We start from the raw sequence: 55,152 nt of genomic DNA on the forward strand, positions 1-55,152 counted from the left end.
GGCGCGCTACGTCACCGCCTGGCTGCAGGCCGCGGGCCAGGCCCGGTCGGGCCTGAGCGCGCGGGCGTGGCTGCTCGGCCTGGCCCCCGATCTCCCGCCGCCGTCGTCGTCGCGCGGCGACGCCGCGCGGGTCGGGGCGTGATGCCCCCGGTCCTCGTCGCCGGCGGGACCGGCTTCGTCGGTCGCCGCCTCGTCGCCGCGCTGGCCGAGGAGGGCCGGGAGGTCCGGGTGATGACCCGGCGCCCGGAGCGGTACGACGGTCCGGGCACCCCGGTGCACGGCGACGTCGACGACCCGGGGAGCCTCGCCGACGCCCTCGACGGTTGCGCGGCCGCGTACTACCTCGTGCACTCCCTGGGCCACCAGGACTTCGCCGAGCGCGACGCCCGCGCCGCGGAGGCGTTCGGGGCCGGCGCGGCCCGAGCGGGCCTCGCCCAGCTGGTGTACCTCGGCGGCCTGGGCAAGGACGGCGACGACCTCTCGGCCCACCTGCGCAGCCGACGCGACGTCGAGTCGCTGCTCGCTCGTGGCGGCGTCCCCGTGACCGTGCTGCGCGCCGGCATCGTGGTCGGTAACGGCGGCATCTCCTGGGAGATCACCCGCCAGCTGGTCGAGCACCTGCCGGCGATGGTGACGCCGCGCTGGGTGCGCACCCGCACCCAGCCGATCGCCGTCGCCGACGTGGTCCGCTACCTCGTCGGCGTCCTCGGCCACCCCGACGCCGTCGGCCGGGTGTTCGAGATCGGCGGGCCGGACGTGCTCGAGTACGCCGAGATGCTGCAGCGGGTCGCCGCCCTCGAGGGGCGCTCCCTCCCGATCGTGCCGGTCCCCCTGCTCACCCCCGGGCTGTCGTCGCGGTGGCTGGCGCTGGTCACCGACGTCGACGTCCGCGCGGGACGCAACCTGGTGGACTCGATGGTCAACGAGGTCGTGGTCAGCGACACCAGCGTGCGCGACGTCGTACCCTTCCGGCCGATGGGGTACGACGACGCGGTCCGGGTCGCGCTCCGGGAGCGCGCCGCAGCCCGATGAGCCGCACGTCCCGGCTGGACCGCCTGCTGCCGAAGCCGCTGTCGTACGTCGTCGTGCCGGAGGTCGTCGAGGCCGCGTCCGTACGGCGACGCCGCCGCGGCGTGGTCGCGGCGACCGCGGTGACCGGCGCGGGCCTGCTCGGCAGGTCGCTCTCGACCCCACCGGGCTCCCGCAGGTTCTACCTGTCCACCGCTGCCGTCGCCGCCGTGTGGACCGCGGGCGGCCTCACCTCCGGCCCCCTCCACCTGGGCTGGATCGAGAACCGCGACGCCACCCTGCGGCGACCGGTGCTCACCCCCGCGGCCACCGGCCTGGCCGCCTTCGGCGTCTTCTACGGCGCAGCGCTCGCCGCGCGCCGCATCCCGGCGCTCGGGGACGCCGTGGCCCGCGTGTTGCGGTTCGCCGAGGAGGGCGACGACCGGCTGGTGCTCGCGACCACGCTGGCCAACGGCGTGGGCGAGGAGATCTTCTTCCGGGGCGCCCTCTACGCGGCGCTGGGACAGCACCACCCGGTGACGACGTCGACGGCCGTGTACGTGCTGGCGACCACCACCACCACCCGCAACCCGGCCCTGGTGCTCGCCGCCGCCACGATGGGCACCCTGTTCGGGCTCCAACGTCGCGCCTCGGGCGGGCTGCAGGCGCCGCTCATCACCCACGGGGTCTGGTCGGCGCTCATGCTGCGCTTCCTGCCGCCGCTGTTCCGCGACCGGGCACCGAACCCCGGCCCGGCCGCGCTCGATAGGCTCACCCCGGGCCGTTAGCTCAGTTGGTAGAGCACCGGACTTTTAATCCGAGGGTCGTCGGTTCGAGCCCGACACGGCCTACCCCGACTGCTGGGCGCACTGCGCGCACAGACCGACCAGCTCCACCGTGTGGCTGACCTGGGTGAACCCGTGCTCGTCGGCGACGGCGTGGGCCCACTTCTCGACGGCGGAGCCGGTGATCTCGACGGTGCGGCCGCACGAGCGGCACACCAGGTGGTGGTGGTGCGAGTCGCTGCAGCGCCGGTACGTCGCCTCGCCGGCCGGGTTGTGGCGCACGTCGACGTCGCCGGACTCGGCCATGGCCTGCAGGGTGCGGTAGACGGTGGCGAGGCCGACCTTGTCCCCGGTACGGCGCAGGCTGTCGTGGATCTCCTGCGCGCTCTGGAAGTCGGCGGCGTCGGCCAGGGCGTCGGTGATCGCCCGGCGCTGGCGGGTCGGCCGGAGCGCGGGCGGGCGCGCGTCGGTGTCGGGCACCGGGCCTCCTGGGGCGGTCGAAGGACGGACTGGGAATCGATCTCAATCTACCGCGCACGCGGGCAGGACCATGCCGCGATGGCCCGTTCGGACCACACGGACGGGACCGGCGGGCCGACGACCGCCGGGACCGGCCCCGCTACCCTGACCACGGGAGAGGGAACAGGGAGGACTCGCTCGTGGGGAGCAAGGACGAGTTCGGGCCGGACACGGAGAGCATCCGCGCCTGGCTGGACAAGCGGAGCAGCTATGCCCGCGACGCCCGGGTGGTCGGCACCCGCGCTGACGCGGCTCCCGCGGCCGCGCCCGGGCCGTCGGCGCCACCCGGCCCCGCGCCCGGTACGACGACCGCGGACCGTGCCGACTCGTTGCGGGCCGGTCGCTCGGTGCTCGAGGCGCTCGGCGTCGAGTCCCCGCCCGACCCGCCGTCACGGATCGCCCGGGCGGGCGGCCTGGACAGCACCGACCTGGGCCGCTCGGTCGTGGAGGCGCTGCGCGCCGACATGCCGAAGAAGCCGGCGCCCGCGCCTCGCCCCGCCTCGCCGGCCCCCACCCCCGACCCCGCACCGGTCGAGGTCGAGGCCGCGGCGGCACCGGTGCGCCCCGCCCCGCCGCCGCGCGTGCGCAGCGCCCCCGAGGTCAAGCACGGCCGCTGGACCGAACCCGAGGACAACCTCACCGCGCTCAACGCGAGCACCGACGCCCAGTTCCCGGTTCGCGGCGGGATCCGACGCGCTCTGTCCTGGATGCTGCTCGCGGTCCTGGCCGGCACCGGCGCGGCGTCGTACGCGGCCCTGAGGAACCCGACCGCGACGACCCTCGGGATCGCGGCCACGCTCGGCTTCCTGATGCTGGTCGTGTGGGCCGTCCGCGCAGGGTGCACGACGACCGAGCTGGCCGTGCGGCGCGGCCAGCTCTCGATCAAGCGCAACGGGCAGACCGAGCTGGTCGACCTCGCCAGCACGTACACGCCGATCGCGATCGTCGGCGAGCCGAGCGATCGCCGGTGGACCGTGCTGATCGAGCGCCCGGGCCTGCCACTGGTGGTGATCACCCGCTCGATGGTCGATCCGCACTGGTTCACGACCGTGCTCTACCGCCTGCGTCCGGGGCTGCGCCCCGACGCCCCCGCCGCCGAGCAGACCGCCGAGCCGGTCACCCAGCCGTAGCGATCCAGAACCGGAGCTTGCCGGCCCGCTCGTCCTCGAGCACCCCGCCGCCGGCCTCGATGGTGCGTCGCGACGCGTCGTTGTCGGTGTCGCAGGTGACCAGCACCCGCTCGATCCCGAGGCGCCCGGCCTCCCGGACCCCGAGGGCCAGCGCGCGGGACGCGTGACCGCGGCGGCGGGCGGAGGGGCGCACGGAGTACCCGATGTGCCCACCCTGCTCGAGCAGCCAGTCGTTGAGCCGGTGCCGCAGGTTCAAGAAGCCCACGACGTCGTCGTCGGGCCCGCCGTCGCCGTCGGTGATCCAGAAGTACGTCGAGGACACCCGCGTCCCGTCGAGGTCGCCCGCCGACGTCAGCTCGGTCATCGCGACGAACGCGGCGCAGCCGGCCTCGGTCGGCACCGGGTCGCCCTCGAGGTGCCAGTGGCCGGAGCCGTGCATCTGCGCCGTCGCGCCGAAGTCCTCGATCATGGCCGCCCAGGACTGCCAGCGGGCGACGTCAGGGGGTACGAGCGCGGTCATGGCGCCATCCCACCATCCCGGTCAACGGGTTTCCGCGCCGACAGAACGAGAACGTGTTCTACCCTGGCGAGCATGAACTGGCACCTCCCCGCCGCCGACGACACCCCCGCCGCCGAGGTGGAGCGGGAGGCCGCCGTGTGGCGCCCCCTCGCCGAGGCCGCGCGCGAGCTGGTCGACCTGTGCGTCATGTCGGACGTCGACGCGGACGAGGTCCGCGCCGCCCAGGCCGACGTCGAGGCGGCGGTGGCCCGGCTGCGGAAGGTGCGCCGTACCCAGACCCTCGGCCAGCAGCACCTCACCGGCGGCCGACGCCGCCCCTGGGGCAACCCGGTCATCGGGCTGCGCAACCCGATCGCCCCGCCGTTGCAGGTGGTGAGCGACGCGACCGGTCGCGCAGAGACGCAGTTCCGCTGCGGGGCGGCGTACGAGGGGCCGCCGGGGCTGGTCCACGGTGGCGTGGTATCGCTGATCCTCGACCAGATCCTCGGGCACGCCGTCGGCGCTGCCGGCCGGCCCGGCATGACCGGCACGCTGACCGTCGTCTACCGGCAGGGCACCCCCCTCGGCGACCTGCGCGCCGAGGCGTGGATCGACCGCGAGGACGGCGTCAAGACCTGGGCCAAGGCCCACATGGTCGGCCCCGACGGCGTCACCGCCGAGGCCGAGGGCGTCTTCATCCTGCCCCGCCACATCCGGGAACGGTTCAGCTGACTGGTCAGGTGATTCATGCGCTTGTCAGGGATTGCAACCCCTGACAAGCGCATGAATCCCCGGATGTCCGGGGATCCATGCAGCCGGCGTCGACCCCCGATTTCGACACGGCGGTCCTCGGCGCTCGCAGGCTCGCGCCGACGCGCCTGCTCAACCTCTTCGCCGACGGGACCTACCTCGCTGCGCTCGGTAGGTCCCTGGCTCAGACCTTCACGCCGCGCTTGTTCTCGTCGGAGAGGCGCGCCTCCTCGGCGGCCTGCTCCTCGAGCTCGGCACGGCGCTGCGCCTCGTCGTACTCACCGGGCTCGGAGACCAGGTCGGTCGCTCCCCGTTCGAGGCGTTGGAGCGCCACTCGGGCGAAGATCTGCTGCTCGGTGGAGGTCCGCTCGGAGCGGCCCTTGCCGATGAAGGAGACGAACCAGTGCATGACCGCGGTGACGCGGTTCTTGAAGCCGGTGATGTAGAAGAGGTGCACGACCAGCCACATCAGCCAGGCGAGGATGCCGGTGACCCGGAGCTTGCCGACCATCGCCACCGCCCGGAAGCGGCTGATGATCGCCATCGAGCCCTTGTCGAAGTACTTGAACGGCGGCTGCGCGGGCTTGCCCTCGAGCCGGCCCTCGATCTCCTTGGCGGCGTACTTCGCGCCCTGGATCGCGACCTGAGCGACACCCGGGAGGTTGTCCAGCGAGATCATGTCGCCGACCACGAACACCTCGGGGTAGCCCGGGAGGGTGAGGTCGGGGTTGACCGAGATCCGGCCGGCCCGGTCGAGCGGGGCGCCGGTCTGCTCCGACAGCGTCTTGCCGAGCTTGTTGGCCTGGACGCCGGCGGCCCACACCTTGGTGACCGCGTTGATGCGCTCCTCGGAGCCGTCCTTGTACTTGACCGTGAGGCCACGCTCGTCGACCTGGGAGACCAGCGCGCCGAGCATCACCTCCACGCCGAGCTTCTCGAGCTTCTCCTGGGTCCACTTGCCGAGCTTGTGACCGAACGGCGGGAGCACCTGGGGCGCCGCGTCGACGAGGATGACGCGCGCGTGCCGGGTGGAGATGGCCCGGAAGTCGCGGGTCAGGGTGCGGTGGGCGAGCTCGGCGATCTGACCGGCCATCTCGACACCCGTCGGGCCGGCGCCGACGACCACGAAGGTCAGCAGGTGGTCGACGTTCTCGCCGCGCGCTGCGCCGAGCTCGGCCATCTCGAAGGCGCCGAAGATCCGGCCGCGCAGCTCGAGGGCGTCGTCGATGCTCTTCATGCCGGGGGCGAACTCGGCGAAGTGGTCGTTGCCGAAGTACGACTGGCCGGCGCCGGCGGCGACGATGAGGGAGTCGTACGGCGTCACGAGCTCGCGGCCCAGCACGTGCGAGGTGACCTGGCGGTTCGCCAGGTCGATGCCGGTGACCTCGCCGAGCAGCACCTGGGCGTTCTTCTGGTTGGCCAGGACCTCGCGGGTCGGCGGGGCGATCTCGCCCTCGGAGAGGATGCCGGTCGCCACCTGGTAGAGCAGCGGCTGGAAGAGGTGGTGGGTCGTCTTCGCGATCATGGTCACGTCGACGTCGGCGTGGCGCAGCTGCTTGGTGCCGAACAGGCCGCCGAAGCCGGACCCGATGACGACGACCTGGTGACGGTCGGAACGCGGGACGATGATGCGATCGGGCAGGTCGGGCTGGGTGTCGCCTGCTGCCATGGCTTCCTCCTGGAGCACCTCGGTGACGACGCGTCGGCGTCCTCTGGGGGAGCATTCTTCCGCGTCCCCTGCACGAGCCCCAATCCGAGGTCAAGGTCTAGTCGGTCACATCCCGGTCCGAGCGTCACCAAATGCGGTCCTGGCGGTTGGTTTAGTGGTCAACTGGGTGGGGTATCGCCCCCGGGAACGTCACCTCGCCACCGACACCGACCGCCTTCGAACTCCGCACTCGGGCCGCGACACCGGAAGGTTCCTCCGTGCAGCACCGGCAGATCCTGGACCTGGCCCCCGGGCCACGCATCGTGCACGACGCACGACGCTGGGTCGTCCAGACCTGCGATCTCCTCGGGCGCACGGACCTGGCCGACTGCGCGGAGCTGGCGGTCTCCGAGCTGGTCACCAACGCGGTCCTCCACGGCACCGCACCGATCCGGCTCCAGGTCCGCGGCACGACCGAGCACCCCCGGTTCGAGGTGCATGACGCCTCGGTGATCCCGCCCCAGCCGGTGACCCAGGCCGGCGGGTTCGACCTCGACGCCTTCGACCTCGACACCCTCGACTCCCTCGACGAGGAACAGCTCGCCGCGCTGACCACGGTCGGCCGCGGCCTGGACATCGTCGCCCGCGCCTCGGTCGCCTGGGGCGCCGAGATCGACGAGGACGGCAAGGCGGTCTGGTTCGAACCGGCCCCTGAGCTGTCCGAGACCGGCGGCGCGCCGTACCAGCAGACCCAGAGCATGCCGTCGCTCGCCGCCGACCACACCCGGGTCGGCGAGGTCGGCGTCCAGATCAACGGCGTCCCGATCGGCGCCTTCGGCCGCTTCCAGCGCCACTACCGCGACCTGCGCCGCGAGATCCGGCTGCTCGCCCTCGCCCACGAGGACGACTACCCGTTGGCCAAGGTCCTGTCCGAGCACTTCGACGCCCTCGAGCGTCCCCTTCGCGCCAACATGGGCCGCGAGCAGGTCGACAAGGCGTACGCCGACGGCCGCGAGACCATCGACCTGCGGCTGCGGATGCCGCGGGAGACCGCGCGGCAGATCGGGGGCCTGATCGACCTGCTCGACGCGGCCGACGAGTTCTCCCGCGCCCAGCGGCTGCTGACCGCGCCACGCACCTCCGAGCAGCGCTCGTTCCAGATCTGGTTCCTCGGCGAGTTCCGCCGCCAGTCCGCCGGCGCCCCACCGATCGCCTGGCAGGGCAGCGGCACCGGCTCCGGCGCGCGTCCTAGTCTGCAGGCATGACCCCTTCCCCGCGGCTGCTCCTCGCCGTGGGGGCAGGTGGAGCGATCGGTGCGCTCGCCCGGTACGCCGCGACGGAGCTCGTCGCCGACGGGTCCGGCTTCCCCTGGACCACCTTCGCGGTCAACGTCTCGGGATCGGCTCTGCTCGCCGCCCTGCTGCTCCTCCCGCTCGCCCGCCGCTCCCCCACGTGGGCCGCGGCGCTCGGGCCGGGTGTGCTCGGCGGCTACACGACCTTCTCCGCCACCTCCGCCCAGGCCCGGGCCCTGCTCGCCGACGGCCGCGCCGGCCTCGCCCTCGCGTACGTCGCCGGCACCCTCGCCGCCTGCCTGGTCGCCGTCACCCTGGTCGGCCTCGCGGCGCCCCGGCTGCCGGAGGAGGACGAGCTGTGAACACCCCACGGGAAGCCGCATGAGCGCCCTCCTCGTCGCGCTCGGCGCCGCGGTCGGCGCGCCCCTGCGCTACGCCCTCGGCCACCACTTCGACGGCGCCTGGCACCGCGGCACCCTCACCGCCAACACCCTCGCGAGCCTGGTCCTCGGCGCCTGCGTCGGCTGGTCGGTCGAGGGCTCCACCCTCGCCCTGGTCGGCACCGGCTTCTGCGGCGGCCTGTCGACGTACTCCTCGCTCGCGGTGCAGGCCCGCGACCTCGGCCCGCGGCAGGGCGCGGCGTACGCGCTCGTGACGATCCTGCTCGGGCTGGGCGCCTGCGCGCTCGGGTACGTCCTGGCCGGTGGTTGAGGCGCGCCCTTCGAGGCTCGCAAGCTCACTCCTCAGGAACCGAGACCGAGACCGAGACCGAGACCTCAGGCGTAGCCGAGGTCGTGCAAGCGGGCGTCGTCGATGCCGAAGTGGTGGGCGACCTCGTGCACGACGGTGATCCGGACCTCGTCGGCCAGGTCCTCCTCGTCGTCGCACATGTCGAGCAGCGGGCCGCGGAACAGGAAGATCCGGTCGGGCAGCTGCGGGTGCAGGCCGCCGCCGCGCTCGGTGAGCGCCACGCCGTCGTACAGGCCGAGCAGGTCGTCGGGCTCGCCCTCCGGCGGCTCGTCCTCGACCAGGACGACCAGGTTGTGGACGAGGCGGGCCAGCTCCTCGGGGATCTCGTCGAGGGCGCGGTCGACGAGGGCGTCGAAGTCCTCGGGGCTCATCTCGACCGGCACGCACCCATTGTGCCCGCGGCGCAAATGCGACAAGCCCCAGCCTGTCGGCTGGGGCTTGTCGGCTTGTCTGCGACCCTGACGAGACTCGAACTCGCGACCTCCGCCGTGACAGGGCGGCGCGCTAACCAACTGCGCTACAGGGCCATTCGCTCCACGCTGCTCTCGCGTGGTGAAGCGGATGGAACTCTAACCCATCCTCCTCCGGGAGTCCCAATCGGGAGCGACCTCAGCGGACGAGCCGCACCCCCAACCGGATTCGAACCGGCGTACCCGCCGTGAAAGGGCGGTGTCCTAGGCCGCTAGACGATGGGGGCCCACCGTGGAGGGCGTGCCTCCGCAGCGCGCGCCAGCATAGTGCCCGTCGCGGGTCGTCCGCTCATCGAGAAGGGCGGCCGGCGGTCGAGGACGAGGGCACGGCCCGTGCCGTCGAGCACCCGCAAGGACGCCGGGCGGTCGGCCGAGGGGCTGCGGACGAGGTCCGGCACGACGCCCGCGGAGACGGCGCACGTCCAGAAGTGCCCGCCGCTTTCGTGCCTCGGCCCACCCTCCGGTAAGGTGGTCGACTGCTTGGGCAGGTAGCTCAGTTGGTACGAGCGATCGCCTGAAAAGTGATAGGTCGGCGGTTCGACCCCGCCCCTGCCCACCAGCAGCGAGACCCCCGCCGGGTGACCGGCGGGGGTCTCGTCGTTCCCGGCCCCGTGCGTCGGCAGGACGGTGCATTGGCAGGATGGCCCGGTGCCCTCTCCCGCCGCTCTGCGTGACACCGTCACCCTCGCTCACGGCCCCGCTTGGCCCAACCGGCTCACGCTCGCGCCGCTGACGAACGTGCAGAGCAACGACGACGGCACCCTGAGCGACGACGAGCACGACTGGCTGGTGGCCCGCGGGCGGGGCGGGTTCGGACTCACCATGACCTGCGCGGCGTACGTCGCCCCCGAGGGCCGGGCCTGGCGCGGTCAGCTCGGCATCGCCGGCGACGAGCACCTGCCGGGTCTGCGACGGCTGGCCGACAGCCTGCGCGCGAGCGGCACCCGGTCCGCCGTGCAGCTCCACCACGGCGGCCGGCGCTCCGACAGCGTGCTCAACGGTGTTCCCAACGTCGGCCCGTGGGCGGACCCGGCGAAGCAGACGGTCGCCCTCACCACCGAGGGTGTGCACAGCGTCGTGGCGGACTTCGTCGCGGCGGCGGTGCGCGCGGAGAAGGCCGGTTTCGACGGCGTGGAGGTGCATGGGGCGCACGGGTATCTTCTCGCGCAGTTCCTCGACGCACGCTCCAACCGCCGCGAGGACGGGTTCGGCGGATCGCTGGAGGACCGGATCCGTCCGCTGCGCGAGGTCCTCGAGGGGATCCGCGCGGCGACCGGACCGGACTTCCAGCTCGGCCTGCGGCTGAGCCCCGAGGGCTACGGCATCGCGCTGCACGAGGGCCGCGAGACCGCCCGCGCGCTGCTCGCCACCGGCTGGCTCGACTACCTCGACATGTCGCTGTGGGACGTGCGGATGCGTCCCCGCACCGAGGGGTACGACGGCCTGCTCATCGAGCAGTTCACCGACCTGCCGCGGCACGGCGCGCTGCTCGGAGTGGCCGGCGGCGTGCTGACGACCGCGGACGCCCAGTGGTGCCTCGAGCAGGGCGCGGACGTGGTCACGGTCGGCACCGGCGCGATCTTGCACCACGACTTCGCGGCTCGCGCCCTCGCCGACACCGGCTTCCGAGCCCGGTCACGGCCGGTGCCGCGCGAGGAGCTCGCCGCCGAGCACGTCGGCCCGGCCTTCCTGGACTACCTCGCGGCGGGCTGGGACGACCTGGTCGCCTGACGGCGCGGCCACCAGAACCGGTCCCCCATCCGCACGGCGATGGCGGGGACCAGGACGGTGCGGACCAGGAGCGTGTCGAGCAGGACGCCGACGCAGATGACGATGCCGAGCTGGGCGAGCACGACGAGCGGCAGCACGCCGAGCACCGCGAACACCGCCGCCAGCAGGATGCCGGCGCTGGTGATGACACCTCCGGTGGAGGCGAGCGCACGCAGCATGCCCTCGCGGGCCCCGTGCTCCTCGGCCTCCTCGGCAGCGCGCGCGACGAGGAAGATGTTGTAGTCGACGCCGAGCGCGACCAGGAAGAGGAAGGCCTGGAGGGGTACGCCGACGTCGATCCGGTCGAAGCCGAACACCGTGCTGCTGATCACCCAGCCGGCCCCGAGCGCGGCGGCGTAGGTGGCGACGACGGTGAGGACGAGCACGACGGGCGCGACGAGCGAGCGCAGGAGCAGGCCGAGCGCCAGCAGCACGACGACCAGGATGAGCGGCAGCACGAGGGTCCGGTCGTCCCGGGTCGCGGCGTCGGTGTCGACGTCCTCCGCGTCGGTGCCGCCGACCAGGGTGTCCGGGAAGTCGCCGAGCGCGGATCGCAGGGAGGTGACGTCCTCGCGCGCCTGCGGCGTACCGGGCGCGTGGTCGAGGACGACGTCGAGGCGGGTGCGGCCGTCGTGCTCACCCACCGGGCGTACCGACGCGACGCCGTCGGCGGACTGGGCGGCCCGGGTCACGGCGGCGACGTCGTCGCGGGTCAGCACCACGGCCGGGTCCGCGCTACCGGCCGGGAAGGACTCCGCGAGCCGGCCCGCCGCGGCGATGGACTCGGGGGTGTCGATGAACTGGTCGGCCTCCGAGAGCCCGCTGCGGATGCCGACCATGCCGCTGGCCAGCACCGCCAGCACCGCGATGCCGGCGGCCGCGGACAGGACCGGCCGGTGCGCGACGGCGTCGCCGACGCGACGCCAGAAGGAGCGCCCCTCCGACAGGGTCGGTGTCCCGACCTGCGGGCGGCGGGGCCAGAAGATCCAGCGGGGGAAGACCACGAGCGCCAGCGGCAGCACGACCAGGACGGCGAGCGCCGCGATCACCACGCCGATCGCGCAGGCCAGGCCGAGCCCGCGGGTCGACGGGAAGGCGGAGAGCAGCAGCGTGAGCAGCGCGACGACCACGGTCGCGGCGCTGGCGAGGACCGCCTCGCTGGTCCGGCGCCACGCGCGAGACATCGCCTCCGGCCGGCTGGGCGTGCGGTGGAGCTCGTCGCGGTAGCGGGAGATGAGGAGCAGTGCGTAGTCGGTGCCGGCGCCGAAGACGAGGACGGAGAGGATGCCGGTCGTCGACTGGTCGAAGGCGACGCCCAGGCCGGCGAGGGCGTGCGTGGCCGCCACGGAGGCCAGCCGGTCGGCGATGCCGACCACGAGCAGCGGCACCAGCCACAGGACCGGTGAGCGGTAGGTGATGATCAGCAGGACGGCGACGACCGAGGCGGTGACCATCAGCAACGTGACGTCGGCGCCCTCGAACACCTGGGCCAGGTCGCCCTGGATCGCGGCGGGCCCGGTCACCTCGGCGCGGACGCCGTCCGGCAGGTCCCGGCGTACGGCGGCACGCAGGTCCTCGACGTCGTCGGAGAGCTGGGCCGCGTCGTTGCTGGGCATCGGGATCACGCCGACCAGCGCCGTCTGGTCCTCGGCGGCCTGCAGCGGCGCCGTGCCGCCGCCCGCGGCCCGCGCGAACGACCCGCCGAGCGTGGCCTGCTCGGCCGGGGTCAGCGCGCGCTCGGCGGAGTAGAGCACGACTGCGACCTGGCTGTCGCCGGTCGGGAAGTCCTCGAGCAGGCGCGCCACCTCCGTGGAGTCGGCGCCTGCGGGCAGCTGGTCGGTCGCAGCGCGGTCCACCGGGGCGGTGCCCACGGCGCCGATGAGCGCCCCGCCGATGAGCAGGTAGAGGACGGGCAGGATCCAGGCGACCCGGGGACGCAGCATCGAGCTCGGGCGAGCGTTCACCACAGATGCTTCCATGATGGAAAGATAAGCACATGTCCCCTATCGGCGACCACCCCGCCGGCTCCCGGGTCCCCGTGCTGGTCCAGCAGCTCTCCTACGAGCTCACCCGGTTCTCGCACCTGTTCGCCCACCGGCACGCGCTCCACCCGACCGACATCGACGCCTTGGCACACCTGCACCAGGCGGCGCTGCGCGGAGAGGCGATGACCCCCGGCCGGCTGGCCGCCTCGATCGACCTGAGCCCACCGGCGACCACCGCGCTGCTGCGGCGCCTGGAGGCGAGCGGCCACGTGGAACGCATCCCCGATCCCGCCGACGGCCGTCGCCAGCTGCTCACCCTCACCGCCACCGCCCGCCAGGTGGCGGGCGGCTTCTTCGGTCCGCTCGCGGGCGCGTTGCGCGCCACGCTGACCGATCTCGACGACGCGGAGGTCGCCGTGGTCGAGCGCTGGCTCGCCAGCGCCACGGAGGCGACCGGGCAGCTGGCCGACCGGGTCGCCGCCCAGCCGGGATGATCAGGACCGCCGCGCCTCCGCGAGCACGGCGTCCCGGTCCTCGGGCAGCACGAAGCCCGCGGCGATCGCCGCGTCCGCCGCGTCGGCGTACGCCGTCACGTAGGCCTCGTGCGTCGGCCAGAGTCGCTCGGCCAGCCCCGCGGGCAGCGGGAGGGTCCGCCCGAACAGGCCGCAGATGACCGAGGCGCCCGGACCGGCGTCGCCGGAGACGACATCGGCGGGCGCGTCGACGACGGGCGTGCGGATGCCGCCGCGGACGATGCCGAGCCCGTCGCGGACGAAGGCCCCGTCGACGACCTCGAGCGGCGGAGCGGCCGGGGCTGCCGGACCGCCCCGGGCCCAGGTCTCGAGGTGGCGCAGGGCCGCGCGGGCGACGTAGGCGTGCTGGCCGCGGTTGACCGGGTCGGGACAGCCGAGGAACGCCTCGAACTCGCCGATCTGGAACAGGTCGGCGTGCGCGGCGCCGGCGACCTCCCACACCCGCAGCAGCGGACCGTCGGGCTGGCGTGCGGGCAGGTAGTTGATCCGGCCGAGCAGGTCGCCCTCGGCCTCCAACACGATCACCGGCACGTCGAGGTCGTCGCGGACCGGCGTGGGCTCGCCGGCCGCCCGGGCCGCGAGCAGGTCGATCCCCCGCCCCGGCTCGCCGAGCGGCGCAGCGACGTCGCCGCGGCTGTGCACCAGGAAGCCGTCGAAGAAGCGCTCGAGGGGGTGGACGTGGTTGAGGTAGGTCGTCAGCAGGTACGCCGACTGCGACTGCCCGATCGCCAGCACCCGCTCCGCGCCGGTCAGCCCGGCCACGGCCCGGGCGACCTCGGTGAAGATGCCGTAGGCGTAGGCGTCGCCGGGGTGGTCGAGCCCGCCGTAGCGCGCCGGGTCGACCGCCTTGAGGCCCTGGAGCGCCGCGCCCTCGACCGCGACGCTCGCCGTACCGCTCTCGACGCCGTTGTACTGCGCGGACACCCCCGCCCACGCGTGCCCCTGGCGCACCAGCTCGTCGGCGAGGTAGGTCCAGTCCGGCGCCGCGTCCGCGCCGCTGCTGACGTTGAGCCACTCGACGACGAGGGTCCCGCTCGCCGGCGCCCCCGCCGGACGACGGACGACGACCCGGGTCGTGAAGCCCGCCGAGGCGTGCGTGGAGTCGACCGAGCGGGCGGTGCCCCGCGCGGCGTACTCCTCCTCGGCCCAGCCGGCAGCGGCCAGGTCGGGGCCGGGGCGCGCGGCGCTCAGGGCGACGCCGTTGCCGCCGGACAGCAAGGTGAGGGTGGGGCCGGGCACGGGACGCATCATGCCGCGTAGGGTGCGCCCGTGCTGCCGTCCTTCGAGATCGCCGCCCGCCACCGTCCGGTCACACTGGTGGCCACGAGCGACGCGTTCCCACTGCGCGCTCCCTTCGGCGCGGTCGAGGCGACGCTTGCGGGCGCCGGGACCGCGGAGCTGGCGCTGGAGGGAGCCGACGGCACCCGGCTGGCGGTCCGGCTCGAGGACGGTCGGGCGTCGCTGCTGGTGCGCCTCGGCGGGGTCGAGCACCCGCTGCGCAGCCGGCGGTACGGCCGGGTCGCAACGCCGCCCACGCGGCTCGGCCTGACCCTGACCGGTGACCACCTGGCCGTCCTGACCCTCGAGGACGGCGGGTGGGTCGCACGCGGGCGGATCGACCTGCGTGAGATCGGCGGACCCGACACCCGCGACCCTGCCTGGCTCGCCGGGCTGCGGCCCGACGCGTCCGGGGTCGACGACGTGCGTGCGGGCAGCTTCGGGCAGCTGGGGCTGCGTGACATCCGGCTGGTGTCGCACGCCGACGGGTCGCCGTACCGGGTCGGGCGCGAGGTGTTGTTCACGGCGACCAGCGCCGGCCCGGGCTTCTTCGACACCGCGCACACCTCGGTGTGGGCGCTGCGCGCGACCGGTGACATCGAGTGGCGCGCCGACCTGTTCTTCGAGCGCCCCGACCACCCGGGCGTGTACGGCGACCACGCGACCCACCTCGTGCGCGACGCGGAGCGGTGGCTGGTGGCGACGAGCACCTGGTCGGACTTCCCCGCCCGCAAGGCGGACCGGGTCCCCGGCGCGCTCCGCGTGACCCTCGCGGAGTCGGCCGACGACCTCACCCGCGGCCAGCACGTGCTCGCCACCCGGCACCTGGACCTGCCCACCGCCGGCCCGAGCGTCGGCACGTGGGACCCGCACCTGGTGCGGACACCGGACGGCTGGCTGGTGGGCTACGTCAGCGCACGACGGTTCTTCGACTTCCACCCGTTGCTCGCCGCCGGCCCGTCCCTGGACCGCCTCGCGCTGCGGGGAGCGGCGAGCGACCGTCGGGCGACCGAGGGCACGACCCTGCTCCGCGTCGGCGAGGACTGGAGGGTCCTGGCCAGCGACGGCAGGGACAACCCCCGGGCGCTCCGCGGCCGCTACCCGGTGTTCGACACCTCGCTCACCGAGATCGGCACCGTGGCCGCGCCGTACCCGACCAACATCCCGTGGCCGACCGTCGTACCGCCCGACCCGGACGTGCCGGGCGACGAGTGGCGGCTGGTGACGTTCGACGGGCGTCGGTCAGGTGGCCGGCTGGCCGGCTACGGCACCCACGGTGACCTGATCGTCATGCGACAGACCGCACCGGCGTGACCGTCGCCGCGCTCCCCCCGCCGCGAATTTGCGGCGGGGACGCCGTACGAGGAGGCGTGGGGAGCGAGGAACGAGCGACGCGGTCGCGCCAGTCAGCTCAGTCGCGACGGTCGGCGTAGTCCGACCACTTGTCGAGCACTTCGGGCTCTACCTCGTCGGCACTGGACGGTGCGGGCTCTCCATGGAGCTCCGCCGCCAGGGCCGAGAGATCAGTCTCGTGAGTGCGGTACTTCAGGTCGCGAGCGACCTTGGTCTGCTTGGCTTTCGCACGGCCGCGGCCCATAGGGTCCAGCCCCCTCGCACACTTGGCCGGTAGCCCTCCGGGCCCCGGACTGCTGAATACGTAGTCTCGTGGGTCCAACGGTACATGGCCGGTGGGTGTTCCCGCACGCCGGGGACGCACCTCAGCGCGCCTTCACGGCGCAAGTGAGGCGCAGGTCACCAACCGGGGTGCTGGCCGACCAGCGTCACGCTGCCGTCGCCCGCGACGACCTCGCCGGCGACCCAGGCCTCCACGCCGTGCTCGGCGAGCGTGGCGATCGCCGCGTCGACATCCGCGGCGGGAGTCAGGGAGACCATGCCGACACCGCAGTTGAGGGTCGCCTCGAGGCTCGCCTGGTCGACGCCGCCCGCCGTGCGGACGACGTCGAAGATCGGCTGCGGGGTCCAGCTCGCGCGGTCCAGCGTGGCGCTGAGGTGAGCCGGCATGACGCGAGCCAGGTTGTTGGCCAGGCCGCCACCGGTGATGTGGGCCATCGCGTGGGTGCCGGTCGCGTCGGCGAGCGCGAGACAGGCCTTCGCATAGATCTTCGTCGGCACGAGGAGCTCCTCGCCGAGCGTCGAGCCGAGCTCGTCGACCCGACGGTCGAGCTCCCAGCCGAGCTCGGTGAAGAAGACGTGGCGAGCCAGGGAGTAGCCGTTGGAGTGGAGGCCGGAGGCCTTCATCGCGATGACGATGTCGCCCTGCTCGACCTTCTCGGCGCCGAGCAGGCGGTGTGCGTCGACGACACCGGTGGTGGCGCCGGCGACGTCGTACTCGTCGGGGGCGAGCAGGCCGGGGTGCTCGGCGGTCTCGCCGCCGACCAGCGCACAGCCCGCCTCGGTGCACGCCTCGGCGATGCCCTTGACGATCGCCGCGATGCGCTCGGGGACGACCTTGCCGGTGGCGATGTAGTCGGTCATGAAGAGTGGCTCGGCACCGCAGACCACGAGGTCGTCGACGACCATGCCGACGAGGTCGAAGCCGATCGTGTCGTGCTTGTCCATCTTCCGCGCGATGTCGACCTTGGTCCCGACGCCGTCGGTGGAGGTCGCGAGCAGCGGACGCTCGTACTTCTTCAGCGCCGAGGCGTCGAAGAGACCGGCGAACCCGCCCAGGCCACCCAGCACCTCGGGGCGGCGGGACTTCGCGACCCACTCCTTCATCAGGTCGACGGCGCGGTCCGCGGCCTCGATGTCGACGCCGGCACGGGCGTAGGCGTTGTCAGCCACGGTTCCCTCGGTCTCCTTGCTGGATGTCACGGGTTGTTGAAGACGGGAAGGGCCTCGCCGTGCATGCTCGGCTTGAGCGTGGCCTCGAGGAGGTGCTTGCCGAGCAGGCTCTCGTCGGGGAGCTCGATCGGGTACTCGCCGGTGAAGCAGGCGGTGCACAGCGTGGTCTGCGGCTGGCCCGTCGCCTGGACCATGCCCTCCAGCGAGATGTAGCCAAGGCTGTCAGCGCCGACGCTGGCGGCGATCTCGTCGACGTCGAGCCCGTTGGCGATCAGCTCGGCCCGGGTCGCGAAGTCGATGCCGTAGAAGCACGGCCACTTCACCGGCGGGCTGGAGATCCGGACGTGGACCTCGGTGGCGCCGGCCTCACGGAGCATCCGGACCTGCGCGCGCTGGGTGTTGCCGCGCACGATCGAGTCGTCGACCACGACGATCCGCTTGCCGCGGATCATGTGCTCGAGCGCGTTGAGCTTGAGCCGGATGCCGAGCTGGCGCAGGGTCTGCGACGGCTGGATGAAGGTGCGGCCGACGTAGGCGTTCTTGACGAAGCCCTGGCCGAACGGGATGCCGCTCTCCAGCGCGTAGCCGGACGCGGCCGGCGTACCGGACTCCGGGACCGGGATCACCAGGTCGGCGTCGACCGGGAACTCGCGGGCCAGCTGGCGGCCCATCTCGACCCGCGCCTCGTGGACGCTGCGACCGGCGATCGTGGCGTCGGGACGGGCGAGGTAGACGTACTCGAACACGCATCCCTTGCGGCGCGGCTCGGCGAACTTGTGGGAGCGCAGGCCGTCCTCGTCGATGACGATGAGCTCACCCGGCTCGACCTCGCGCACGACGCTCGCGCCGGTGGTGGCCAGCGCGGCGTCCTCGCTCGCGACCACCCAGCCCCGCTCGAGGCGGCCGAGCACGAGCGGCCGGATGCCCTCGGGGTCGCGGGCGGCGTACAGCGTGTTCTCGTTCATGAACACGAACGAGAAGGCACCGTGGACCTGCGGCAGCAGCTCGAGCGCGCGGGCCTCCAGCGACTGGTCCGGGTGGTGCGCGAGGAGCGCGGTCACCAGGCTGGTGTCGTTGGTGGCCGACTCGAGGTTGCGGGCGTGGATGTCGAGCTCGCCGTCGTCGCTCGGCAGCTCCTGGACCATCTGCGCGAGCTGCGCGGTGTTGATCAGGTTGCCGTTGTGCCCGAGCGCGATCGAGCCGTCCTCGGTGGGCCGGAACGTCGGCTGCGCGTTCTGCCAGGTGCTCGCACCGGTGGTCGAGTAGCGGCAGTGGCCGACCGCGAGGTGGCCCGCGAACGACTCGAGGGTGTTCTCGTCGAAGACCTGGGAGACCAGGCCCATGTCCTTGTAGACGAGGATCTGCCGACCGTTGCTGACCGAGATGCCCGCGGACTCCTGCCCGCGGTGCTGCAGCGAGTAGAGACCGAAGTACGTCAGCTTCGCGACGTCCTCACCCGGGGCCCATACTCCGAAGACTCCGCACACGGTCTTCAGCGTACCGGCCGGGCCGCCGATCCTTCAGTTCGCGACGACCCCGCGAGATGCACGCGCGACCACGGCGCTCGCGACCTGCGCGGCCTGGCCCCGGATCTCCGGGATCGCGGTCGACTCCCACAAGGTGCCCTTGCGCGGCGGGCCCACCACGAACAGGCCGTCGACCACCCGGCCGTCGGCGCCCACGACCGCGCCGTCGACGGTCGCGTCGATGCCGAGCGCGAGCGGGTCGGGGGCGACGGTGCCGCGCGCGACGAGGGCGCGCAGGAGCGGGTCGGCGCTGCGGCGTACGTCGGCCAGGGGGCCCGTGCAGTTCACGACGGCGTCGACCTCGACCGGCTCGTGGCCGGGGTTGGTCGTGACCCGACAGCGCCCGCCGAGGTCCTCCACGGCGTGGAGGCTGCCGGCGTGGACGGCCAGCCGGTCGTCGTACCGGTAGCCCTGGAGGCGCAGCGCGATCTCGGGCGCCATCCGGTGCCGGCGCACCTCCCAGTCGCGCGCGTGGACCTCGAGGAAGCGGCGCCGCTCGGCGATCGGGAGCCGGCGCCACAGCTCCTGGGTGAGCGGGCGCAGGCCGTCGACGACCGCGCGCCAGCCGACCCCGCGCTCGGCGGCGGCGCGGCACTCCTCGGCGACCGCGGCAGCGATGTCGTCGGCGGTCGCGGCGTCGTCGGGGACCTTGGTGACCCAGGCGGTGTGGGCCTGGCCGACGTGGGGCTTGGGGAGCAGGCCGTTGCGGCTGACCAGGGTGACGTGGCGCTCGGGGCCGTCCTCGAGCAGCGTGATGGCGGTGTCGATACCGGTCAGGCCGGTGCCCACCACGATCACCCGGGCGTCGGCGGGGAGGGTGCGCAGGCGGGCCAGCTCCCACGGGTTGGCGACGTGCCAGGGCGCGTCGGGGACCACCGCCCCGTCCGCGGTGGCGAGCGGTCGGGGCGGCTGGTTCCCGTGGCACAGCACGACGGCGTCGGCGCTGGAGCTGGACCGCTCGGTGACGACCTCGAAGCCGGTGGCGGTGGGGACGACGTCGAGCACCCGGCCGGCCCGGATCCGGAGCCGGTCGTCGGCGACGTCGGCGAGCCGGTCCTGGAGGTAGATCGCGTAGTCGGCGCGCGGGAGGAAGCCCTGCGGGTCGCTGCTGCGACCGGTGCGCAGCGCCCAGTCGAGGAGGTCGGAGGGCGCGTCCGGGAAGGCGCTCATGTGGCGTGCGCGGACGTTGAGCAGATGCCGCTGGTCGTTGGTGCCGTAGGCGACGCCCCGGCCGACGATCCCGCTGGCCTCGTGGACCACGACCTCGAGGCCCGGGTCGTCGGAGCGGACCAGCAGGTTGATGGCGGTCAGCACCCCGCTCGCTCCCCCGCCGATCACCGCCACCCGGGTCCGCGATCGGGGTGTCGCTGGGAGGTCGGTGGAGGTGCTCGTCGCCGTCATGCAAGTGAGTCTAGCGAATCACTCCACTTAAGCGCTCGCGGCCTTGTAACTAAGTGTTACGTCACGGATCTGGGGCTGGAGTGGCCCATGTGGTGGATAACCGTGCTGTAACACTTAGTTACAAGCGAGCGAGCCTCAGGCGCCGAGGTTGCGCAGCAGCAGCGCCTCCGCGAGCAGCACCCGCTCGAACTCAGCCAGGTGCAGGCCCTCGTTGGGGCCGTGGGCGCGGGTGTCGGGGTCCTCCACGCCGGTCACCAGCACGGAGGCCTGCGGGAAGGACTCGAGGAACTCCGCGATGAACGGGATCGAGCCGCCGACACCCATGTCGACGGGCGCGGTGCCGTCCCAGGCCTCGGTGAACGCGGCCCGCGCGGCGTCGTACGCCGGCCCGGTGACCTCGAGCGCAATCGGCTCGCCCGTGTCGACCACCTCGATGGCGAGCTGGGCGCCCCACGGGACATGCTTCTCGAGGTGGGCGCGCAGGCAGGCCAGCGCGTTCTCGGACGTCTCGCCGGGCGCCGTGCGCAGCGCGAGGCGGGCGCGGGCCGACGGGATCAGGGTGTTGGAAGAGCCGTCGACCTTGGGGGCGTCGAGACCGATGACCGACAGCGCGGGCTGGGTCCACAGCCGCTCGACGGCGGGGCCGGAGCCGACCCACTGGACGCCCTCGGCGACACCGGACTCGGCACGCAGCCGCTCCTCGGGGTACTCCACGTCGGCCGCCGGGCCGCGGTGCAGGCCGGCGACGACCAGGTTGCCCTCGTCGTCGTGCAGCGACGCGATCAGGCGCGAGAGCGTGATGAGGGCGTCGGGGACCAGGCCGCCCCACATGCCCTGGTGGACGGCGTGGGTGAGGGTGCGGACCTCGACGTTGACCCGGACCAGGCCGCGCAGGCTGGTGGTCAGGGCGGGGACGCCGATGTCCCAGTTGCCGGAGTCGGCGATCACGATGACGTCGGAGCGCAGCTCCTCGACGTACTGCTCCAGCAGCTGCGGGAGGGTCGCGCTGGCGACCTCCTCCTCGCCCTCGATGAACAGGCGGACGGTGACGGGAAGGTCGTCGCCGAGCATGCGCAGCGCGGCGACGTGGGTGAGGATGCCGGCCTTGTCGTCGGCGGCACCGCGGCCGTAGAGCCGGCCGTTGCGCTCGGTGAGCTGCCAGGGATCGGTCTCCCAGTCGGCGTGCTCACCCTCGGGCTGCACGTCGTGGTGGGCGTAGAGGAGCACCGTGGGCGCGCCCTCGGGCCCCTTCTTCTCGCCGATCACGGCAGGCGGGGCTCCGTCGTACGCGCGCACGATCCGCACGTCGACGCCCTCCGCGGCGAACAGGTCGGCAGTCGCCTGCGCGCTCACCTCGACCTGGTCGAGGCGGTCGGGGTCGGCGCTGACGGACTGGATGCGGACGAGGGCCTCGAGGTCCGATCGGACACCCGGGAGAATCTCGGCGAGGCGCGTACGCAGGTCAGTGGTGGGGACAGGTCCGGTCATGCCCGCCAATCTAGGGGAGCGGGAGGTACGGCGTCAGGTCGGTGCGCTCGCCACTGGCCCGCACCCGGGCGTCCTCGACGGCGTCGGCCCACGCGAGCCGACCCGTGGCGAGGGCGATCCAGGTGGCGGCATCGGTCTCGATGACCGCCGGCGGGGTGCCGCGGGTGTGCCGGACGCCCTCGATCACCTGCACCGCGGCGTACGGCGGCACCCGAACCTCGACCGAGCGGCCCGGGGCGCGGGTCTCGAGCAGGGCGAGGAAGTGCTTGGTCAGCAGGCGCAGGTCGGCGCGCTCGGACGTGCCGGCGTCGACCCGGGCGAGCGCGGCGGCGACGTCGCCGGCAGCGGCGGGCTTGAGGCGGGCGGGCATTCAGGAGTCCTCGGGGTAGGGCTGGATGAGCTGGAACACCGACCAGGTCTCGCGTCCCTCGCCGGGGCCGTGGGCCCGGCCGGCGTCGCGGCGGCGCTCGACGACCGCGGCGAGCTCCTCCATCAGCTCCCGCGCCTCGTCCGGGGTCATGAGCAGCGACCACTCCGAGACGCTGCGACCGGGGTTCTCGGTGTCGTCGACGGCCAGGGCGCGCTCGACGAGGTGCTGGCCGCGGGCGACGGTGTTGCGCTGGAAGACGGCCCACGCCGCGCGGCCGCCGGGCTGGGCGAGCATGTCGCCGGTGCGGAACCGGATCCCGTCGGGGTCGACGAGGCGCCAGACCCGGTCACGCCGGTCGCGGGCGGCGTCCGGGTCCTCCTCCACGAGGCCGTACTTGGCGAGCTGGCGCAGGTGGAAGCTGGCCTGGTTGGCGGGGATGTCGATCAGCCGGGCGATGTCGGCGGCCCGGAGCGAGCCGGCGGCCGAGAGCTCGTGGAGCACCCGGTTGCGGGTCGGGTGGGCGATCGCGCGGAGGATCCGCGGGTCGTCGTACATCACCATGCCGCCAGCCTAGCGACATCCGCAGGACTCATTGCGCAATAGTTATTGCGCAACAAACGGTGCGCACCGTACGGTGCGGGCATGGCCTCCTACCGGTCGCTGGCCCGCAACCACGACTTCACCGCGCTGTGGATCGGCGCGACGGTCTGCGAGCTGGGCACCCGGATCACGACGTTCGCGCTGCCGCTGGTGGCCTACGCGCTGAGCGGGTCGGCGCTGTGGGCGGCGTCCGCGGAGGCGGCGTACCTGCTCGGGATGGTCCTGATGCTGCTCCCCGCGGGCGTGCTCGCCGACCGGTGCCACCGGCTGCGGCTGATGCGCCTCTCGCTCGGCACCGGCGCCCTGCTGCACGCCACCCTCGTGGGCGCGGGCCTCGCCGGCCGGCTCACGCTCCCCCACCTGCTGGCCGTGGCGCTCGCGAGCGGACTCGTGGCCGGACTGTTCCTCCCGGCCGAGAGCTCGGCGATCCGGCGCGTGGTCAGCCGCGACGAGCTGCCGACCGCACTCAGCCAGCAACAGGCCCGCCAGCACGTCGCGAGCCTGCTCGGCGGCCCCCTCGGCGGCGCGCTGTACGGCGTCGCGCGCTGGGCTCCGTTCGCGGCCGACGCGGTGTCCTACGCCCTGGGCTGGGCGCTGCTCGGCCGGGTGCGCACGGATCTCGCGCCCGAGCCGCGCGCCGGTGCCGACGAACCCGCCCGGCCGCTGCACGACCTGGGCGAGGGTCTGCGGTTCTTGTGGGCGCACCCGTTCCTGCGGGTCCTGCTCTGCTGGTCGCCGGCCGCCAACCTGGCCGTCAACGCGCTGTTCTTCGTCGCGCTGCTGCGCCTGGTCGAGGCCGGGTTCCCGGCCTGGCAGATCGGGCTCGCGGAGACGGCGATCGGCGCCTCCGGCATCCTCGGCGCACTCGCCGCACCCTTCCTCATCGAGCGGTTCCGGACCGGTCGGCTCGTGGTCGTGGTGGCGTGGAGCTTCGTCCCGCTCTCGATCCCGCTCGCCTGGTGGAACAGCCCGTGGGCGCTGGCGCTGGCCTCCGCGGTCGGCCTGTTCCTCAACCCCGCCGGCAACGCCGCGCTCGGCTCCTACCGGATCGCCATCACCCCGCCGGAGCTGGTCGGTCGGATGCAGTCGACCACCCAGGCGGTGTCGATGCTGACGATCCCGCTCGCCCCCGCGCTCGCCGGCGCCCTGCTCACGCTGCTCGGCGGACGCGACGCCGTGCTCGTGCTCACCGCGCTGACCGCTCTGGTCGCCCTCGTGCCGACCCTCGCCCGGTCGGTCCGCGACGTGCCTCGACCGGCCGACTGGGCACCCCTCACCACGACGGACCGGAGTCCCGCGCACGTCGCGTGACCTCGCCCTCCACAATGGAGCCCATGCGCCTTCGTCGTTGCTCCGCGACCGTGCTCGGTCTGCTCCTGCTCGCACCCGCTCTGGCCGCCTGCGGGGGCGAGGGCGGGGTCGCGGTGGGCGACGTGGTGCCGGCGCGGCAGGACGCCCAGTTCACCGGCGAGGGCGTCGAGACCGTGATCGCCCTGCCGGTCGGCCGGCTCGAGGTCACCACCGGCCAGCCGGTCACGCAGGTCTCGGCGAAGGACACCCGGCAGCTGGAGAAGCTCGAGGCCCCCGAGGGCAGCGCCTTCGTGCCGATCACCTGGCAGTACGACGCCGCGACCTTCGGCGCCCTGGCCGCCTACCTCGACACCGACACCAGCCCGGTGATCGACCTCGTCGCCGACGGGGCGTCGTACCGGCTCCCGGCGCCGGAGTCCTCGGGCGAGGGCGCGGAGTCCTTCTACGTGCTGGTGTCGGGCAAGGGCGCGCAGCCGCGTCTCGACGTCGACTTCGACGGCGTCACGCAGCAGGCCGACCTGTCCAGCGGCGAGGTCGACGCCGGCCGCGCCGAACCGCTCTACGACCTCGCGAAGCCGAAGACGAAGCAGTTCCCCTGCGAGCCGGCGGTCAGCTACAGCCGGGCGACCCGCCGCACCCCGAAGTTCAGCTGCAGCACGTCGCGACCCTTCCGCCTCCCGTACGCCGGCAGCGCCTGGGCCGGCGAGGGGAAGTCGTGGCTCGTGGTGTCCGTGCGGACCTCGCTCGGGCTGTGGAACGAGGTCGCCGACGACCTCAAGTCCGGGGCCATCTACTACGGCGAGGCGGTCGACGGCACTTTCCGCCTCGGCGACACCGAGGCCACCGCCGTCGTGAAGGACCCGCAGAACACGAGCTGCCCGGACCGCACCGACCAGGGCACGTGCACCGTCCAGTTCAACGTCGTCTTCGAGGCCGGCACGAGCTATCCGAAGAAGCTGACCGTCGACGAGCAGTACGGTCTCCGCCTCGCCCAGGTCTGGGGAGGCGGCCAGGGCGAGGACACGCTGGATCTCGGCCTGACCGCCACCGCGAAGCTGAAGTAGCCGGCGTCAGCCCAGCGCGTTCGGCAGGGTCGCGGTCCACGCCGCGCGCAGCTCGGCGAGCGGCACCTCGAACTGGCCCTCGACGGCGAGCACCTCGCCACCGGTGGTGCCGAGCTCGGTCAGGGGGACGTCGTGGCGGGCGCACAGCGCGCGCAGCTCGTCGAGGTCACCGGCGTCGACGGTGACCAGGGCGCGGCCCGCGGACTCGGCGTACAGCCCGACGAAGGCGTCGCCCTCGAGGCTGACCCGGGCACCGATCCCGCTGACCATGGCCGCCTCGGCCAGCGCCTGGGCGAGGCCGCCGTCGGAGAGGTCGTGGGCGCTGGTGGCGATGCCGACCAGGTCCTTGAGCAGCCGGGCCAGGTTGCGCTCGGCGCGCAGGTCGACCTTCGGCGGCAGGCCGCCGAGGTGGTCGTGCGCAACCTTGGCCCACTCGGAGCCGGACAGCTCCTCGCGGGTGGTGCCGAGAAGCACGATCCGCTCGTCGGCGCCCTGAAAGGCGGACGGCGTACGGCGGCGCACGTCCTCGATCACGCCGAGCACCGCGACGACCGGCGTCGGCAGGATCGCGGTCTCCCCGGTCTGGTTGTAGAGGCTGACGTTGCCACCGGTGACCGGGATCCCGAGCTCGGCGCAGGCGTCCTTGAGACCGCGGCAGGCCTCGGCGAACTGCCACATCACGTCGGTGTCCTCGGGCGAGCCGAAGTTGAGGCAGTCACTGACCGCCAGCGGCACCGCGCCGCCGGTGGCGACGTTGCGGTAGGCCTCGGCGAGGGCGAGCTGCGCGCCGGCGTACGGGTCGAGCTTGGCGAAGCGGCCGTTGCAGTCGGTGGCGACGGAGACGCCGAGGTGGGTCTCCTCGTCGACGCGGACCATGCCGGAGTCGGCCGGCTGCGCGAGGACGGTGTTGCCCTGGACGTAGCGGTCGTACTGGTCGGTGATCCACGACTTGTCGCACAGGTTGGGGCTGGCGACCAGCTGGAGCAGGGTGGCGCGCAGCTCGTCGCCGGTGGTGGGCCGGGCGAGCTTCTCGGCGCCGTCGGCCTGCAGGGCGTCCTGCCACTCGGGGCGGGCGAACGGGCGCTCGTAGACGGGGCCGTCGTGCGCGACGGTCCGCGGCGGGACGTCGACCACGGTCTCGCCGTGCCAGTCGATGACCAGCCGGCCGGTCTCGGTGACCTCGCCGATGACCGACGCCTCGACGTCCCACTTGGTGGTGATCGCGAGGAAGGCGGCGATGTCGTCGGGCTCGACGATGGCCATCATCCGCTCCTGGCTCTCGCTCATGAGGATCTCCTCGGGCGAGAGGGTCGAGTCGCGCAGCGGCACCTTGTCGAGGTGGACGAGCATGCCGCCGTCGCCGGCCGAGGCGAGCTCGGAGGTCGCACAGGACAGGCCCGCGCCGCCGAGGTCCTGGATGCCGGCGACCACGCCGGCCCGGAACAGCTCGAGGGTGCACTCGATGAGCAGCTTCTCCATGAACGGGTCGCCGACCTGGACGCTGGGGCGCTTGGCCGGGCCGTCGGCATCGAAGGTCTCGGAGGCCAGCACCGAGACACCGCCGATGCCGTCGCCGCCCGTGCGGGCGCCGTACAGGACGACGAGGTTGCCCTCACCCGACGCCTTGGCGAGGTGGAGGTCCTCGTGGCGGAGCACGCCGACGCAGAGCGCGTTGACGAGCGGGTTGCCGAGGTAGGTCTCGTCGAAGACGGCCTCGCCGCCGATGTTGGGCAGGCCCAGGCAGTTGCCGTAGCCGCCGACGCCCGCGACGATCCCGGGCAGCACGCGGTGGGTGTCGTCGGCGTCGAGCGGACCGAAGCGCAGCGGGTCCATCACCGCGATCGGGCGGGCGCCCATCGCGATGATGTCGCGCACGATGCCGCCGACGCCGGTCGCGGCGCCCTGGTAGGGCTCGACGTACGACGGGTGGTTGTGGCTCTCGACCTTGAAGCTGACCGCGTAGCCCTGGCCGATGTCGATGACGCCGGCGTTCTCGCCGATGCCCGCCAGCATCGGACCGATCGGGGTCTCCTGGGCGAGCTCGCCGAACTGCTTGAGGTGCACCTTGGAGGACTTGTAGGAGCAGTGCTCGCTCCACATGACCGAGTACATCGCCAGCTCGGCGCCGGTGGGGCGCCGGCCGAGGATCTCGCGGATCCGCTCGTACTCGTCGGCCTTCAGGCCCAACTCGGACCAGGGCTGCTGCCGGTCCGGGTCACCGGCCGCCACGGCCACGGTGTCGAGGGTGGAACGGATGGGTGCGGAAGCGGTGTCGGCCACGGCCCCAAGGGTATCGGCCGAGGGCCGGATCGCCCGCTTCGGCTCAGCTCCGTGGGATGCCGGTCACCTCGGCGACCGGGGGCAGGTCGAGGCTGCGCAGCACCTGGCGGGCGACCGCCCGGGTGTGGGCGTAGATCGTCACGGAGTACGGCGCCTCCTCGTCGGCGTACCAGACCGCGAGCTTCTCCTCCCAGCTCCGCCCCTCGGCCTTGGTCAGCTCGACCCACGCGGCGGTGAGGTCGTCGCCGAGCCCGGTGACCGGAGTCAGCACCTGGGCGCGGTAGTTGGCGTCCATCGCCTGCCAGGTCGTCCACTGCGTGTAGTGCACCGACGAGGCGTCGTCGTCGTGGCACCAGCGGGCGCGGACCCGGCCCGGCTTCGGGTCGGCGACCTCCGTGCAGCCGCCGGCGCCCGGGAAGGCGGCGACCAGAGCGTCGGGCACGAGACCGGCCCGGGCGACCACCTCGTCCCCCGTCGGCAGGTCGAGGGCATCGAGGGCGTCGAGCACCGCCCGCTCGCTGTCCGCGCAGACGGTGACCGAGTACGGCGCCGCGCGATCGGCGTACCAGACAGCGAGCTTGCGCTGGCAGTGGTTGCGGTCGGCCTCGGCCAGCTCCACCCAGGCTGCCTTCAGGTCAGGGCGGTAGGAGTGGTCCCGCTCGGTCCGGTCCCGGTAGTTGGCGTCCATCGCGTCCCAGGTGCGCCACTGGGCGTAGTACACCGACGCCGTGGCGTCGAGGCACCACCGCGCCTGCACCCGGGCCGACTTGGGATCGGGCACCACGTCGCAGCCGGCTGCACGGGGGAAGACCGCGAGCAGCGGGTCCGTCTCCGGCTCGGCGCCACCTGTCGGCCGGTCGCTCGCGCGCGACGCCGGGGCCGGGTCGGAGCGGGCGAGCAGCCACGTGACGCCGGCCGCTGCCAGGGCGAGGGCGAGGAGACCGGCCAGGAGCGCGGCCAGGAGCACGGTCCGGCGCGGCCGGCGAGAGGACGGCAGCGGTGGTGGCGGCGGGGCGAGCAGGGTGCGCTCGATCGGACCGAGCGGGACGGCGTCGAGCGCCGCGACCAGCTCGGCCGTCGTACGGAACCGGTCGGCGGGATCCTTCGCCATCGCGACGGAGAGCACCTCGTTGAGCGCCCGCTCCTCGCGCGTGGTTCCCGGCAGCTGGGGCACCGGCCCCTGCAGGTGGCCGAGCAGGACCTGCCCGGTCGCCCCTTCGTAGGGCGCCCGCGCGGTCAGCGTCGCCCAGAGCAGGCAGCCGAGGGCGTAGATGTCGGAGGCGATGCTGGCGTCGGCGCCCTGGTGCCGCTCGGGGGCCATGTAGCCGGGCGTGCCGATCGCGCCGGTGGTCGCGAGCTGTTCGAGGTCGGCGACCGCCGCGATGCCGAAGTCGCACAGGACCGGCCGCAGCCCGCCGTCCGGGCGGTGAGCGACGAGGACGTTGGACGGCTTGATGTCGCGGTGCAGGATCCCGACGTCGTGGGCCGCGCCGAGCCCGAGCGCCAGGTCCCGGACGATCGAGACGGCGTCGGCAGCCGGCAGCGCGCCCCGGTGGCGGAGCAGCTCGTTGAGGTCGCCGTCGCGCACCAGCTCGGTCGCGATGAACAGCGCGCCCTGCTCCTCGCCGGCGTCGAAGACCCGCACGACGTACGGCGAGTCCAGCCGGGCGAGCGCTTTCGCCTCCCGCAGGAACCGGGTCCGGTAGCCGGCGTCGTCGGCGAGGTGCGGCGCGAGCACCTTGAGCGCGACGGGGCGGTCCAGGTCGCGGTGGACGGCGGACAGCACGACGCCCATCCCGCCCCGCCCGAGGTAGCCGGTCACGTCGTACCGACCGAACGAATCACCCGGTTTCAGCGGCACTCCACCACCGTAGGGGAATTACAGATCTGTAGTTCATTCAGACCTCTGTTACTCCTGTGAATGTTGTGGTTATCGTGACTCGGCCTTTACCCACCAGACCCCTCTTCCCCTGGAGTCCGAGATGCCTTCCCGGCCCGTCTTCCCGTCCGTCCGCCCCCGGCGCCGCTTCCGCCTCCCGCTCGCGGGTACGGCGACCGGTGCCCTCGTGGTCCTGCTGGCCCTCGCGCTGCTGGGCGGACTCCGCCCCGCGTCCGCACCGGAGACGGCCGCCCCGGTCGACCTGGCCGCGAAGCGGACCAACCCGGTCACGCCGGGTGACTTCACGGGCTACGGCTTCGACCAGTGCGAGACCCAGTCGCAGGCCAAGATGGACGCCTGGCTGGCGCACTCGCCGTTCCGGGCGGTCGGCGTCTACATCTCCGGGGCGTCGCGGTTCTGCAGGACGCAGAAGAACCTGACGCCCACCTGGGTCTCGACCCAGCTCGCGAAGGGGTGGCGGATCCTGCCGATCACGCTCGGCCCGCAGTCGAGCTGTGTCGGCCGGTTCCCGCGCTACGGCGCCACCATCGACCCGACCATCATCAACGACGCCGCGAACGGGTACGCCGCCGCGCGCACCCAGGGCGCGGCGGAGGCCGACAGCGCGGTGGCCGCGGCGAGCGCCCTGGGCATCGTCCCGGGCAGCACGCTCTGGTACGACCTCGAGGGCTGGTCCAGCTACAAGGACGTGACCTGCCGCGAGTCCGCGCTGGCCTTCCTGAGCGGCTGGACCGCGCGCGCCCGCCAGCTCGGCTACGTGTCCGGGGTGTACTCCAGCGCCGGCTCCGGCATCCGGATCCTCGACGACGCCCGGCGCCAGGCGCGCACCGACGTCGTCCTGCCCGACCGGATCTGGATCGCCCGCTGGGACGGCGCGGCCAACACCTCGACGAGCTACATCGCCGAGGACGGCTGGCGCCCCGGCAACCGGATGAAGCAGTACCAGGGCGGGCACAACGAGACCTGGGGCGGCGTCACCATCAACATCGACCGCAACTGGCTCGAGCTCGGCAACACGGCGGCCGTGCGGTGCGGCGGCGTGAAGGTCGACCTGAGGACCTACAAGAAGGTCTCGCCGCGCAGCTCGAAGCCGCGCCAGGTGCGGGCCCTGAAGTGCCTGCTCCAGGAGGAGGGCTTCTACCCCGGCAAGATGACGGCGAAGTACAACAAGCGGCTGCGCACCGGCATCCGCTCCTGGCAGACCCACGCCGGGCAGAAGGTCAAGGACGCCTGGGGCAAGCGGAACTGGGACTCGCTGCTCGCCGCCCGGGCGCGCTGAGCGCGGCCCGAGGCCGGCGCGGTCGAGTCGGCACCGCACCCCATGCGTTCTGGTCGTCAGATCCCTGGATCCGCCACCAGAACGCATGGGGTGCGGCACGCCCCCGCCGCGAACGGCTCAGGCGAAGGCGCCCTCGACCAGCGAGGTGAAGAAGCCGAGCCCGTCGAGACCGCTGCCCGTCAGCTCCTCGACCGCGTGCTCGGGGTGCGGCATCAGGCCGACCACGTTGCCGCGCTCGTTGGTGACACCCGCGATGTCGTTGAGGGACCCGTTCGGGTTGACCTCGAGGTAGCGGGCCACGACCTGGCCCTCGCCCTCGATCCGGGCCAGGGTCTCGGTGTCGGCGACGAAGCCGCCCTCGCCGTTCTTGAGGACGACGCGGATCTCCTGGCCCTGGTCGTAGGCCGAGGTCCACGCGGTCCGGTTGTTCTCGATGCGCAGCAGCTGGTCACGGCACACGAACTTGCGGTGGTCGTTGCGGATCAGCGCGCCGGGCAGCAGGTGGGACTCGCAGAGGATCTGGAAGCCGTTGCAGATGCCGAGCACGGGCATGCCCGCCCTGGCGGCCTCGACGACCTTGCCCATCGCCGGGGCGAACCGGGAGATGGCGCCGCAGCGCAGGTAGTCGCCGTACGAGAAGCCGCCCGGCAAGATGACCGCGTCGACGCCCTTGAGGTCGGCGTCACCGTGCCAGAGGGCGACGGCCTCGTTGCCACCGATCCGGACCGCGCGCTGCGCGTCGACGTCGTCGAGGGAGCCGGGGAAGGTGACGACGCCGATCTTCACTGCTCGACGCTCACGGTGTAGTTCTCGATGACCGGGTTCGAGAGCAGCGTCTCCGCCATCTTCTCGACCTCGGCGAGGACGGCGTCGGTGACCTCGCCCTCGAGCTCGATCTCGAACCGCTTGCCCTGGCGGACGTCGGTCACGCCGGTGAAGCCCAGCCGGGGCAGTGCGCCCTGGACGGCCTTCCCCTGGGGGTCGAGGATCTCGGGCTTCGGCATGACAGCTACGACGACTCGGGCCACGGGCCGCAGTCTAGTGCCGTCCGGCGCGGGGACCGATTCGCGGTCGCCCCCGCGGACGCCGGCCCCAGGCTCGGCCCGAAGGCGCATCCGGAACTGGACGCGCCGGGCAGACTGGGCGCCATGAGCAACCCCACTCCCGGCGCGTTCTCGCGTTCCCTGCTGGCGCTCGACTTCCCCCAGTCGCTGGCGGTCTACGACGACTACCCCACCGCGCAGCGCACCGTGGACTTCCTCTCCGACGAGGGATTCCCGGTGCAGAACTGCATGATCGTCGGCACCGACCTCAAGCAGGTCGAGCGGATCACGGGCCGGCTCACCAGCGGCCGGGTCGCCGCGGGAGGTGCGATGAGCGGACTGTGGTTCGGCCTGTTCGTCGGCTTGCTGTTCAGCTTCTTCGGCACCGGCGACACGCTGCCGATCATCGTGTCGACCACCCTGATGGGCATCGCCTTCGGCGTGATCTTCGCGCTGGCCGGGTACGCCGTGACCCGCGGCCAGCGCGACTTCTCCTCGGTCAGCTCGGTCGTCGCGACCCGCTACGAGGTCCTCGTCGAGCACAAGGTGGCGACGCAGGCCCGCGAGCTCCTCGCCAAGCTGCCCGGCGCGCTGCCGAACCCGTTCGCCTGACGTTGACTCGTCACTTTCTCCGGTTGAGTCGTCACCGACTTTGCCTGAGTCGTGACGTTCTCGACCAGGCGGGTCGGAAAGTGACGACTCAACGAAAGTCTGCGACGACTCAACGGGAGTTTGTGACGACTCAACCCGATCAGGACAGCTCGCGCTTGAGGATCTTGCCGGTGGCGGTCATCGGGAGGGCGTCGACGACCTCCACGATGCGGGGGTACTTGTACGCCGCCATCTCCTCCTTGCTCCACGCGACGATCTCCTCCGGGGTGGCGCTGGCGCCCGGCTTGAGGATGACGAACGCCTTGATCTCCTCGCCGTGGCTCTCGTGCGGGACGCCGATGACGGCCGCCAGGGAGATCGCCGGGTGGGTGAGGAGGACCTCCTCGATCTCGCGCGGGTACACGTTGAAGCCGCCGCGGATGATCATGTCCTTGGAGCGGTCGACGATGTAGTACCAGCCGTCGGCGTCACGACGGCCGAGGTCGCCGGAGCGGAACCAGCCGTCGGCGCTGATCGCCTCCGCCGTGGCCTCGGGCCGCTTGTAGTAGCCCTTCATGACGTTGTGGCCCTTGATGGCGATCTCGCCGATGCCCTCGGGGTCCTTGACCTCGTCCCACGTCTCCGGCTCGAGCAGCTTCATCTCGACGCCGGGGATCGGCGTGCCGATGGAGCCGACCCGGACGGGTGAGCCCAGCCGCGAGAAGCTCGCGACCGGAGAGGTCTCGGAGAGGCCGTAGCCCTCGAGGATGACGACGCCGAAGCGCTCCTCGAACTGGTGGTGCACCTCGACCGGGAGGGCGGCGCCGCCGGCGACGGCGACGCGCAGGTTCTCGGCGAGGGTCTTGACGTCGACGGTCTCGTCGAGCGCGTTGAGCAGGCCCCAGTACATGGTCGGGACGCCGGCGAAGAAGGTCACCTTCTCCTTGAGCATCAGGGCGATCGCGGGCCCGGCCTCGAAGCGCGGCAGCATCACGACCGTGCCGCCGTACGCGAAGGCACCGTTCTGGATGACGGTCTGGCCGAACGAGTGGAACAGCGGCAGCACGCACAAGTAGGTGTCGGGCCGCGTCGGGTCGGCGCCGAACAGGTCCTCGCCGATGAGGGCGTTGGCGCGCATGTTGCGGTGCCGCAGCTCGGCGCCCTTGGGCTGCCCGGTGGTGCCGGACGTGTAGAGGATGACGGCGGTGTCGTCGTCGGACACCTCGACCGTGTCGAACGTCGGCGCCTGGCCGGCGAGGGCCTGACCGAGCGTCTCGGTGCCCTCGACGGGCGACGGCGCGGTCGGGTCGGCGGTGATGACGAAGAAGTGCTCGCAGCCCCCGTTGTCGCGGGCGGCCTGGAAGCCCTCGTGGGCCTCGGCACCGATGGGAAGCTCGGGGGTGCCCTGGAAGGCGAAGTAGGCCTTCGCGTCGGAGTCGCCGAGGTGGTAGGCGATCTCCCGGCCCTTGAGCAGCACGTTGAGCGGGACGACGCTCGCGCCGGCCTTGAGGATGCCGTAGTAGACGATCGTGAAGTAGGGCAGGTTGGGGCAGCTCAGCGCCACCTTGTCGCCCGGCTTGATGCCGCGCGAGACGAGCAGGTTGGCGACCTGGTTGGCCGCGCCGTTGACCTGCGGGTACGACAGCCGGGTGTCCCCGAACACGATGGCCGTGCGGTCGGGGTAGGACTGGGCACTGTTCTCGAGGAACGCGGCGAGGTTCGTCATGCCGCACAATTTACTGGGCCCTCGTGACCACGGTCACTGGTCACGGGACCAATCCCGCTCGCACGGTGTTGTGCCCGGGACCAGCAGGCTCGGACAGGGAGCAGCCACGGGCAGCGCCAGGTCACGAGCGCCGGTTGCCGCCTCGGCGCTCGGCGTCGAGTCCTGCCCGTTCAGACCTTCGACAGGTGGCTGTCATCGGGCGACTGAGCCTTCGCGACGTGGCGCACGGTGGCCGCGAGGAACGCCGCCAACGTCGTCGCCAGCTCCGGACCGGCCACGCCGTCCTCGTCGACGGGCGCGTCCGTCCAGTGCACGCAGGTTTCGGGGGCTCCGAGCACCTGGGCGCCGCAGTACCCGAGGCAGGCGCGCAGGTGGGCCTGGGCCACCGCAGTGCCTGCACCGTTGAGCCCGGCGCCCAGCAGCGCGACGGGCTTGCCGAACCAGGAGCTCTCGCCCCACGGCCGGGAACCGACGTCGATGGCGTTCTTGAGCACGGCCGGGATCGAACGGTTGTACTCAGGGGTGACGATGATGAGCCCGTCGGCCGCCTCGAGCTCCGCCTTGAACCGGCGTGCGCTGGCAGGGAACGCGGCGTCGTGATCGGGGTTGTACATCGGCAGGGCGTCGATCCGGATGTCGGCCAAGGTGACGCCCGACGGCGCCATGCGGTGGAGGGCACGGGCCAGCCGACGGTTGATCGATCGATGCGACAGGCTGCCGACGATGAGTCCGATGCGGAGAGGAGCGTGGTGCTGCGGCGTTGCGGTCATGTCCGCCATCGAACCGGGCACGCGCAGGCCTGAGAAGGCCTGCCACTGCACCTCAGCTATACGCTGGGCGTATGGACGACCCTGACAGCGGCTTGGAGGTGAAGGCGTTCCGGACCTTCCTCGCAGTCGTCGACCACGGGAGCTTCAGTGCGGCCGCGCGCGCACTGGGCACCACCCAGCCCACGGTGTCGCGGATCGTCGCGGGGGTCGAAGGGGCGCTGGGGGTCTCACTGGTGGTGCGGAGCACCCGGTCACTGGCCCTCACCGAGGCGGGGAGGACCTTCGCCTCGCAGGCCCGCCGGGTGCTCGACAACGTCGCCGTCGCACATCACCTCACCCGCCGAGCCGCTGCCCCGGAGCCGAGCCTCGTCGTGGCCGTGAAGGCCGACGGGGACGGAGGTCTGCTGCGCGAGGCCATCGCCACCTTCGAAACGACCGGGCATCGCGTCGAGCTGCTGTTGCGCGAGACGCGCCAGCTCGCGGAGGCGGTCCGGACCGGCGAAGCGGACGTGGGCCTGCTTGCCGGCCCTCCCGTGTCGTCGGAGCTCACCGACCTCGACACCGAGCTCGTGTTCGTCGAGCCGCGCGTGACCATGCTGCACGCCGGACACCGGCATGCGGGCAGGGAGCGGATCGGGCTCGAGGAGCTCGTCGAGGAACCGGTCGCCACGTGGCCGGACGCGGGCGAAGAGTTGGACCGCTTCTACCAGGGACTGGCTCCGGGCGATCCCGGCCGAATGACGACCGGACCCGCCGTCAGGGACCTCGCGGAGGTGCTGCGACTCGTCGAGATGGGTCGCGCGATCACCTTCCTCCCCGAGAGCGTCGCGCGTCGGTTCGAAGGGCGGGCCATCGCTGCGGTACCCACGGACGGCGTGGCACCCAGTGCGCTGCGCCTTGTATGGCGGCCATCGAGTCGCGATCTCGCCGTCGCCGCGTTCGTGCGGCACGTGCTCGACATCGCGGAGCAACACTCTGAGGGCCCGAGGCCCGTGGATGCACAGCGCTGACCGACCGGCCTCCGGCAGGGGGAAGCGCCCCCCACCAGCGGCCGCTCAGAACCTCTCGCCGGTGAGCCGCTCGTAGGCCTCGATGTAGCGGCTGCGGGTGCGCTCGACGACCTCGGGCGGCAGCGGGGGCGGGGCCTCTCCGGAGGAGCGGTCCCAGCCACTCTCGGGCGAGAGCGCCCAGTTGCGCACGATCTGCTTGTCGTACGACGGCTGCGCGCGGCCGGGCTGCCAGTCGTCGGCCGGCCAGTAGCGCGAGGAGTCGGGGGTGAGGACCTCGTCGGCGAGCACGATCGTGCCGTCGCCGCCGGGCGCGACACCGAACTCGAACTTGGTGTCGGCCAGGATGATCCCCTGCTCGCGTGCGATCTCCTCGGCGCGGCCGTAGACCCGCAGGGTCAGGTCGCGCAGCGCCGCGGCGGAGTCGGCGCCGACGGTGGCGACCACGGCGTCGTACGAGACGTTCTCGTCATGGTCGCCGAGCTCGGCCTTCGTGGCCGGGGTGAAGATCGGCTCGGGCAGGCGGCTGCCGTCTTCGAGGCCGGCGGGCAGCGCGATGCCGCAGACCTCGCCGGTGGCGCGGTAGTCGAGGAGGCCGGAGCCGGTGAGGTAGCCGCGGGCGACACACTCGACCGGGAACATGTCGAGGCGCTCACAGACCACGGCGCGACCGCGCACGGCGTCGAGGACGTCGGTGGAGATCACGTGGTTGGGGACCAGCGAGGCGAGCTGGTCGAACCACCACAACGACATCCGGGTGAGGATCTCGCCCTTGTCGGGGATGGTCGTCTCCAGCACGAAGTCGAAGATGGAGAGCCGGTCACTGGCGACCATCAGCAGCTTGCCGGTATGGGGGCCCTCGGTGATCTCGTAGAGGTCACGCACCTTGCCGGAGTGCAGGTGGCGGGCGCCGGGGAGCTCCGGGGCGGGCGGGATGTTCGCGAGCGTCACGGACGACAGCCTAGGGCTCCTCGCCGGCCGGGCAGGGGGTGCCCGTCGGCGCTCCGAGCACGGATGGCACAGTGACGCCATGACGGAGTCCGCGCAGCCGCTCATCGACAGCTCGACCTTCGCCCCCGGTCCGGTGGTGTGGGAGGACGAGATCTGGGTCCTCGCCCGGCACGACGCCGACGGCGTCCTCGGCCTGAGCCTGCTCCACCGCGAGCCCGAGGGTCTCGGCCAGCTCGACGACGAGCACGCCTCGCAGCTCGGCCGGATCGGCAACCGACTGGTCCGGATCATCGAGCACCTCCCCGAGTCCGGCACCGTGTCCCTGGGCCGGATCGCCGGCGAGCGGGTCTGCCTGACCTTCGAGGTCACCGGTGTGCCCGACGAGCGCCTCCACGACATCGCGGTCAAGCTCGCCAACTGGGGCGGAGAAGCCCGCGCCTGACCGGACGCGGCCCCGGCCCTAGGCTCGGGTCATGTCCGTCGTGAAGATCAACGCCATCCAGGTCCCGCCGAACGCCGGCCCCGAGCTGGAGAAGCGGTTCGCCGCCCGCGCCGGCGCGGTCGAGGGCTCCCCCGGCTTCCTCGGCTTCCAGCTGCTCCGGCCGACCGCCGGCGAGGACCGCTACTTCGTGGTCACCCACTGGGCCGACGAGGAGTCCTTCGCGGCCTGGCGCGACGGCGACGCCCGCGCCGCGCACGCGACTCCCGAGGGCGAGGCGCCCCGCAAGCCCGTCGCCACCGGCGCGAGCCTGCTGGAGTTCGAGGTCGTGCTGGACGTCAAGCCGGCCTGAGCACGAGCGCCGCGCGGCGCAGGTCCGCCGCCACGGCCGATCGGGCGCTCGCGGCGATCGCGCGTCCCAGCCCCAGGCCGTGGACGGCGAAGTCGGCGCTGACGACGCAGGTCGCCTCGCTGCCGGGGGCGAAGCGCAGCTCGAGGCGAGCGCGGAAGGGGCCGAACACGCCCTCCTCCGCCCAGCGGTACGGCGGCTCGGAGATCGTCGTGCGCATCCGCGGGCGCACGCCCGGGACCACGGTCACGTCGGTCCACGCGGCGCCCTCGCGTCGTACGTCGGCGACGGCACGCAGCGACGACTGCCACTGCGGCCGGTTCCGCGGGTCGGCAAGATAGGCGAAGGCCCGGTCCGCCGGGACCGGGAAGACGATCTCGACCGGCCTCACCGGACCGGCCTCAGAGGATCGCGCCCGGGTGGTACTCGGCGGCGCCGGGGTGCGCGGCGACGACGGCCGCGACCTGCCGGCAGACCTCCTGGGTCTGCGCGACCGCGGCACCGGTGAAGGTGATCGGCTCAGCGACCAGCGACTGCAGCTGCTCCTGGGTGAGGCCGAGGCGCTCGTCGGCGGCGAGCTTGGCGAAGACGTCGTTCTCGGCCTGGCCCTTCCGCATGGCGAGGGCGGTGCCGACGGCGGCCTCCTTGATCGCCTCGTGCGCGCTCTCCCGGCCCACGCCGTTGCGGACGGCGGCCATGAGGACCTTGGTGGTGGCGAGGTAGGGCAGGTAGCGGTCGAGCTCGCGCTGGATGACCGCCGGGAAGGCGCCGAACTCGTCGAGCACGGTGAGGAAGGTCTGGAACAGGCCGTCGACAGCGAAGAAGGCGTCGGGCAGCGCCACGCGTCGTACGACGGAGCAGGAGACGTCGCCCTCGTTCCACTGGTCGCCGGCGAGCTCGCCGACCATGGAGAGGTAGCCGCGGGTGACCACGGCGAGGCCGTTGACCCGCTCGCAGGAGCGGGTGTTCATCTTGTGGGGCATGGCGGAGGAGCCGACCTGGCCCTCCTTGAAGCCCTCGGTCACGATCTCGTTGCCGGCCATCAGGCGGATCGTGGTGGCGAGGTTGGAGGGCGCCGCGGTCAGCTGGACCAGCGCGGAGAGCACGTCGAAGTCGAGGGAGCGCGGGTAGACCTGCCCGACGCTGGTGAGGACCCGGTCGAAGCCCAGGTGCTTCGCGACCCGCCGCTCGAGGTCGGCGAGCTTGTCGGCGTCGCCACCGAGCAGGTCGAGCATGTCCTGGGCGGTGCCCATCGGGCCCTTGATGCCGCGCAGCGGGTAACGGCCGAGCAGGTCCTCGATCCGCTCGACGGCGATCATCAGCTCGTCGGCGACGGTCGCGAACCGCTTGCCGAGGGTGGTCGCCTGCGCGGCGACGTTGTGGCTGCGCCCGGCCATGACCGTGGCCTCGTGCTCGGCGGCGAGGCGGCCGAGCCGGGCGAGAGTGGCGACGGCGCGGTCGCGGAGCAGCTCGAGGGACTGCTTGACCTGCAGCTGCTCGACGTTCTCGGTCAGGTCGCGGCTGGTCATGCCCTTGTGGATGTGCTCGTGGCCGGCGAGCGCCGCGAACTCCTCGATCCGCGCCTTCACGTCGTGGCGGGTGACCCGCTCCCGGGCCGCGATGCTGGCCAGGTCGACCGCCTCAGCGCCCCGGTCGGCGACGTTCTCGTAGGCCTCGACCACGCCGTCGGGTACGTCGATCCCAAGGTCCTTCTGCGCCTTGAGGACGGCGATCCACAACTGCCGCTCGAGGACGATCTTGTGCTCGGGCGACCAGATCGCGGTCAGGTCGGCGGCGGCGTAGCGGGTGGCGAGGACGTTCGGCACGGTCACGGATGGTGATTCTCCCATGCCCGCCGCGACGCGAGGAACGAGCGTCGCTGCGGACCAGCAGGGGAGATTGAGGAGCGCCGCGGGTGAGCTCGCGAACCCGCGACGCGCGTCTCGAAATCCCCGTGCCCGCCGCGACGCGAGGAACGAGCGTCGCTGCGGACCAGCAGGGGAGATTGAGGAGCGCCGCGGGTGAGCTCGCGAACCCGCGACGCGCGTCTCGAAATCCACGTGCCGGGCGCCTGCCCGAACTCAGCGAGCAGGGCGGACCAGGACCAGCTCGCCGTCCTCGTTGCTGCCCCGGACCGCGGTGAACCCGGCCTTGGCCGCCACCCGCAGGCTCGCGGTGTTGTCGGGGGCGATCGAGGCCCGGACCCGGACCCCGGCCGCGTCGGCCCGCCGGAGCAGGGCACCGAGCGCCTCGCTCGCCAGGCCGTAGCCGCGCGCGGGCGGCACCAGGCCGTAGCCCACCTCGACCTCGGGCACCTCGTCGTCGGCCGGCTCGGGCGGGCCGAAGAAGCCGATCGAGCCGATCACGAGCTGCTGCTTGAGGGAGACGATCGACCGTGGACCCCACGGGTCGCCGTCGCGCCAAAAGGTGGCGGCGCCCCGGTCGTCCTCGCGCGGGAACTCGGGGTGCCAGCCCGGCAGCCGCTCGCCCGACCTGATCGCGGTCACCGTCGCCTCGTCCCACAGCACCAGCCGGAGCCGGTCGGTCTGCACGCCGACGGGCTGCTGGTCAGCCATCGAGCGCCACCGCCCGGCCGTGCTCGTCGGCAGCGGCCATCTCCCGGGCACGGACCTGTTCGGCGGACTCAGCCATGGCGCCACTCTGCCAGCGCGCGGGGCGGCGTGCGTCGGTGCCCCACAGGCGGCTCACTCCCCCAGCATCCGCTGCCACCACACGACGTCGATCCAGCGGTCGAACTTGCGGCCGACCTCGCGCAGCACGCCCTGCCGCTCGAAGCCGCAGGCCCGGTGCAGGCCCTCGCTGGCGTCGTTGGGCAGGGCGATGCAAGCCAGGGCCGTGCGCACCCCCGACGCCTGCATCCGGGCCAGCAGGTCGTCGTACAGCAGGCGGCCCAGGCCGCGGCCGGTGGCGGCGTGGTCGACGTAGACCGTGACCTCGCGGGTGCGGTCGTAGGCACCGCGGTCACGGAACGGGCCGGAGTAGGCGAACCCGACGACCGCGCCCGCCACCTCGGCGACGAGGAAGTGGTCGCCGGGGTGGGTGGAGGCGAGCTTCCTCTCCCACACCGAACGCGGCGGCGGCTCGGTGTCGAAGGTGGCGTAGCCGGTGCGGACCTCGTGGGCGTAGATCGCGGCGACCGCGTCGAGGTCGGCGTCGGTCGCGGGCCGGACGCTCATGAGTCCTTCAGGGAGGCACCCTCGACGACGCCGAGGGGCTCGGCGGCGATGTCGGCACGACGCTGCAGGCCCTCGAAGCTGATCAGGTCGGCGGCGGCGTACGCGCGGGCGCGGGCGTCGGCGACGTCGTAGCCGACCGCGCGCACGGCGAGCACGCGGCCACCGGCGGTGACGAGGTCGTCGCCGTCGAGGGCGGTGCCGGCGTGGATGACGTCGACGTCGTTGACGCCGTTGGCGCGGCCGACCCCGGTGATGACGTCGCCCTTCGACGAGGACTCCGGGTAGCCGGCGGAGGCGAGCACCACGGTCACCGAGGCGCCGTCCCGGAACCGGGGGGCCTCGACGTCGGCCAGCCGGCCCTCGGCGGCCGCGTGCAGCAGCGCGCCCAGCGGCGACTCGAGCAGCGCCAGCACGGGCTGGACGTCGGGGTCGCCGAAGCGGCAGTTGAACTCGATCACCCGGGGCCCGGCGGCGGTGAGCGCCAGGCCGACGTACAGGCACCCGACGAACGGGGCGCCGCGGCGCGCCATCTCGTCGAGCGTGGGCTGGACGACGGTCTCCACGACGGTGGTCGCGAGGTCGGCCGGCGCCCAGGTCAGCGGCGAGTAGGAGCCCATCCCGCCCGTGTTGGGGCCGCGGCCACCGTCGAAGATCCGCTTGAAGTCCTGGGCCGGCTGCAGCGGCCGCGTGGTGACGCCGTCGCACACCGCGAACAGCGACACCTCGGGCCCGTCGAGGAACTCCTCGACGACGACCCGGCCGCAGCCGGCCGCGTGGGCCAGCGCCTCGGCGCGGTCGAGGGTCACCACGACACCCTTGCCGGCGGCGAGCGCGTCGTCCTTCACGACGTACGGCGGCCCGAACTCGTCGAGCGCCGCGGCGACCTCCTCGGGGGTGGTGCACGTGTGGGACCCGGCGGTCGGGACGCCCGCGGCGGCCATCACCTCCTTGGAGAAGGCCTTCGAGCCCTCCAGCTGCGCGGCCGCCCGGGACGGGCCGAAGACCGCGATCCCCGCCTCCCGCACGGCGTCCGCGACACCAGCCACGAGCGGGGCCTCGGGCCCGACGACCACGAGGTCGGCGCCGAGGTCGACCGCCAGGGCCGCGACCGCCGTACCGTCCATCGGGTCGACGTCGTGGAGGGTGGCGAACGCACCGATGCCCGGGTTGCCGGGAGCGGCGTGCACCTCGCTCACCCCGGGGTCGCGGGAGAGGGCGAGGGCCAGCGCGTGCTCACGGCCGCCGGTGCCGATGACGAGGGTCTTCACAGTGCTGTCTCCTGATCAGCGCAGGGGGTGGCGGACGACGGCCTGCTCGCGCTCCGGCCCGACGCCGACGACCGAGATCCGGGCGCCGGAGCGCTCCTCGACGAACTCGACGTAGGCCTGCGCGGCCTTCGGGAGGTCCTCGAAGCTGCGGCAGCCGGAGATGTCCTCGGTCCAGCCGGGGAGGTTCTCGTAGATCGGTACGGCGTGGTGGAAGTCGGTCTGGTTGACCGGCATCTCGTCGTAGCGCACGCCGTCGACGTCGTAGGCGACACAAACCGGGAGCTCGGCCAGGCCGGTGAGGGTGTCGAGCTTGGTGAGCACGAAGTCGGTGACGCCGTTGACCCGCGCGGCGTACCGGGTGATCACGGTGTCCATCCAGCCGCAGCGGCGCGGGCGGCCGGTCGTGGTGCCGTACTCCCAGCCGGCCTTGCGCAGGAACTCGCCGTTCTCGTCGTGCAGCTCCGTCGGGAACGGGCCCTCGCCGACACGGGTCGTGTAGGCCTTCGCGATCGCGATGACCTGGTCGATCCGGGTCGGCGGGATGCCGGTGCCGGTGCAGGCGCCCGCGGAGATCGCGCTGCTCGAGGTCACGAACGGGTAGGTGCCGTGGTCGACGTCGAGCAGGGTGGCCTGGCCGGCCTCCATCAGCACGACCTCGTCGCGGTCGAGCGCCTGGCTGAGCAGCAGCCCCGTGTCGCAGACGTACGGCGCAAGCCGCTCGGCGTGCGCCAGCAGCCCCTCGACGGTCTGCTCGACCGAGGGGGCGCGGCGGTTGTAGATCTTGGTGAGGATCTGGCTCTTGAGCTCGAGGGCACCCTCCACCTTCTGGGTGAGGATCTTCTCGTCGAAGAGGTCCTGGACCCGGATGCCGATCCGGTTCATCTTGTCGGCGTAGGTCGGTCCGATGCCGCGGCCCGTCGTACCGATCCGGCGCGAGCCGAGGAAGCGCTCGGTGACCTTGTCGATGGTCCGGTTGTAGTCGGCGATGACGTGCGCGTTGGCGCTGAGCTTGAGCTTGCTGGTGTCGACGCCGCGGCCCTCGAGGCCGTCGATCTCGTGGAACAGCACGTCGATGTCGACGACGACGCCGTTGCCGATGACGGGCGTGCAGCCGGGCGTGAGGATGCCGCTGGGCAGCAGGTGGAGGGCGTACTTCTCGTCGCCGACGACGACCGTGTGACCGGCGTTGTTGCCGCCGTTGAACTTCACGACGTAGTCGACCTGGCTGCCGAGGTGGTCGGTCGCCTTGCCCTTGCCCTCGTCGCCCCACTGGGCTCCGACGATCACGATTGCAGGCATCTTGGTTGCTCCTTCGCACGGACGGAGTCCCTCCGTCCGGAGGACGGCTGCTCAACGCACCACTTGTTCTCTTGCTGGTGTCGGACAAGCAAGGAGCCCCGGCAAGGACCGGGGCTCTTGCGGCGCCACGCTACCAAAACGCGACCGAGGACCGGCTTTCGGCGGCAGCGGTCTAGTCACCTGGCACCCCCGGCGCGGGTCGATCGGTCCGGATCCGGCCCGGGGCGGGTGAACCTGCCCACTTCGCAGGGCCCGCCTCCCGCGCGCCGCCTACCGTTGCCGGAACGACCCGCCCACCTCACCCTGCGATGCCCATGAATGCTGTCAGCTGGATGCAACCGCGCAACCACCGTGCCGCCGCCCGGTCGGTGTCGACGCTGTGCGCCGTGGGCGCGGGTGTCGCCGTGCTCACCGCTCCGCTGCAGCACGAGGTCCCGGGGAGCGGGATGGTCGCCGCCGGCGGCCTGATCGCGCTGGTGGTCGCGTTCGGCGTGCTGGCCCGCCGGTTCGACGAGCGGCACCGGCTCGGCTGGGCGCTCGGCCCGCTGGCGGGGGTCGTCGCCCTGACCGCCATCGACCTGCTCACCCAGGACAGCGGCGTCTCGGCCCAGGTCTTCTTCCTCTTCCCGGCTCTGTACGGCGCCTCCCAGCTGCGCCCGCCCGGCGCGGCCGTGATCACCGGGGCCTCGGTGGCGGGCGAGCTGGTCGTCGTCCTCTCCCAGCTCCCGGCGCGGGAGGCGCTGGTCGACGCGCTCTACGTGACGACCGCCCTCATCACCACCGCCGTCCTCCTCGCCGTGGCCAGCGAGCGCCATGCGCGCACCGTCGCGCAGCTCGAGCTGATGGCGACCGTCGACCCGCTCACCGGGCTCTTCACACGCCGCGTGCTGGACGAGGCGGCGACCGCCAAGCTGTCCGACGTGAGCAGCGGCGCCGGCACCGCGCTCGTCCTGATCGACATCGACCACTTCAAGACGGTCAACGACGAGCACGGACACCCGGCGGGCGACGAGGTGCTGATCCAGCTCGCGGCGCTGCTGCTGCGGCACAGCCGGCCGACCGACGTCGTGTGCCGACTCGGGGGCGACGAGGTCGCCGTCCTGCTGCCCGGCTGCGGCCTCGAGGCCGCCGTCGCCCGCGCCGAGGAGATCCTCGCCGCGGTGCGCTCGCAGCCCTTCGTCATCACCGGCGGCGCCGAGCTCACGATCTCGATCAGCCTGGGCTGCGCGCACATGCCGACCCACGGCGACGACCTCCGCTCGCTGTACGCCGCCGCCGACGCGGCCCTCTACGAGGCCAAGCAGGCCGGCCGCGGTCGGGTGGGGTCGACGGAGCGTCTCGCCGACGCCGGATGACCTATGCTCGACTAGAACGTGTTCTAGATCTAGGAGCGACCATGGGCGCCAGCCGCGAGACCATCCTCGAGACCATCCAGAAGTACGTCGACCTCGTCGCGACCGGCTCGTCGGCCGACGTCGTCGCCCTGTACGCCGACGGCGCCACCGTCGAGGACCCGGTCGGCTCGGACGTGCTCACCACCCGCGAGCAGATCGCCGCGTTCTACGGCGCCCTCGACGGCCTCGAGCAGGAGGGCCGCCTGCTGTTCGCGCGCGTGGCCGGCAACGAGGCGGCCTTCTCCTTCGAGCTGGTCACCAAGGCCGGCGACCAGACCTACACGCTCGCGCCCATCGACGTGATGACCTTCGACGACGACGGCAAGATCACCAGCATGCGGGCGTTCTGGGCCGGCGAGGATCTGATCGCCGGCCCCTGAGCTTGCGAAGGGGCCTCAGCGATCGAGGTTGAGGAGCGTCGGTCGCCGACGCCTGAGCTTGCGAAGGCGTCGACAGCGACCGAGGTTGAGGAGCGTCGGCTCAGGCCCGAGCGCAGCGAGGGACTGAGCGACGCGTCTCGAAACCCGGTCGATGTCGCAGCACGGTCCCGGCATCGCCGCACCGGGTTTCGAGGCTCGGCCGCGGGCGGCCTCGCACCTCAACCAGCGCAGGCGAGGCGGGCCGCGATCTCCGCGACGACCGCCCGGGCGAGGGTCTCCGGGGTGTCGTCGGCGGTCTCGGGCACGACGCCGTGCAGGTCCCCGTCGGCGAGCAGGTCGAGCGCGCCGACCTTCTGCCGGGTAGCCATCTCGGCGGCCCGGGAGGGCTCGCCGTGGACGATGACGCTCGCCCCCTCGGGCGGGAGCGGGGAGAGCCATCCGCGCGACGTCGCGAGGACGGTCCGGGCGGGGAGCAGCGCGAGTGCGCCGCCGCCGCAGCCCTGGCCGAGGATCACCGAGACCGTGGGCACGGTCATCGTGACGAGGCCCGCGATGCAGCGGGCGATCTCGCCGGCCATCGCGCCCTCCTCGGCGTCCTTCGAGAGCTCGGCACCGGGCGTGTCGATGACGGTGACGAGCGGCAGCCGGAGCTCCTCGGCGAGCTCCATGGCCCGCCGGGCCTCGCGCAGCGCGCCGGGCCCCATCGGGGTGGCCGGCGTCTGACGGGAGCGGTCCTGACCGACGAGGACGCAGGGCTGGCCGTCGAGGCGGGTGAGGGCGATCAGGACCGAGTCGTCACGCTCGCCCTCGTCGGTGCCCTTGAGCCGCAAGGTGCTCGCGGCGCCGTACCGGATCAGGTCGCGGACCCCGACCCGCCCCGGCGCCCGGGTGGCTTCGATGTCGTCCCAGACCGGGTGGTCGAGCGCGGTCCCCCGGACGACCGGCGTACGCCGCTCCAGCGCCGGCGCCGATGCCGGGTCGACGAGGACGCCGAGCGCGTGGTCGACGAGCGCCGGGATGCTCTCCACCGGGACGACGGCATCGATCACGCCGTGGGCGGCGAGGTTCTCGGCGACCTGCACGCCCGCGGGGAACGGCTCGCCCTTGAGCGCCTCGTAGACCTTGGGCCCGAGGAAGCCGACGAGCGCGCCGGGCTCGGCGACGGTGACGTGACCCAGCGAGCCCCAGGACGCGTAGACACCGCCGGTGGTGGGGTGGCGCAGGTGCACGAGGTAGGGCAGGCCGGCGCCGCGGTGCTCCATCAGCGCCCGCGAGATCTCGACCATCTGCACGAACGCCCGGGTTCCCTCCTGCATCCGGGTGCCACCCGACGACGTGCTCGCCAGCACGGGCAGGCCCTCGGCCGTCGCCCGGCGTACGGCGGCCGCGATCCGGGTCGCCGCGGCTACGCCGATCGAGCCGGCCAGGAACCGGAACTCGTTGACGACGAAGGCCACCGGCCGTCCGCGCACCGTGCCGCGCCCGGTGAGCACCGACTCGTCGGTGCCCGCCTTCTCCGCGGCCGCGCGCAGCTCGGCCTGGTAGGCCTCGCCGTGCCCGCTGATGTCGACGGGCGTGTCCCAGGACTCGTAGGAGCCGTCGTCGAGGACGAGGTCGATCATCTCGCGGGCGGTCCAGCGTCGGGGCGTGCTCATGAGCCGGATCCAACCACGCCCCCGCACGGCGTACGTCGGCAAGTTCTGCCAATGCCCAGGAGCCTAGGCTCGGGTGATGGCCACGAGACTGCTGCTGATCACCAACAGCGACGCCGGTACGGCGGACCGGGACGCCGTCGACGCCGCCGTTGCGGTGCTCCGGGAGGGTGCCGAGGTCGAGGTCCGCGGCACCTCCTCGCCCGAGGAGCTCGATGACGTGCTGGCCGCGGCCGGTGACCGCACGGTCGTGGTGGCCGGCGGCGACGGCAGCATCCACGCGGTGGTCCAGGCGCTCCACGCCCGCGACGACCTGGCCGGCCGGACCCTCGCGCTGGTCCCCCTCGGCACCGGCAACGACTTCGCCCGCACCCTCGACCTCCCCCTCGACCCGGCACAGGCGGCCCGTGTCGTGCTGACCGGGACGCCGCGCCCGACCGACCTGGTCGTCGACGAGGACGGGCAGGTCACCGTCAACAGCGTCCACCTCGGCGCCGGCGCCGAGGCGGGCAAGCGCGGCGCGTGGTGGAAGGAGCGGCTGGGCAGGGTCGGCTACCCGATCGGCGCGCTCCAGACCGCCCTCAACCCACCCAGCCTCCGGGTCCGGGTCGAGGTCGACGCGGAGGTGGTCGTCGACGTCGACCAGCCGGTGCTCATGGTCGCGGTCGGCAACGGCGCCTCGGTGGGCGGCGGCACCGAGCTGACGCCGGACGCCGAGCCTCACGACGGCGAGGTCGACGTGCTGATCGCGACGCCGCGCAGCGCGATCGCACGGCTGGGCTACCTCGTCCGGCTGCCGTTCGCGCGGCACGAGGAGCACGACGACGTGCGGATCCTCCGCGGCCGCACGGTCCGGGTCTCCGGCACCCCGTTCGAGTGCAACAGCGACGGGGAGATCGACGGGCCGGTGCGCTCACGGACGTGGCGGGTGCTGCCGGGGGCGTACGCGATGGTGGTCCCGCGCTCCTAGCGCAATAGGCTTGGGCGCCGTGGCACGTGGACAGCAGACGCAGCAGGAACCCGCCGACTGGGTGACCCGGACCGCCGACCTGGCGCTCCGGCACGCCGAGCAGGTCAACGGCGGCACCCTGCCCGACCTGGTCACCTGCGCCTCCGGCATCAGCCCGTCCGGGCCGATCCACCTCGGCAACCTGCGCGAGTTCCTCACCGTGCACTTCGTGGCCGAGGAGATCCGCCGCCGCGGCATCAACGTGCGCCACCTGCACAGCTGGGACGACTACGACCGGTTCCGCAAGGTGCCGGCCGGCGTCGACACCGCCTGGAACGAGCACATCGGACGCCCGCTGTCCGCCGTCCCCGACCCCACGGGCGAGTTCGCCAACTGGGGCGAGCGCTACAAGGCCCCGCTGCGTGCCGCGCTCGTCGAGATGGGCTGCGACATGGTCGAGGTCGACCAGACCGCGATGTACCGCTCGGGCGCCTACCGCGAGCAGATCCTCACCGCCATCGGCAAGCGCGGCGAGATCGAGACCGTGATGTCCCGGTTCCGCACCAAGAAGGTCGAGGGCGCCGAGTCGACCGCCGAGTCGACCGCCGAGGCCGACGACGCCGGCCACGGCGCCAGCGAGGACCTCGCCCGCTTCCCCTACAAGCCGTACTGCCGCGGTTGCGGCCGCGACACGGTCACCCTCACGTCGTACGACGACGAGACCACCGACCTGGCCTACACCTGCGACGTGTGCGGCGACTCCTACGTCACCAACGTCGCGACCCAGGACGAGGGCAAGCTGGTGTGGAAGGTCGACTGGCCGATGCGCTGGACCTTCGAAGGCGTCCACTTCGAGCCCGGCGGCGTCGACCACGCCTCCCCCGGCTCGTCGTACACCGTCGGCAAGGAGATCGTCGGCCCGATCTTCGGCGGCACCGCCCCGTCGTTCGTCGGCTACTCCTTCGTCGGCGTCGCCGGCATGCCGAAGATGTCGTCCTCCAAGGGCGGCGTGCCCACCGCGGCCGAGGCACTGCGGATCCTCGAGGCCCCGATCCTGCGCTGGCTCTACGCGCGCCGGCAGCCCAAGCAGGCGTTCAACGTCGACTTCGGCCAGGAGGTGCTGCGCCTGTACGACGAGTGGGACGCCCTCACGAAGAAGGCCGCCGTCCCGGAGAAGCGCGACGCCGCGGTCCTGGCCTGGGAGCGGGCCTCGGCCACCTCGACCGCCGGCACGCTGCCGACCCCGGCGGTCGTCGTACCGTTCCGGATGCTGTCGTCGGTCGCCGACGTGACCGCCGGCTCGCGGGAGATCACCGCGCGCACCGTCGGCGCCAGCGAGGCCGACCTCGAGCCGCGGCTCGCGAAGGCCGCCACCTGGATCACCGAGTACGTCGATCCCGAGGAGCGCACGACCGTCCGCGAGACCGCCGACGCGGAGCGCCTGGCCGCCCTCGACGAGGACGAGGCGCGCTGGCTGGAGCTGCTGCTCGACGGCCTGCCGGCCTCCTTCGACTCCGTGGACGCGCTGACCACGCTGATCTACGGCGTGCCCAAGCTGGCCCGCGGCCTGACCGTCGAGGACGCCCCCACCGACGAGGTGAAGGCCGACCAGAAGGCGTTCTTCAAGCTGCTCTACGACCTGCTGGTCGACGCCGAGCGCGGCCCGCGGCTGCCCACCCTGTTCGCCGCGCTCGGTCCCGACCGGGTGCGGGCACTGCTGGCTCGCTGAGGTCCCTCCGGGCTGCGGCCCGGGCAGGGATCAGGCCAGCAGCTCGTCGTACGCCGTCGGGCTGGAGTCGCGCAGGAAGGTCGAGCAGCGCTCCCACTCCTCGGTCTCGCCGATCGCGCGGGCCGTGAGGGCGAGCAGCGCGAGCGCGCGCAGGAAGCCCCGGTTGGGCTCGTGCTCCCACGGCACCGGGCCGTGCCCCTTCCAGCCGTTGCGGCGCAGCAGGTCGAGCGAGCGGTGGTAGCCGACCCGGGAGTAGGCGTAGACCGTCACGTCGTCCGCACCGCCGTCGCGGGCCTCCTCGGCGAGGGCCGCCCAGGCGAGCGGGGAGGCCGGGAGCCGGCGGACGACGGCCGCGGGCGCGTGGCCCTCGGCGAGGAGCGCCTCGGCGGGGTCGACGGGCAGGTGCGTGGGCGGGGGGCCGGCCATCAGGTCGGTGCCGGGCGTGATGCTCATGGCCCCATTGTTGCCGGATCGGGAAGCGGTGTCGGCGCCCGGGTGTTGACTGGTGTTCGTGACGCAGAGTGCACCCACGTCCCCCGCGACGAACCCGCCCGCGACTGCCGAGGTCAACCCCTGGCCGGCCCTGTGGGCCCTGGTCATCGGGTTCTTCATGATCCTGGTCGACCTGACCATCGTGACGGTCGCGACGCCGACGATCATCGAGGACCTCGACGCGTCCGTGAACGACGTCGTGTGGGTGACCAGCGCCTACATGCTCGCCTACGCCGTCCCCGTCCTCATCATGGGACGCCTCGGCGACCGGTTCGGCTCGAAGTACCTCTACCTCGCCGGGCTCACCGTCTTCACCCTCGCCTCGCTGTGGTGCGGCCTGACCACCACGGTCGACGGCCTGATCCTGGCCCGGGTGGTGCAGGGCTTCGGCGCCTCGATGATGACGCCGCAGACGATGGCGATCATCACCCGGATCTTCCCCCCGGCACACCGCGGCAGCGCGATGGCGGTCTGGGGCGCGACGGCCGGTGTGGCGATGGTGGTCGGCCCGATCCTCGGCGGCGTGCTCACCGACGGCCTCGGCTGGGAGTGGATCTTCTTCGTCAACATCCCCGTCGGCCTGGTCGCCTTCGTGATGGCGTGGCGCCTGGTCCCGGCGCTCCCGACCCACGCCCACAAGTTCGACTGGCTGGGCGTCGCGCTGTCCGGTGCGGCCATGTTCCTGCTCTGCTTCGGCATCCAGGAGGGCCACCAGATGGACTGGGCGGGCTGGATCATCGCGATGATCGCCGCCGGTGTCGCGCTGTTCGTCGTGTTCATCGTGTGGCAGCGCTACAACCGGGCTGAGCCGCTGGTGCCGCTCAGCCTGTTCCGCGACCGCAACTTCTCGGTCTCCAACGTCGCCATCACCTGCATGGGCTCGATCGGCGCCTCCTTCGGCTTCCCGCTGATGCTCTACGCCCAGGCGGTCCGCGGGAACTCCCCGACCGAGGCGGCACTGCTCATGGTGCCGATGGCCGTGATGTCGATCTTCCTGGCCCAGCCCGTCGGCCGGCTGACCGACCGGCTGCACCCGCGCCAGGTCGTCGGTTTCGGGTTCGCCGCCAGCCTGGTCGGCTTCCTCCTGCTCATCTGGCGCCTCGAGCCGGGGATCGCGGTGTGGGAGATCGCCGTGCCCATGGGCGTCATCGGCATCGGCAACGCCTTCATCTGGGCGCCGACCGCCGCCACGGCCAACCGCAACCTGCCGCTGCACCTCGCCGGTGCGGGCGCGGGCGTCTACAACGCCACCCGCCAGGTCGGCTCGGTCCTCGGCGCGGCCGCGATCGCCGTCCTCATGGACAGCCGCCTGGCCCACTACCTGCCCGGCGCGGCCGCCCACGGCGAGGCCGGGGCGGCCCAGATCCCCGACCCCTACGTTGCCGAGCTGTTCAGCAAGGCGATGCAGCAGTCGTTGTGGCTGCCCGCGGCGATGTACCTCGTCGGCCTGATCGCCGTGATGTTCTACGAGGTTCCGCGGCACGAGGGGTTCGGCGCGCCCCAGCCGGCTGCGGCGGAGTGACAGTTTCACCGGCCGGCCGGTGAAACTGGCGCTGGGACGAGGAAACTTCCTCGTCCCAGCGCCAGTTTTCTCGTCCAGGCTCGCGTTATGACAGCACGAAGCCGAACAGCGGGCTGTCCGGCGGCACCTTCTCGACGCGCAGCCGCGACTCCTCCATCCGGGCCAGCAGGCCGGGGAGGTCGTCACGCGACTGCATCTCGATGCCGACCAGCGCGGGGCCGGTCTCGCGGTTGTTGCGCTTGGTGTACTCGAACAGCGTGATGTCGTCGTCGGGCCCGAGCACGTCGTCGAGGAAGCGGCGCAGCGCTCCCGGCTCCTGCGGGAACTCCACGAGGAAGTAGTGCTTGAGGCCCTCGTGGACGAGAGCCCGCTCGACGATGTCGGCGTACCGCGAGACGTCGTTGTTGCCACCGGAGAGGACCGCGACGACCCGGCTGCCGGGGGCGAGCCCCGCTAGGCCGGTGGCCGCGACGGGCAGGCGCAGCGCGGCGGGCGCCAGGGCACCGGCGGGCTCGGCGATGATGCCGTCGACCTGGTACAGGTCGAGCATCTCCACGCAGATCAGGCCCTCCGGGACGGCCGCCAGCGCGAGGTCGATGGTGGCCCGGGCGTCGGCGACGACGCGGTAGGTGAGGTCCCCGACCCGGCGTACGGCGGCGCCGTCGACGAACGGGTCGACGGAGTCGAGCTCCACCGGGCCGCCAGCGGCCAGGGCGGCGGCGAGGGAGGGGGCGCCGGCGGGCTCGGCCGCGAGCACCCGGACGCCGGGAAGCCGCTCACCGAGCACGGTGAGCGAGCCGGCGAGCAGGCCGGCGCCGCCGACCGGGAGGACGAGGGCGTCGGGCTGCCAGCCGAGCTCGGCGGACTGCGTCAGGATCTCGGCGGCGACGGTGCCCTGTCCGGCGATGATCCCGGGGTGGTCGAAGGCCGGGACGACGGTCGCGCCCGACGCTGCGGCGAATTCGGCGGCGGCGACGGCCGCGTCGTCGTACTGGTCGCCGGCGATGACGACCTCGACCTGGTCACCGCCGAGGGCGGCGACCCGGTCGCGCTTCTGCCGAGGGGTGGTGCGGGGCAGGAAGATCGTGGCGTGCACGCCCGCCCGGGCGCAGGCGAAGGCGACACCCTGGGCGTGGTTGCCGGCGCTCGCGCAGGTCACGCCCCGGGACCGCTCCTCCTCGGTGAGGCCGGCGAGCACCGTGTAGGCGCCGCGGGCCTTGTAGGAACGGACCGGGGTGAGGTCCTCGCGCTTGAGCCAGACGTCGAACCCGGTGAGCGCGGAGAGCCGGTCGGCACGCTGCAGCGGGGTCGGCGCGATGACCGACCCGAGCAGGGCGGCTGCCCGGTCGACGTCCGCCGCGGTGGGGAGTGCCGTGCCGACCAACGGATCAGCCGACGGTCTTGCCGGCCGAGCGCAGGTTCTCGGTGGCCTCGACGATGCGGGCAGCCATGCCGGCCTCGGCGGCCTTGCCCCAGGCACGCGGGTCGTAGGCCTTCTTGTCGCCGACCTCGCCGTCGATCTTCAGCACGCCGTCGTAGTTGCGGAACATGTGGTCCGCGGCCGGGCGAGTGAAGGCGTACTGCGTGTCGGTGTCGATGTTCATCTTCACCACGCCGTAGTCGACCGCCGCCGCGATCTCCTCGGCCGTCGAGCCCGAGCCGCCGTGGAAGACGAGGTCGAACGGCTTGGCGCCGTCGGCCAGGCCGAGCTCGGCCACGATCGCGGCCTGCGCGTCGCGCAGGATCTCCGGACGGAGCTTGACGTTGCCGGGCTTGTAGACGCCGTGCACGTTGCCGAAGGTCAGGGCCGTCAGGTAGCGGCCCTTCTCGCCGATGCCGAGCGCCCGCACGGTCGCCAGCGCGTCCTCGGGGGTGGTGTAGAGCTTCTCGTCGATCGCGCCGACGACGCCGTCCTCCTCGCCGCCGACGACGCCGACCTCGATCTCGAGGATCACCTTGGCCGCGGCGGCCTTCGCGAGCAGCTCCTCGGCGATCTGCAGGTTCTCGTCGAGCGGTACGGCGGACCCGTCCCACATGTGCGAGCCGAAGAGCGGCGCCTCGCCCCGGGCGACCCGCTCGGCCGAGATGGCGAGCAGCGGCCGGACGAAGCCGTCGAGCTTGTCCTTGGGGCAGTGGTCGGTGTGCAGCGCGATGTTGACCGGGTAGTTCTTGGCGACCTCGGCGGCGTACGCGGCGAAGGCGACCGAGCCGGTGACCATCTCCTTCACCGACGGGCCGGAGAGGTACTCCGCGCCGCCGGTCGAGACCTGCAGGATGCCGTCGGAACCGGCGTCGGCGAAGCCCTTGAGCGCCGCGTTGAGCGTCTGCGAGGACGTGACGTTGATGGCCGGGAAGGCGAACGAGCCGGCCTTCGCGGCGTCGAGCATCTCGGCGTACTTCTCAGGGGTGGCGATGGGCATGCGATTGGCTCCTGCGCAGGGTGCGGTGACGTCCGCCTCAACCTACCGTGACAACCGATCGCCGTCGGCGTGCGTATCCCTGCTTGAGTGAACCCCCACCCCTGGAGGACCAGATGCAGGACATCACGGACCGGCTCGACGCCGAGCTGCGCACGCCGCCGCCGCCGACCTTCGACGTCAGGGCGACGGTGGGGGCCGGTCGGTGTGCCGTACGACGGCAGCGGCTCGTCCGGGGCGGCGCGGCGCTCGCCCTGGCGCTGGTGCTCGGCGGTGCGGGCGTGGCCGTGACCTCCCAGGTCGGCGACAGCCGTGGCCCGGCCCGCGAGCAGGTCCAGGTCGCCGCGGGCGTCTCCTCCGCGGGACTGGCTCCGACCGACAACCTCGTCGACGGCTTCCCCGCCGGCTACGACCCGCAGCACGACGACGTGGTCCTGGTGCGCGACGGCTGGGAGGTCGTCGAGCGGATCGACCAGCCGGTCACCGGCCTGTACGCCAGCGGCCAGCAGGTGGCGATCAGGGACTCGGTGGCACTCGACCTGCGCAAGGGCGGCGAGGTCCGGTGGGTGATCCTGTACCGGATGCCGGCCGTGGACGAGGGCAACGGCAGCCACAGTCAGCCGGGCGGCGGCATCGCCGGCCCCGACGACGGCACCGACTCCCCCGACCTGGCCAGCTGGCTCGCGGACCAGAAGGACCTCAGCTTCTCGAGCAAGGCGGCCGGCTGATGAGGCGCGCGGAGCGCGAGGCGGCGTACGTCGAGTTCGCCACCGCCCGCCGCGACCAGCTGCGCCGGATCGCCTACGGCATGTGCGGCGACTGGCACCGCGCCGACGACCTGGTGCAGACCGCGCTGGTCCGGCTGTACGTCGCCTGGCCGCGGGTCTCCCGCAACGGCACCGAGGACGCGTACGTCCGCAAGATCCTGCTCAACGCGGTGATCGACGAGTCGCGGCGCGCCGTACGCCGGGAGGTCCCGACCGAGACCCTGCCCGACCTGCCGGCCTCCCCCGGCCTGGACCCGGCGGAGCGCGACTCGCTGGTCGCCGCGCTGCAGACCCTGCCCGCCCAGCAGCGGGCGGCGGTGCTGCTGCGGCACTGGCTGGGGCTGCCGGTCGCCGAGGTCGCCGCCGAGCTCGGCATCTCCGAGGGGACCGTCAAGAGCCACACGTCGCGCGGGCTGCACGCGCTGCGGGGGAGGCTGGAGGAGGCGGAGCCCGCCTGATCCGGTCAGCCGCGCCAGGCCTCGTCGCTGCCGAGGTCGGCGTGCTGGCGCACCCACGAGTGCATCGCGATCGCGGCCGCGGCAGAGGCGTTGATCGACCGGGTCGAGCCGAACTGGGCGATCGAGAAGGTGCCGTCGCAGGCCTCGCGGGCGCCTTCCGAGAGCCCCGGCCCCTCCTGCCCGAACAGGAAGCAGACCCGCTCGGGGATCTGCATCGTCTCCAGGTGGGCGGAGCCGGGGAGGTTGTCGATGCCGAGCAGCGGCACCCCGGACTCGGCGAGGTAGGCGTGCAGCTCCGCAACGCTGGGGTG

The 55,152-nt window shown here is 72.8% G+C and carries 57 protein-coding genes and 4 tRNA genes (2 of these 61 running past the window's edge); 27 read left to right on the top strand and 34 right to left on the bottom strand.

What is annotated here, in order from left to right; genetic code table 11:
- The 4 genes from KU893_RS03980 to KU893_RS03995 all read left to right on the top strand — a co-directional run.
- On the top strand, positions 1-142 hold the 3' end of the coding sequence (locus KU893_RS03980) for a sigma-70 family RNA polymerase sigma factor (RefSeq protein ID WP_218233017.1). The gene continues 227 nt to the left of window position 1, outside the view; only the last 142 of its 369 coding nucleotides appear in the window; its start codon lies beyond the left edge, outside the window; it ends in the stop codon at positions 140-142.
- Positions 142-1,032: an NAD(P)H-binding protein gene (locus KU893_RS03985; RefSeq protein ID WP_218233145.1), complete on the top strand. Its 891-nt coding sequence runs from the start codon at positions 142-144 to the stop codon at positions 1,030-1,032. Before KU893_RS03980 ends, KU893_RS03985 begins: the two co-directional genes overlap by 1 nt.
- The gene (locus tag KU893_RS03990; protein ID WP_218233018.1) at positions 1,029-1,796 is read left to right on the top strand and encodes a CPBP family intramembrane glutamic endopeptidase; all 768 of its coding nucleotides are present in this window, start codon (positions 1,029-1,031) and stop codon (positions 1,794-1,796) included. The genes KU893_RS03985 and KU893_RS03990 overlap by 4 nt, the downstream gene beginning before the upstream one ends.
- Positions 1,787-1,859: transfer RNA gene (locus KU893_RS03995), tRNA-Lys, on the top strand. The genes KU893_RS03990 and KU893_RS03995 overlap by 10 nt, the downstream gene beginning before the upstream one ends.
- On the opposite strand, the gene KU893_RS04000 is transcribed toward KU893_RS03995, so the two are convergent.
- On the bottom strand, positions 1,857-2,273 hold the full coding sequence (locus KU893_RS04000) for a Fur family transcriptional regulator (RefSeq protein ID WP_218233019.1): 417 nt from the start codon (positions 2,271-2,273) through the stop codon (positions 1,857-1,859). The genes KU893_RS03995 and KU893_RS04000 overlap by 3 nt on opposite strands.
- Before the next feature lie 179 nt (positions 2,274-2,452).
- On the opposite strand from KU893_RS04000, the gene KU893_RS04005 reads away from it, so the two are divergent.
- A complete protein-coding gene (locus tag KU893_RS04005; RefSeq protein WP_218233020.1) occupies positions 2,453-3,442 on the top strand; it encodes a hypothetical protein in 990 nt (329 codons plus the stop codon).
- Here the strand turns inward: KU893_RS04005 and KU893_RS04010 are convergent.
- Positions 3,429-3,962, bottom strand: coding sequence for a GNAT family N-acetyltransferase (locus tag KU893_RS04010; protein ID WP_218233021.1), 534 nt, complete (start codon positions 3,960-3,962; stop codon positions 3,429-3,431). The two genes, KU893_RS04005 and KU893_RS04010, sit on opposite strands and share 14 nt — an antisense overlap.
- Before the next feature lie 72 nt (positions 3,963-4,034).
- On the opposite strand from KU893_RS04010, the gene KU893_RS04015 reads away from it, so the two are divergent.
- A complete protein-coding gene (locus KU893_RS04015) occupies positions 4,035-4,673 on the top strand; it encodes a PaaI family thioesterase (protein ID WP_218233022.1) in 639 nt (212 codons plus the stop codon).
- A gap of 202 nt (positions 4,674-4,875) precedes the next feature.
- Here the strand turns inward: KU893_RS04015 and KU893_RS04020 are convergent, their stop codons facing one another.
- Positions 4,876-6,360, bottom strand: a complete 1,485-nt coding sequence (locus KU893_RS04020) for an NAD(P)/FAD-dependent oxidoreductase (RefSeq protein WP_218233023.1) — start codon at positions 6,358-6,360, stop codon at positions 4,876-4,878.
- 257 nt (positions 6,361-6,617) lie between these two features.
- On the opposite strand from KU893_RS04020, the gene KU893_RS04025 reads away from it, so the two are divergent.
- Genes KU893_RS04025 through KU893_RS04035 form a run of 3 tightly spaced genes read left to right on the top strand, consistent with a single transcriptional unit; the run spans position 6,618 to position 8,342 of the window.
- Entirely contained in the window at positions 6,618-7,604 is a 987-nt protein-coding gene (locus KU893_RS04025; protein WP_218233024.1) for an ATP-binding protein, read from the top strand.
- Complete coding sequence (locus tag KU893_RS04030) at positions 7,601-7,993, top strand: fluoride efflux transporter FluC (RefSeq protein ID WP_218233025.1); 393 nt, start codon at positions 7,601-7,603, stop codon at positions 7,991-7,993. The genes KU893_RS04025 and KU893_RS04030 overlap by 4 nt, the downstream gene beginning before the upstream one ends.
- A 19-nt stretch (positions 7,994-8,012) precedes the next feature.
- On the top strand, positions 8,013-8,342 hold the full coding sequence (locus KU893_RS04035) for a fluoride efflux transporter FluC (protein ID WP_218233026.1): 330 nt from the start codon (positions 8,013-8,015) through the stop codon (positions 8,340-8,342).
- Between the two features lie 65 nt (positions 8,343-8,407).
- On the opposite strand, the gene KU893_RS04040 is transcribed toward KU893_RS04035, so the two are convergent.
- The 3 genes from KU893_RS04040 to KU893_RS04050 all read right to left on the bottom strand — a co-directional run bounded on the left by KU893_RS04040 (position 8,408) and on the right by KU893_RS04050 (position 9,078).
- Positions 8,408-8,764: a metallopeptidase family protein gene (locus KU893_RS04040; protein ID WP_218233027.1), complete on the bottom strand. Its 357-nt coding sequence runs from the start codon at positions 8,762-8,764 to the stop codon at positions 8,408-8,410.
- Positions 8,765-8,834: 70 nt separating this feature from the next.
- A tRNA-Asp gene (locus KU893_RS04045) sits at positions 8,835-8,908 on the bottom strand.
- Between the two features lie 97 nt (positions 8,909-9,005).
- Positions 9,006-9,078, bottom strand: a tRNA-Glu gene (locus KU893_RS04050).
- Positions 9,079-9,333: 255 nt separating this feature from the next.
- Here KU893_RS04050 and KU893_RS04055 point away from each other — a divergent pair.
- Both KU893_RS04055 and KU893_RS04060 read left to right on the top strand, forming a co-directional pair.
- Positions 9,334-9,410: transfer RNA gene (locus tag KU893_RS04055), tRNA-Phe, on the top strand.
- An 89-nt stretch (positions 9,411-9,499) separates the two neighbouring features.
- Complete coding sequence (locus KU893_RS04060; RefSeq protein WP_218233028.1) at positions 9,500-10,582, top strand: NADH:flavin oxidoreductase; 1,083 nt, start codon at positions 9,500-9,502, stop codon at positions 10,580-10,582.
- Here KU893_RS04060 and KU893_RS04065 read toward each other — a convergent pair.
- Positions 10,546-12,585 (bottom strand): MMPL family transporter, encoded by a 2,040-nt coding sequence (locus KU893_RS04065; protein ID WP_308167172.1) that lies wholly within the window; start codon positions 12,583-12,585, stop codon positions 10,546-10,548. The two genes, KU893_RS04060 and KU893_RS04065, sit on opposite strands and share 37 nt — an antisense overlap.
- A 32-nt stretch (positions 12,586-12,617) precedes the next feature.
- Between KU893_RS04065 and KU893_RS04070 the strand changes: the two genes are divergently transcribed.
- Positions 12,618-13,100, top strand: a complete 483-nt coding sequence (locus tag KU893_RS04070; protein ID WP_218233030.1) for a MarR family winged helix-turn-helix transcriptional regulator — start codon at positions 12,618-12,620, stop codon at positions 13,098-13,100.
- Here KU893_RS04070 and KU893_RS04075 read toward each other — a convergent pair whose 3' ends face one another.
- Entirely contained in the window at positions 13,101-14,390 is a 1,290-nt protein-coding gene (locus tag KU893_RS04075; protein ID WP_218233031.1) for an alpha/beta hydrolase domain-containing protein, read from the bottom strand.
- Between the two features lie 18 nt (positions 14,391-14,408).
- On the opposite strand from KU893_RS04075, the gene KU893_RS04080 reads away from it, so the two are divergent.
- Complete coding sequence (locus KU893_RS04080) at positions 14,409-15,731, top strand: hypothetical protein (RefSeq protein ID WP_218233032.1); 1,323 nt, start codon at positions 14,409-14,411, stop codon at positions 15,729-15,731.
- A gap of 97 nt (positions 15,732-15,828) precedes the next feature.
- Here KU893_RS04080 and KU893_RS04085 read toward each other — a convergent pair whose 3' ends face one another.
- From KU893_RS04085 to KU893_RS04115, 7 genes are all read right to left on the bottom strand, one after another.
- On the bottom strand, positions 15,829-16,014 hold the full coding sequence (locus tag KU893_RS04085) for a DUF3073 domain-containing protein (protein WP_218233033.1): 186 nt from the start codon (positions 16,012-16,014) through the stop codon (positions 15,829-15,831).
- Positions 16,015-16,169: 155 nt separating this feature from the next.
- Positions 16,170-17,222: a phosphoribosylformylglycinamidine cyclo-ligase gene (gene purM, locus KU893_RS04090; RefSeq protein ID WP_218233034.1), complete on the bottom strand. Its 1,053-nt coding sequence runs from the start codon at positions 17,220-17,222 to the stop codon at positions 16,170-16,172.
- A 26-nt stretch (positions 17,223-17,248) separates the two neighbouring features.
- Positions 17,249-18,709 carry an amidophosphoribosyltransferase gene (gene purF / locus KU893_RS04095; RefSeq protein WP_257440853.1) on the bottom strand — a complete coding sequence of 487 codons (1,461 nt, stop codon included), beginning with the start codon at positions 18,707-18,709 and terminating at the stop codon, positions 17,249-17,251.
- 33 nt (positions 18,710-18,742) lie between these two features.
- A complete protein-coding gene (locus KU893_RS04100) occupies positions 18,743-20,149 on the bottom strand; it encodes an FAD/NAD(P)-binding protein (RefSeq protein ID WP_246591754.1) in 1,407 nt (468 codons plus the stop codon).
- Between the two features lie 135 nt (positions 20,150-20,284).
- Positions 20,285-21,637, bottom strand: a complete 1,353-nt coding sequence (locus KU893_RS04105) for a dipeptidase (RefSeq protein ID WP_218233035.1) — start codon at positions 21,635-21,637, stop codon at positions 20,285-20,287.
- A 10-nt stretch (positions 21,638-21,647) separates the two neighbouring features.
- Entirely contained in the window at positions 21,648-22,007 is a 360-nt protein-coding gene (locus KU893_RS04110) for a sterol carrier family protein (protein WP_218233036.1), read from the bottom strand.
- Complete coding sequence (locus tag KU893_RS04115) at positions 22,008-22,568, bottom strand: helix-turn-helix domain-containing protein (RefSeq protein WP_218233037.1); 561 nt, start codon at positions 22,566-22,568, stop codon at positions 22,008-22,010. It lies immediately after the preceding gene.
- Positions 22,569-22,649: 81 nt separating this feature from the next.
- Between KU893_RS04115 and KU893_RS04120 the strand changes: the two genes are divergently transcribed.
- Together KU893_RS04120 and KU893_RS04125 are read left to right on the top strand one after the other, a co-directional pair.
- Positions 22,650-23,918, top strand: a complete 1,269-nt coding sequence (locus KU893_RS04120; protein ID WP_218233038.1) for an MFS transporter — start codon at positions 22,650-22,652, stop codon at positions 23,916-23,918.
- Positions 23,919-23,941: 23 nt separating this feature from the next.
- Positions 23,942-24,982 carry a hypothetical protein gene (locus KU893_RS04125; RefSeq protein WP_218233039.1) on the top strand — a complete coding sequence of 347 codons (1,041 nt, stop codon included), beginning with the start codon at positions 23,942-23,944 and terminating at the stop codon, positions 24,980-24,982.
- A 6-nt stretch (positions 24,983-24,988) separates the two neighbouring features.
- On the opposite strand, the gene purL is transcribed toward KU893_RS04125, so the two are convergent.
- Positions 24,989-27,262, bottom strand: coding sequence for a phosphoribosylformylglycinamidine synthase subunit PurL (gene purL / locus KU893_RS04130; RefSeq protein WP_218233040.1), 2,274 nt, complete (start codon positions 27,260-27,262; stop codon positions 24,989-24,991).
- Between the two features lie 43 nt (positions 27,263-27,305).
- A complete protein-coding gene (locus KU893_RS04135; RefSeq protein WP_218233041.1) occupies positions 27,306-29,123 on the bottom strand; it encodes a serine/threonine-protein kinase in 1,818 nt (605 codons plus the stop codon).
- A 121-nt stretch (positions 29,124-29,244) separates the two neighbouring features.
- Between KU893_RS04135 and KU893_RS04140 the strand changes: the two genes are divergently transcribed.
- The gene (locus KU893_RS04140; RefSeq protein WP_218233042.1) at positions 29,245-30,441 is read left to right on the top strand and encodes a glycoside hydrolase domain-containing protein; all 1,197 of its coding nucleotides are present in this window, start codon (positions 29,245-29,247) and stop codon (positions 30,439-30,441) included.
- 117 nt (positions 30,442-30,558) lie between these two features.
- On the opposite strand, the gene purQ is transcribed toward KU893_RS04140, so the two are convergent.
- Positions 30,559-31,227 (bottom strand): phosphoribosylformylglycinamidine synthase subunit PurQ, encoded by a 669-nt coding sequence (gene purQ / locus KU893_RS04145; RefSeq protein WP_218233043.1) that lies wholly within the window; start codon positions 31,225-31,227, stop codon positions 30,559-30,561.
- Positions 31,224-31,469: a phosphoribosylformylglycinamidine synthase subunit PurS gene (purS, locus tag KU893_RS04150; protein WP_215812860.1), complete on the bottom strand. Its 246-nt coding sequence runs from the start codon at positions 31,467-31,469 to the stop codon at positions 31,224-31,226. Before purS ends, purQ begins: the two co-directional genes overlap by 4 nt.
- A 120-nt stretch (positions 31,470-31,589) precedes the next feature.
- On the opposite strand from purS, the gene KU893_RS04155 reads away from it, so the two are divergent.
- A complete protein-coding gene (locus KU893_RS04155) occupies positions 31,590-32,096 on the top strand; it encodes a YflT domain-containing protein (protein WP_218233044.1) in 507 nt (168 codons plus the stop codon).
- A gap of 139 nt (positions 32,097-32,235) precedes the next feature.
- Here the strand turns inward: KU893_RS04155 and KU893_RS04160 are convergent, their stop codons facing one another.
- Both KU893_RS04160 and KU893_RS04165 read right to left on the bottom strand, forming a co-directional pair.
- Positions 32,236-33,801, bottom strand: a complete 1,566-nt coding sequence (locus KU893_RS04160; RefSeq protein ID WP_218233045.1) for a long-chain-fatty-acid--CoA ligase — start codon at positions 33,799-33,801, stop codon at positions 32,236-32,238.
- A gap of 170 nt (positions 33,802-33,971) precedes the next feature.
- Positions 33,972-34,622 (bottom strand): NADPH-dependent FMN reductase, encoded by a 651-nt coding sequence (locus KU893_RS04165; RefSeq protein ID WP_218233046.1) that lies wholly within the window; start codon positions 34,620-34,622, stop codon positions 33,972-33,974.
- Positions 34,623-34,642: 20 nt separating this feature from the next.
- Between KU893_RS04165 and KU893_RS04170 the strand changes: the two genes are divergently transcribed.
- Positions 34,643-35,581: a LysR family transcriptional regulator gene (locus KU893_RS04170; RefSeq protein ID WP_218233047.1), complete on the top strand. Its 939-nt coding sequence runs from the start codon at positions 34,643-34,645 to the stop codon at positions 35,579-35,581.
- A 45-nt stretch (positions 35,582-35,626) separates the two neighbouring features.
- Here KU893_RS04170 and KU893_RS04175 read toward each other — a convergent pair whose 3' ends face one another.
- A complete protein-coding gene (locus tag KU893_RS04175; RefSeq protein ID WP_257440854.1) occupies positions 35,627-36,529 on the bottom strand; it encodes a phosphoribosylaminoimidazolesuccinocarboxamide synthase in 903 nt (300 codons plus the stop codon).
- Between the two features lie 79 nt (positions 36,530-36,608).
- Between KU893_RS04175 and KU893_RS04180 the strand changes: the two genes are divergently transcribed.
- Positions 36,609-36,971 (top strand): hypothetical protein, encoded by a 363-nt coding sequence (locus KU893_RS04180; RefSeq protein ID WP_218233049.1) that lies wholly within the window; start codon positions 36,609-36,611, stop codon positions 36,969-36,971.
- 31 nt (positions 36,972-37,002) lie between these two features.
- On the top strand, positions 37,003-37,320 hold the full coding sequence (locus KU893_RS04185; RefSeq protein WP_218233050.1) for an antibiotic biosynthesis monooxygenase family protein: 318 nt from the start codon (positions 37,003-37,005) through the stop codon (positions 37,318-37,320).
- On the opposite strand, the gene KU893_RS04190 is transcribed toward KU893_RS04185, so the two are convergent.
- From KU893_RS04190 to KU893_RS04220, 7 genes are all read right to left on the bottom strand, one after another.
- The gene (locus KU893_RS04190) at positions 37,307-37,708 is read right to left on the bottom strand and encodes an SRPBCC family protein (RefSeq protein ID WP_218233051.1); all 402 of its coding nucleotides are present in this window, start codon (positions 37,706-37,708) and stop codon (positions 37,307-37,309) included. The genes KU893_RS04185 and KU893_RS04190 overlap by 14 nt on opposite strands.
- Before the next feature lie 10 nt (positions 37,709-37,718).
- Positions 37,719-39,149 (bottom strand): adenylosuccinate lyase, encoded by a 1,431-nt coding sequence (gene purB, locus KU893_RS04195; RefSeq protein ID WP_372449660.1) that lies wholly within the window; start codon positions 39,147-39,149, stop codon positions 37,719-37,721.
- Between the two features lie 249 nt (positions 39,150-39,398).
- On the bottom strand, positions 39,399-39,893 hold the full coding sequence (locus KU893_RS04200; RefSeq protein ID WP_218233053.1) for a GNAT family N-acetyltransferase: 495 nt from the start codon (positions 39,891-39,893) through the stop codon (positions 39,399-39,401).
- On the bottom strand, positions 39,886-40,026 hold the full coding sequence (locus tag KU893_RS04205; RefSeq protein ID WP_218233054.1) for a hypothetical protein: 141 nt from the start codon (positions 40,024-40,026) through the stop codon (positions 39,886-39,888). Before KU893_RS04205 ends, KU893_RS04200 begins: the two co-directional genes overlap by 8 nt.
- Positions 40,023-40,514, bottom strand: a complete 492-nt coding sequence (locus KU893_RS04210; protein WP_218233055.1) for a GNAT family N-acetyltransferase — start codon at positions 40,512-40,514, stop codon at positions 40,023-40,025. The genes KU893_RS04205 and KU893_RS04210 overlap by 4 nt, the downstream gene beginning before the upstream one ends.
- Positions 40,511-41,782, bottom strand: a complete 1,272-nt coding sequence (gene purD, locus KU893_RS04215; RefSeq protein ID WP_218233056.1) for a phosphoribosylamine--glycine ligase — start codon at positions 41,780-41,782, stop codon at positions 40,511-40,513. The genes KU893_RS04210 and purD overlap by 4 nt, the downstream gene beginning before the upstream one ends.
- 15 nt (positions 41,783-41,797) lie before the next feature.
- Positions 41,798-43,081, bottom strand: coding sequence for an adenylosuccinate synthase (locus KU893_RS04220; protein WP_218233057.1), 1,284 nt, complete (start codon positions 43,079-43,081; stop codon positions 41,798-41,800).
- Positions 43,082-43,395: 314 nt separating this feature from the next.
- Here KU893_RS04220 and KU893_RS04225 point away from each other — a divergent pair, with 314 nt between their 5' ends.
- Positions 43,396-44,436: a GGDEF domain-containing protein gene (locus KU893_RS04225; RefSeq protein WP_218233058.1), complete on the top strand. Its 1,041-nt coding sequence runs from the start codon at positions 43,396-43,398 to the stop codon at positions 44,434-44,436.
- 41 nt (positions 44,437-44,477) lie between these two features.
- Entirely contained in the window at positions 44,478-44,855 is a 378-nt protein-coding gene (locus KU893_RS04230) for a nuclear transport factor 2 family protein (protein ID WP_218233059.1), read from the top strand.
- Between the two features lie 218 nt (positions 44,856-45,073).
- On the opposite strand, the gene KU893_RS04235 is transcribed toward KU893_RS04230, so the two are convergent.
- On the bottom strand, positions 45,074-46,510 hold the full coding sequence (locus KU893_RS04235) for a carboxyl transferase domain-containing protein (RefSeq protein WP_218233060.1): 1,437 nt from the start codon (positions 46,508-46,510) through the stop codon (positions 45,074-45,076).
- Between the two features lie 76 nt (positions 46,511-46,586).
- On the opposite strand from KU893_RS04235, the gene KU893_RS04240 reads away from it, so the two are divergent.
- Both KU893_RS04240 and lysS read left to right on the top strand, forming a co-directional pair.
- Positions 46,587-47,477 carry a diacylglycerol/lipid kinase family protein gene (locus tag KU893_RS04240; protein WP_246591756.1) on the top strand — a complete coding sequence of 297 codons (891 nt, stop codon included), beginning with the start codon at positions 46,587-46,589 and terminating at the stop codon, positions 47,475-47,477.
- A 19-nt stretch (positions 47,478-47,496) separates the two neighbouring features.
- Positions 47,497-49,185 carry a lysine--tRNA ligase gene (gene lysS / locus KU893_RS04245; RefSeq protein ID WP_218233061.1) on the top strand — a complete coding sequence of 563 codons (1,689 nt, stop codon included), beginning with the start codon at positions 47,497-47,499 and terminating at the stop codon, positions 49,183-49,185.
- 30 nt (positions 49,186-49,215) lie between these two features.
- Here the strand turns inward: lysS and KU893_RS04250 are convergent, their stop codons facing one another.
- On the bottom strand, positions 49,216-49,638 hold the full coding sequence (locus KU893_RS04250; RefSeq protein WP_218233062.1) for a DUF3151 domain-containing protein: 423 nt from the start codon (positions 49,636-49,638) through the stop codon (positions 49,216-49,218).
- Between the two features lie 58 nt (positions 49,639-49,696).
- On the opposite strand from KU893_RS04250, the gene KU893_RS04255 reads away from it, so the two are divergent.
- A complete protein-coding gene (locus KU893_RS04255) occupies positions 49,697-51,199 on the top strand; it encodes a DHA2 family efflux MFS transporter permease subunit (protein WP_257440855.1) in 1,503 nt (500 codons plus the stop codon).
- 85 nt (positions 51,200-51,284) lie between these two features.
- Here the strand turns inward: KU893_RS04255 and ilvA are convergent, their stop codons facing one another.
- A complete protein-coding gene (ilvA, locus tag KU893_RS04260) occupies positions 51,285-52,583 on the bottom strand; it encodes a threonine ammonia-lyase IlvA (protein WP_218233064.1) in 1,299 nt (432 codons plus the stop codon).
- Positions 52,584-52,587: 4 nt separating this feature from the next.
- Positions 52,588-53,619 carry a class II fructose-bisphosphate aldolase gene (fbaA, locus tag KU893_RS04265; RefSeq protein ID WP_218233065.1) on the bottom strand — a complete coding sequence of 344 codons (1,032 nt, stop codon included), beginning with the start codon at positions 53,617-53,619 and terminating at the stop codon, positions 52,588-52,590.
- A gap of 113 nt (positions 53,620-53,732) precedes the next feature.
- Between fbaA and KU893_RS04270 the strand changes: the two genes are divergently transcribed.
- Together KU893_RS04270 and KU893_RS04275 are read left to right on the top strand one after the other, a co-directional pair.
- On the top strand, positions 53,733-54,344 hold the full coding sequence (locus KU893_RS04270) for a hypothetical protein (RefSeq protein WP_218233066.1): 612 nt from the start codon (positions 53,733-53,735) through the stop codon (positions 54,342-54,344).
- Positions 54,344-54,841 carry a SigE family RNA polymerase sigma factor gene (locus KU893_RS04275; RefSeq protein WP_218233067.1) on the top strand — a complete coding sequence of 166 codons (498 nt, stop codon included), beginning with the start codon at positions 54,344-54,346 and terminating at the stop codon, positions 54,839-54,841. The genes KU893_RS04270 and KU893_RS04275 overlap by 1 nt, the downstream gene beginning before the upstream one ends.
- Positions 54,842-54,846: 5 nt before the next feature.
- On the opposite strand, the gene KU893_RS04280 is transcribed toward KU893_RS04275, so the two are convergent.
- On the bottom strand, positions 54,847-55,152 hold the 3' end of the coding sequence (locus tag KU893_RS04280) for a TrmH family RNA methyltransferase (protein ID WP_218233149.1). Its footprint extends 342 nt past the window's final position; 306 of the gene's 648 nt are visible here — the last part of the coding sequence; its start codon lies beyond the right edge, outside the window; the stop codon is at positions 54,847-54,849.

Origin of the sequence: Nocardioides daeguensis (assembly GCF_019192965.1) — a bacterium.
Classification (GTDB): Bacteria; Actinomycetota; Actinomycetes; order Propionibacteriales; family Nocardioidaceae; genus Nocardioides; species Nocardioides daeguensis.

Coding starts and splice junctions, on each gene's coding strand:
- fbaA (WP_218233065.1), bottom strand. CDS start 53,619: ATGCCCATCGCCACCCCTGAGAAGTACGCCGAGATGCTCGACGCCGCG.
- KU893_RS03985 (WP_218233145.1), top strand. CDS start 142: ATGCCCCCGGTCCTCGTCGCCGGCGGGACCGGCTTCGTCGGTCGCCGC.
- KU893_RS04170 (WP_218233047.1), top strand. CDS start 34,643: ATGGACGACCCTGACAGCGGCTTGGAGGTGAAGGCGTTCCGGACCTTC.
- KU893_RS04155 (WP_218233044.1), top strand. CDS start 31,590: ATGAGCAACCCCACTCCCGGCGCGTTCTCGCGTTCCCTGCTGGCGCTC.
- KU893_RS04270 (WP_218233066.1), top strand. CDS start 53,733: ATGCAGGACATCACGGACCGGCTCGACGCCGAGCTGCGCACGCCGCCG.
- KU893_RS04240 (WP_246591756.1), top strand. CDS start 46,587: ATGGCCACGAGACTGCTGCTGATCACCAACAGCGACGCCGGTACGGCG.
- KU893_RS04200 (WP_218233053.1), bottom strand. CDS start 39,893: ATGGCTGACCAGCAGCCCGTCGGCGTGCAGACCGACCGGCTCCGGCTG.
- KU893_RS04035 (WP_218233026.1), top strand. CDS start 8,013: ATGAGCGCCCTCCTCGTCGCGCTCGGCGCCGCGGTCGGCGCGCCCCTG.
- KU893_RS04115 (WP_218233037.1), bottom strand. CDS start 22,568: ATGGTGATGTACGACGACCCGCGGATCCTCCGCGCGATCGCCCACCCG.
- KU893_RS04220 (WP_218233057.1), bottom strand. CDS start 43,081: ATGCCTGCAATCGTGATCGTCGGAGCCCAGTGGGGCGACGAGGGCAAG.
- KU893_RS04070 (WP_218233030.1), top strand. CDS start 12,618: ATGTCCCCTATCGGCGACCACCCCGCCGGCTCCCGGGTCCCCGTGCTG.
- KU893_RS04085 (WP_218233033.1), bottom strand. CDS start 16,014: ATGGGCCGCGGCCGTGCGAAAGCCAAGCAGACCAAGGTCGCTCGCGAC.
- KU893_RS04230 (WP_218233059.1), top strand. CDS start 44,478: ATGGGCGCCAGCCGCGAGACCATCCTCGAGACCATCCAGAAGTACGTC.
- KU893_RS04075 (WP_218233031.1), bottom strand. CDS start 14,390: ATGATGCGTCCCGTGCCCGGCCCCACCCTCACCTTGCTGTCCGGCGGC.
- KU893_RS04125 (WP_218233039.1), top strand. CDS start 23,942: ATGCGCCTTCGTCGTTGCTCCGCGACCGTGCTCGGTCTGCTCCTGCTC.
- KU893_RS04235 (WP_218233060.1), bottom strand. CDS start 46,510: ATGAGCACGCCCCGACGCTGGACCGCCCGCGAGATGATCGACCTCGTC.
- KU893_RS04010 (WP_218233021.1), bottom strand. CDS start 3,962: ATGACCGCGCTCGTACCCCCTGACGTCGCCCGCTGGCAGTCCTGGGCG.
- KU893_RS03990 (WP_218233018.1), top strand. CDS start 1,029: ATGAGCCGCACGTCCCGGCTGGACCGCCTGCTGCCGAAGCCGCTGTCG.
- KU893_RS04110 (WP_218233036.1), bottom strand. CDS start 22,007: ATGCCCGCCCGCCTCAAGCCCGCCGCTGCCGGCGACGTCGCCGCCGCG.
- KU893_RS04020 (WP_218233023.1), bottom strand. CDS start 6,360: ATGGCAGCAGGCGACACCCAGCCCGACCTGCCCGATCGCATCATCGTC.
- KU893_RS04160 (WP_218233045.1), bottom strand. CDS start 33,801: ATGACGAACCTCGCCGCGTTCCTCGAGAACAGTGCCCAGTCCTACCCC.
- KU893_RS04140 (WP_218233042.1), top strand. CDS start 29,245: ATGCCTTCCCGGCCCGTCTTCCCGTCCGTCCGCCCCCGGCGCCGCTTC.
- KU893_RS04185 (WP_218233050.1), top strand. CDS start 37,003: ATGTCCGTCGTGAAGATCAACGCCATCCAGGTCCCGCCGAACGCCGGC.
- KU893_RS04210 (WP_218233055.1), bottom strand. CDS start 40,514: ATGAGCGTCCGGCCCGCGACCGACGCCGACCTCGACGCGGTCGCCGCG.
- KU893_RS04120 (WP_218233038.1), top strand. CDS start 22,650: ATGGCCTCCTACCGGTCGCTGGCCCGCAACCACGACTTCACCGCGCTG.
- KU893_RS04180 (WP_218233049.1), top strand. CDS start 36,609: ATGACGGAGTCCGCGCAGCCGCTCATCGACAGCTCGACCTTCGCCCCC.
- KU893_RS04225 (WP_218233058.1), top strand. CDS start 43,396: ATGAATGCTGTCAGCTGGATGCAACCGCGCAACCACCGTGCCGCCGCC.
- KU893_RS04015 (WP_218233022.1), top strand. CDS start 4,035: ATGAACTGGCACCTCCCCGCCGCCGACGACACCCCCGCCGCCGAGGTG.
- KU893_RS04275 (WP_218233067.1), top strand. CDS start 54,344: ATGAGGCGCGCGGAGCGCGAGGCGGCGTACGTCGAGTTCGCCACCGCC.
- KU893_RS04100 (WP_246591754.1), bottom strand. CDS start 20,149: ATGACGGCGACGAGCACCTCCACCGACCTCCCAGCGACACCCCGATCG.
- KU893_RS04105 (WP_218233035.1), bottom strand. CDS start 21,637: ATGACCGGACCTGTCCCCACCACTGACCTGCGTACGCGCCTCGCCGAG.
- KU893_RS04250 (WP_218233062.1), bottom strand. CDS start 49,638: ATGAGCATCACGCCCGGCACCGACCTGATGGCCGGCCCCCCGCCCACG.
- KU893_RS04030 (WP_218233025.1), top strand. CDS start 7,601: ATGACCCCTTCCCCGCGGCTGCTCCTCGCCGTGGGGGCAGGTGGAGCG.